Annotated in this window: 49 protein-coding genes (2 of these 49 running past the window's edge); 35 read left to right on the forward strand and 14 right to left on the reverse strand. The window is 68.0% G+C overall.

Annotated elements, in window-relative coordinates; genetic code table 11:
- The 7 genes from IEQ11_RS04465 to rph all read right to left on the reverse strand — a co-directional run.
- On the reverse strand, window positions 1–191 hold the 5' portion of the coding sequence (locus tag IEQ11_RS04465; protein WP_036108773.1) for a PilZ domain-containing protein. The gene continues 160 nt to the left of window position 1, outside the view; only the first 191 of its 351 coding nucleotides appear in the window; it begins with the start codon at window positions 189–191; the stop codon falls past the left edge of the window.
- Window positions 188–2605: a DUF1631 family protein gene (locus IEQ11_RS04470; protein WP_191821966.1), complete on the reverse strand. Its 2418-nt coding sequence runs from the start codon at window positions 2603–2605 to the stop codon at window positions 188–190. The genes IEQ11_RS04465 and IEQ11_RS04470 overlap by 4 nt, the downstream gene beginning before the upstream one ends.
- Before the next feature lie 222 nt (window positions 2606–2827).
- Window positions 2828–3991, reverse strand: a complete 1164-nt coding sequence (gene hemW, locus IEQ11_RS04475; RefSeq protein ID WP_191821965.1) for a radical SAM family heme chaperone HemW — start codon at window positions 3989–3991, stop codon at window positions 2828–2830.
- Between the two features lie 52 nt (window positions 3992–4043).
- Window positions 4044–4634, reverse strand: coding sequence for a hypothetical protein (locus IEQ11_RS04480; RefSeq protein ID WP_191821964.1), 591 nt, complete (start codon window positions 4632–4634; stop codon window positions 4044–4046).
- The gene (gene rdgB, locus IEQ11_RS04485; RefSeq protein ID WP_036108764.1) at window positions 4631–5224 is read right to left on the reverse strand and encodes an RdgB/HAM1 family non-canonical purine NTP pyrophosphatase; all 594 of its coding nucleotides are present in this window, start codon (window positions 5222–5224) and stop codon (window positions 4631–4633) included. The genes IEQ11_RS04480 and rdgB overlap by 4 nt, the downstream gene beginning before the upstream one ends.
- Window positions 5221–5613, reverse strand: a complete 393-nt coding sequence (locus IEQ11_RS04490) for a VOC family protein (RefSeq protein WP_036108762.1) — start codon at window positions 5611–5613, stop codon at window positions 5221–5223. The genes rdgB and IEQ11_RS04490 overlap by 4 nt, the downstream gene beginning before the upstream one ends.
- A 960-nt stretch (window positions 5614–6573) precedes the next feature.
- Window positions 6574–7338: a ribonuclease PH gene (gene rph, locus IEQ11_RS04495; RefSeq protein WP_046655534.1), complete on the reverse strand. Its 765-nt coding sequence runs from the start codon at window positions 7336–7338 to the stop codon at window positions 6574–6576.
- Window positions 7339–7405: 67 nt separating this feature from the next.
- Between rph and IEQ11_RS04500 the strand changes: the two genes are divergently transcribed.
- The 5 genes from IEQ11_RS04500 to IEQ11_RS04520 all read left to right on the forward strand — a co-directional run bounded on the left by IEQ11_RS04500 (window position 7406) and on the right by IEQ11_RS04520 (window position 12972).
- Entirely contained in the window at window positions 7406–8266 is an 861-nt protein-coding gene (locus tag IEQ11_RS04500) for a YicC/YloC family endoribonuclease (RefSeq protein WP_036108760.1), read from the forward strand.
- Window positions 8267–8373: 107 nt separating this feature from the next.
- Window positions 8374–8988: a guanylate kinase gene (gene gmk / locus IEQ11_RS04505; protein WP_036108758.1), complete on the forward strand. Its 615-nt coding sequence runs from the start codon at window positions 8374–8376 to the stop codon at window positions 8986–8988.
- A 415-nt stretch (window positions 8989–9403) separates the two neighbouring features.
- Window positions 9404–9703, forward strand: coding sequence for a DNA-directed RNA polymerase subunit omega (gene rpoZ / locus IEQ11_RS04510; protein WP_036108756.1), 300 nt, complete (start codon window positions 9404–9406; stop codon window positions 9701–9703).
- A 532-nt stretch (window positions 9704–10235) separates the two neighbouring features.
- Window positions 10236–12416: a RelA/SpoT family protein gene (locus tag IEQ11_RS04515; RefSeq protein ID WP_036108754.1), complete on the forward strand. Its 2181-nt coding sequence runs from the start codon at window positions 10236–10238 to the stop codon at window positions 12414–12416.
- Between the two features lie 172 nt (window positions 12417–12588).
- Window positions 12589–12972, forward strand: a complete 384-nt coding sequence (locus tag IEQ11_RS04520) for a RidA family protein (RefSeq protein ID WP_036108751.1) — start codon at window positions 12589–12591, stop codon at window positions 12970–12972.
- A gap of 219 nt (window positions 12973–13191) precedes the next feature.
- On the opposite strand, the gene IEQ11_RS04525 is transcribed toward IEQ11_RS04520, so the two are convergent.
- Window positions 13192–14253 carry an AraC family transcriptional regulator gene (locus tag IEQ11_RS04525; protein ID WP_046655536.1) on the reverse strand — a complete coding sequence of 354 codons (1062 nt, stop codon included), beginning with the start codon at window positions 14251–14253 and terminating at the stop codon, window positions 13192–13194.
- Window positions 14254–14434: 181 nt separating this feature from the next.
- Between IEQ11_RS04525 and IEQ11_RS04530 the strand changes: the two genes are divergently transcribed.
- The 9 genes from IEQ11_RS04530 (at window position 14435) to IEQ11_RS04570 (ending at window position 26910) form a co-directional block, all read left to right on the forward strand.
- Window positions 14435–15667 carry a parallel beta-helix domain-containing protein gene (locus IEQ11_RS04530; protein WP_191821963.1) on the forward strand — a complete coding sequence of 411 codons (1233 nt, stop codon included), beginning with the start codon at window positions 14435–14437 and terminating at the stop codon, window positions 15665–15667.
- 48 nt (window positions 15668–15715) lie between these two features.
- On the forward strand, window positions 15716–16891 hold the full coding sequence (locus tag IEQ11_RS04535) for an SO2930 family diheme c-type cytochrome (protein WP_191821962.1): 1176 nt from the start codon (window positions 15716–15718) through the stop codon (window positions 16889–16891).
- 186 nt (window positions 16892–17077) lie between these two features.
- Window positions 17078–19519, forward strand: a complete 2442-nt coding sequence (locus IEQ11_RS04540) for a TonB-dependent receptor (protein WP_191821961.1) — start codon at window positions 17078–17080, stop codon at window positions 19517–19519.
- 86 nt (window positions 19520–19605) lie between these two features.
- The gene (recG, locus tag IEQ11_RS04545; protein WP_096413255.1) at window positions 19606–21726 is read left to right on the forward strand and encodes an ATP-dependent DNA helicase RecG; all 2121 of its coding nucleotides are present in this window, start codon (window positions 19606–19608) and stop codon (window positions 21724–21726) included.
- 146 nt (window positions 21727–21872) lie between these two features.
- Entirely contained in the window at window positions 21873–22511 is a 639-nt protein-coding gene (locus tag IEQ11_RS04550; protein ID WP_191821960.1) for a calcium-binding protein, read from the forward strand.
- Window positions 22512–22734: 223 nt separating this feature from the next.
- On the forward strand, window positions 22735–23382 hold the full coding sequence (locus tag IEQ11_RS04555; RefSeq protein WP_191821959.1) for a DUF4166 domain-containing protein: 648 nt from the start codon (window positions 22735–22737) through the stop codon (window positions 23380–23382).
- Window positions 23379–24320 carry a nucleoside hydrolase gene (locus IEQ11_RS04560; RefSeq protein ID WP_096413266.1) on the forward strand — a complete coding sequence of 314 codons (942 nt, stop codon included), beginning with the start codon at window positions 23379–23381 and terminating at the stop codon, window positions 24318–24320. The genes IEQ11_RS04555 and IEQ11_RS04560 overlap by 4 nt, the downstream gene beginning before the upstream one ends.
- Before the next feature lie 503 nt (window positions 24321–24823).
- Window positions 24824–25066, forward strand: coding sequence for a type B 50S ribosomal protein L31 (locus tag IEQ11_RS04565; RefSeq protein WP_036108738.1), 243 nt, complete (start codon window positions 24824–24826; stop codon window positions 25064–25066).
- A gap of 536 nt (window positions 25067–25602) precedes the next feature.
- Window positions 25603–26910 (forward strand): citrate synthase, encoded by a 1308-nt coding sequence (locus IEQ11_RS04570; protein WP_051547487.1) that lies wholly within the window; start codon window positions 25603–25605, stop codon window positions 26908–26910.
- 290 nt (window positions 26911–27200) lie between these two features.
- On the opposite strand, the gene IEQ11_RS04575 is transcribed toward IEQ11_RS04570, so the two are convergent.
- The 5 genes from IEQ11_RS04575 to IEQ11_RS04595 all read right to left on the reverse strand — a co-directional run bounded on the left by IEQ11_RS04575 (window position 27201) and on the right by IEQ11_RS04595 (window position 32773).
- Complete coding sequence (locus tag IEQ11_RS04575; protein WP_191821958.1) at window positions 27201–27590, reverse strand: hypothetical protein; 390 nt, start codon at window positions 27588–27590, stop codon at window positions 27201–27203.
- Between the two features lie 165 nt (window positions 27591–27755).
- Window positions 27756–28766, reverse strand: coding sequence for a hypothetical protein (locus tag IEQ11_RS04580; RefSeq protein WP_191821957.1), 1011 nt, complete (start codon window positions 28764–28766; stop codon window positions 27756–27758).
- A gap of 76 nt (window positions 28767–28842) precedes the next feature.
- Window positions 28843–29001 carry a hypothetical protein gene (locus IEQ11_RS04585; RefSeq protein ID WP_191821956.1) on the reverse strand — a complete coding sequence of 53 codons (159 nt, stop codon included), beginning with the start codon at window positions 28999–29001 and terminating at the stop codon, window positions 28843–28845.
- Window positions 29002–29296: 295 nt separating this feature from the next.
- Window positions 29297–29950 (reverse strand): hypothetical protein, encoded by a 654-nt coding sequence (locus IEQ11_RS04590; RefSeq protein ID WP_036108820.1) that lies wholly within the window; start codon window positions 29948–29950, stop codon window positions 29297–29299.
- A 249-nt stretch (window positions 29951–30199) separates the two neighbouring features.
- Entirely contained in the window at window positions 30200–32773 is a 2574-nt protein-coding gene (locus IEQ11_RS04595; protein WP_191821955.1) for a penicillin-binding protein 1A, read from the reverse strand.
- A gap of 496 nt (window positions 32774–33269) precedes the next feature.
- On the opposite strand from IEQ11_RS04595, the gene IEQ11_RS04600 reads away from it, so the two are divergent.
- The 13 genes from IEQ11_RS04600 to IEQ11_RS04660 all read left to right on the forward strand — a co-directional run bounded on the left by IEQ11_RS04600 (window position 33270) and on the right by IEQ11_RS04660 (window position 49083).
- Window positions 33270–34328, forward strand: coding sequence for a pilus assembly protein PilM (locus tag IEQ11_RS04600; protein WP_036108732.1), 1059 nt, complete (start codon window positions 33270–33272; stop codon window positions 34326–34328).
- Window positions 34328–35143 (forward strand): PilN domain-containing protein, encoded by an 816-nt coding sequence (locus IEQ11_RS04605; protein WP_191821954.1) that lies wholly within the window; start codon window positions 34328–34330, stop codon window positions 35141–35143. Before IEQ11_RS04600 ends, IEQ11_RS04605 begins: the two co-directional genes overlap by 1 nt.
- On the forward strand, window positions 35140–35850 hold the full coding sequence (locus tag IEQ11_RS04610) for a type IV pilus inner membrane component PilO (RefSeq protein WP_036108728.1): 711 nt from the start codon (window positions 35140–35142) through the stop codon (window positions 35848–35850). The genes IEQ11_RS04605 and IEQ11_RS04610 overlap by 4 nt, the downstream gene beginning before the upstream one ends.
- A gap of 1 nt (window position 35851) precedes the next feature.
- Entirely contained in the window at window positions 35852–36403 is a 552-nt protein-coding gene (locus IEQ11_RS04615; protein WP_051547484.1) for a pilus assembly protein PilP, read from the forward strand.
- 60 nt (window positions 36404–36463) lie between these two features.
- Window positions 36464–38530 carry a type IV pilus secretin PilQ gene (locus IEQ11_RS04620; RefSeq protein WP_228464650.1) on the forward strand — a complete coding sequence of 689 codons (2067 nt, stop codon included), beginning with the start codon at window positions 36464–36466 and terminating at the stop codon, window positions 38528–38530.
- A gap of 312 nt (window positions 38531–38842) precedes the next feature.
- Entirely contained in the window at window positions 38843–39868 is a 1026-nt protein-coding gene (locus tag IEQ11_RS04625; RefSeq protein ID WP_191821953.1) for an AAA family ATPase, read from the forward strand.
- A gap of 127 nt (window positions 39869–39995) precedes the next feature.
- Window positions 39996–40892: a DUF58 domain-containing protein gene (locus tag IEQ11_RS04630; protein ID WP_191821952.1), complete on the forward strand. Its 897-nt coding sequence runs from the start codon at window positions 39996–39998 to the stop codon at window positions 40890–40892.
- Complete coding sequence (locus tag IEQ11_RS04635; protein WP_425494674.1) at window positions 40889–41344, forward strand: DUF4381 domain-containing protein; 456 nt, start codon at window positions 40889–40891, stop codon at window positions 41342–41344. Before IEQ11_RS04630 ends, IEQ11_RS04635 begins: the two co-directional genes overlap by 4 nt.
- On the forward strand, window positions 41344–42360 hold the full coding sequence (locus IEQ11_RS04640; protein ID WP_191821950.1) for a vWA domain-containing protein: 1017 nt from the start codon (window positions 41344–41346) through the stop codon (window positions 42358–42360). The genes IEQ11_RS04635 and IEQ11_RS04640 overlap by 1 nt, the downstream gene beginning before the upstream one ends.
- Entirely contained in the window at window positions 42357–44093 is a 1737-nt protein-coding gene (locus IEQ11_RS04645; protein WP_191821949.1) for a VWA domain-containing protein, read from the forward strand. Before IEQ11_RS04640 ends, IEQ11_RS04645 begins: the two co-directional genes overlap by 4 nt.
- 5 nt (window positions 44094–44098) lie before the next feature.
- Window positions 44099–45820, forward strand: coding sequence for a BatD family protein (locus IEQ11_RS04650; protein ID WP_191821948.1), 1722 nt, complete (start codon window positions 44099–44101; stop codon window positions 45818–45820).
- 514 nt (window positions 45821–46334) lie between these two features.
- Entirely contained in the window at window positions 46335–47714 is a 1380-nt protein-coding gene (locus IEQ11_RS04655; protein ID WP_191821947.1) for a dicarboxylate/amino acid:cation symporter, read from the forward strand.
- Window positions 47715–48150: 436 nt separating this feature from the next.
- The gene (locus IEQ11_RS04660; RefSeq protein WP_191821946.1) at window positions 48151–49083 is read left to right on the forward strand and encodes a SphA family protein; all 933 of its coding nucleotides are present in this window, start codon (window positions 48151–48153) and stop codon (window positions 49081–49083) included.
- A gap of 122 nt (window positions 49084–49205) precedes the next feature.
- Here IEQ11_RS04660 and IEQ11_RS04665 read toward each other — a convergent pair whose 3' ends face one another.
- Window positions 49206–50084, reverse strand: coding sequence for an IclR family transcriptional regulator domain-containing protein (locus IEQ11_RS04665; protein WP_228464648.1), 879 nt, complete (start codon window positions 50082–50084; stop codon window positions 49206–49208).
- 202 nt (window positions 50085–50286) lie between these two features.
- On the opposite strand from IEQ11_RS04665, the gene IEQ11_RS04670 reads away from it, so the two are divergent.
- The 8 genes from IEQ11_RS04670 to pobA all read left to right on the forward strand — a co-directional run.
- Window positions 50287–51147 (forward strand): CoA transferase subunit A, encoded by an 861-nt coding sequence (locus IEQ11_RS04670; protein WP_191821945.1) that lies wholly within the window; start codon window positions 50287–50289, stop codon window positions 51145–51147.
- Window positions 51144–51935, forward strand: coding sequence for a CoA-transferase subunit beta (locus IEQ11_RS04675; protein ID WP_191821944.1), 792 nt, complete (start codon window positions 51144–51146; stop codon window positions 51933–51935). Before IEQ11_RS04670 ends, IEQ11_RS04675 begins: the two co-directional genes overlap by 4 nt.
- Entirely contained in the window at window positions 51932–53140 is a 1209-nt protein-coding gene (gene pcaF / locus IEQ11_RS04680) for a 3-oxoadipyl-CoA thiolase (RefSeq protein ID WP_191821943.1), read from the forward strand. The genes IEQ11_RS04675 and pcaF overlap by 4 nt, the downstream gene beginning before the upstream one ends.
- A 61-nt stretch (window positions 53141–53201) precedes the next feature.
- Window positions 53202–53906, forward strand: coding sequence for a protocatechuate 3,4-dioxygenase subunit beta (gene pcaH / locus IEQ11_RS04685; protein ID WP_051547483.1), 705 nt, complete (start codon window positions 53202–53204; stop codon window positions 53904–53906).
- A gap of 25 nt (window positions 53907–53931) precedes the next feature.
- The gene (gene pcaG, locus IEQ11_RS04690) at window positions 53932–54495 is read left to right on the forward strand and encodes a protocatechuate 3,4-dioxygenase subunit alpha (protein WP_191821942.1); all 564 of its coding nucleotides are present in this window, start codon (window positions 53932–53934) and stop codon (window positions 54493–54495) included.
- Window positions 54496–54515: 20 nt separating this feature from the next.
- On the forward strand, window positions 54516–55877 hold the full coding sequence (locus IEQ11_RS04695) for a 3-carboxy-cis,cis-muconate cycloisomerase (protein ID WP_191821941.1): 1362 nt from the start codon (window positions 54516–54518) through the stop codon (window positions 55875–55877).
- Between the two features lie 3 nt (window positions 55878–55880).
- Window positions 55881–57197, forward strand: coding sequence for a bifunctional 3-oxoadipate enol-lactonase/4-carboxymuconolactone decarboxylase PcaDC (gene pcaDC, locus IEQ11_RS26095; protein ID WP_191821940.1), 1317 nt, complete (start codon window positions 55881–55883; stop codon window positions 57195–57197).
- Between the two features lie 88 nt (window positions 57198–57285).
- Window positions 57286–57671, forward strand: partial view of a 4-hydroxybenzoate 3-monooxygenase gene (gene pobA / locus IEQ11_RS04710; protein ID WP_096413320.1) — the 5' end (the start) only. It continues 790 nt past the right edge of the window; the window shows 386 of its 1176 coding nt (coding positions 1–386); the start codon lies at window positions 57286–57288; the stop codon falls past the right edge of the window.

Below are 57671 nucleotides of genomic sequence, written 5' to 3' on the forward strand. Positions count from 1 at the left end.
TGCGGCGCGTCGCGCAGGTTGAAGCGCAGTTGATACAGCGCGTCGTCGACCAGCGGCGCGCTGGCGATCAGCATCATCCCGGTCTCGGACAGATTGCCCAGATGGCCGATCACGGCCTCGGTCATGGTGTCGACCACCTGCACCGTCTCGACGATGCGGCGACGGCGGGTGCGGCGGTATTCCTCGTTCATGCGCCGGCCCCGTCGGTGGCCGGCGCGCGACTGCCGCCGAAGCCGCGCAGCACGTCCAGCGCCGCGTGCCAGGCGCGATCGACCAGCCGGCTGCGTTCCTCGGCCACGATCCGCACCTGCCCGCGCGCCAGCATCCGCGCCAGGCTGTCCAGCGATTGCTCGCCCACGCGCTGGCCGCGCTGGTTGACGAACAAGGCGTTGTCGGTGATCGGGCTGAACCACGACAGGCGCCGGCGCACCGCGTCGCCCTGCTGGTTCTGCACGAATTCGAACCAGGTGCCGAACGGCAGCGCGCGGATCTGTTCCCAGCAGGCCTGTTCGCGCTCGTCGCGCGGCGACAGCGACGCGCGCGGCGCCGGCGCGTGGCCTTCCTCGCCCAGGCGCACGCGCGAACGCAGCTTCACCGCCAGTTCGGTGCGCGAGGCGGCTTCGTCGGTCAGCGCCGGGCCGATGGTGAGCTGGCGCGAGATCGCGCCGGCATCGTCGGCGTGATAACCGACCAGGGTCAGGGCATGTTCGATATCGGCGTCGAGCCCGCACGGCGCGGTCGCGCCCACGCCGGTCAGGTTGGCGGCGACGATCTGTTCGGTGATCGCGAGCTGGCGTCGCCAGGCGTCGGAGTCCTCGCCGTGGCGCAGCAGGGTCAGGGTGAGTACGTCGGCCCAGGCCTGGCTGAGCAGGGTCTGGACGAAGCGCGGCAGGCGCTGGTCGGCGGTGCTGGCGTCGATCGCCTGATTGGCGCGGCGCTTGGCCAGTTCGAGTTTTTCCTTGCCGCGCGCGGCTTCGACGTGGCGGCGTTCGCTGACTTCGGCCTTGCGCGCCATGCTCTGCAGATGCTCCTGCAGGCGCTGGTTGGCGGTGTCGAAGGCGCCCGGCGCGACCTTGTAATGCTCGATCACGTGGTCGACCGCCTGCCGCAGCGGCTCGTGCAGTTGCGGGTCGACTTCCTCGGTCGGGGTCCAGCGCGCGCCGGCCTCGGCGACGGTGTTGAGCAACTGCCGCGCCGGATGTCCGCTGTGTTCGAGCAGCGAACGGTCCTGCAGCGCCGCATGCAGCAACGGCGCCTGCAGGCGGTTGAGCAGGGTCGAGATCATCGCGTCGCCGCGCAGGCGTTGTTCGATCTCGCCGTAGAGCAGGTCGAGCAGGTCGAACACGTCGCCGTCGTCGCGCGACAGCGCGATCGGGCGTTCGGTGTCCGTGCCGGCGCTGCCGTCGTTGCGCTCATGCGCCGCCAGCAGCGACTGGCGCAGGTCGGCGACCTTGCGCAGCGGCTGCGGGCCGCGCGGCAGTTCGTCCTTGAGCTGATTGAGCGCATCGAGCAGATCGGCGGTGTTCAGCGCGGCGGCCGGCGCCGACGGCTGCGCGCGCGGGCGCAGCTTGTCGACCAGTTCGCGGCGTTCGCCGAGCCATTGCTGCAGGGTCGCGAAGTCGACCGCGTCGGCGGACGCGGCGGTGGCGGGCTGGCCCGGCCAGGCGGTGTGCGGACGCGGCGGATCGTTTGCGCGCGCGGGTTTGGCGGCCGGTTCCTGGACGGGTGCGGCGCTCGCGCCGGTGCGTGGGCCGGGGTTGAGTCCGGTGCCGGCGGCGCGCGCCGGGTCGTTGGGGCGATCGCCCGCGGGATCGCTCGCGGACGCACGACGCACCGGTTCGGCCGCGAGCGCGGCCAGGCCGTCGGCGGCCGGGTTCTGCGCGCTCGGACGAGTCCGCAGCGGCACGAACGACAGACTCGGCAGCACGTTCTCGCGCGCCAGCAGGGCGTTCATCGACTCGACCATCGCCGCGTAGCCCAGCATCACCTGCTGGTCGAACACCCGGTACAGATCCAGCCGCGATTCCAGGCTGATCTGCAGCGGCTGACAGGCTTCGGCGAAGCTACGGATCAGCCGTTGCGGGCCGACCGGCAGGCGCTCGCTGTCGAACGCGGGCGCACCGGCGAGCACGCCGAAGCGCTGGCCGAGCAGCAACAGGCCGAGTCCGGCGCGCGACTCGTGGCGGCTGGCCACCGCGCGCAGCACGGTGTTTTCGTCGACTTCGCTGTCTTCGACCAACCGAAGTTCCCGAAAATGAGGCGCTGCGTTGTTGACCGGACGCGATGGAGTGGCCGCCGTGTCCCTCAACCGAGTCAGCGCCGTCTCCAACCCCAACAAATACCGAGGAATCAAATCCGCCCGCCGCAACCGCACCAGCCGCAGGGTCTCCAGATACCCCGACTGCAGACTGGGATTGCGGGCCTGATCGGCCTGGCGGAACAACTGCTGCTCGTACTCGGCGAGCATGCGTTCGAGCAGCGGCGCGATTTCGTCGCTGACCAGCGCATACAACTGCTCGAGCAGCCGGCGCACGCGGCGAGGCAAGGCGGCGGTGGCCAAGGTGGCCCGCGGCGAGGCGTCCAGAGGGTCGAACGTGGCGGACATGGGCTTTGGGTACTGACGACCGCGAGATATAACCACGCCTCCCGGGCCACAAGCCAGCCCGAACCGGTCCGGGCGTAGCGAGCAGCCGACAGGAGGCGACCATTGGCACAAACGCGGTGCCTACTGCGTAGCGGCCAGGGTCGAGTGTGTCGCGGTTGCGGTGGTGGCTTTGTGAGTTGGCGCCGGGGCCTAGCGAGTGCGCCGGCCGTTACCGCGCGCCGATCATTCGGGCAGGAACAGCGCGACCACATCGTTGGTGAAGCGTCGGCCCAGCTCGGTCGGCTGGACCCGGTCGCCGTCGCGTTGCAGCCAGCCGGCGGCATAACCGGCCTGCAGCTGCGGCTCGATCGCCGCGCGCTCCAGCCCGGTGCACGACTCGAACGAGCTCAGCGAAAACCCCTCGACCAGCCGCAGCACATTGAGCATGTATTCGAACGGCCGCCGCGCCGGCGCGATCCGGTCGTCGCCGCCGATCGCCGCGGCGCTGCCGGCCGCGGCCAGGTATTGGGTCGGGTGCTTGAGCTTCCAGCGCCGCAGGATGTCCTGCTCGGCGCCCAGGGTGATCTTGCCGTGGGCGCCGGCGCCGATCCCCAGGTAATCGCCATAGCGCCAGTAATTGAGGTTGTGCTGGCAACGCCGGCCTTCGCGCGCGTAGGCGCTGACCTCGTACTGGCCGTAGCCGTGTTCGGCCAGCAGCGCCTGGCAGCGTTCCTGGATGTCCCAGGCGCCGTCCTCGTCGGGAATGCCCTGCGGCGGGCGCGCGGCGAACACGGTGTTGGGTTCCAAGGTCAGCTGGTAATGCGAGATGTGCGCCGGCTCCAGCGCGAACGCGCGCCGCAGGTCGTGTTCGGCCATGGCCAGGGTCTGGCCGGGCAGGGCGTACATCAGATCGAGATTGAGATTGTCGAAGCCGGCGTCCTGGGCCAGCTTCACCGCCGCCTCGGCTTCACCGCTGTCATGGATGCGGCCCAGGCGCTTGAGGCAGCCGTCGTCGAAGCTCTGGATGCCGAAGCTCAGCCGGTTCACCCCGGCGGCCTGGTACAGCTCGAAGCGGCCGTGCTCGGCGGTGCCCGGGTTGGTTTCCAGGGTGATCTCGGCCCCGGGCGCGAAGCGCAGCCGCGCGCTGGCGGCCTGCAGGAAGCGGTCGATGAATTCCGGCGGAAACAGGCTCGGGGTGCCGCCGCCGAAGAACACGCTGTGCACGGTGCGGCCCCAGACCAGCGGCAGGTCGTGTTCCAGGTCGGCGATCAGGGCGTCGACGTAGGCGTCGAACGGCAGCGCGCCGCGGCCCTCGTGCGAGTTGAAGTCGCAATACGGGCATTTGCGCACGCACCAGGGCAGGTGGACGTACAGCGACAGCGGCGGGGTGGTCAGGGCAGGAGTCAACAGCGTGGGCCGGGCGCCAGGGCCCGGTATCGGTCGAAGGGGAACCGATAGCTTACCGGTCGGGCGTCGCGGCGTAGCGGCGCGTCGCCAGCAGGGCGCGCAGATTGGCGTCCAGCTGCACGTCCGGGCGGGCCTGGACGACCAGATGCATGATCGTCGCCAGCGGCTCGGCGTGGCCGTCGCCGGACATTTCGCCGTCGAACACGGTCACCGTGTCCCAGGCGCGGTGCGGGGCCGGGGCCAGGCGCAGTTCCAGGGTCGAGGTCAGGCGCATGCGCCCGTCCTTGGCCCGGTGCAGCGACATGGCGACCACTTCGCGCGGTTCGAACACCCGGCTGCGGTGGCCGCTGGTGATGTTGGCGCAGCGGATGGCGCCGCCGACCGCCGGGCCGCCGAGCGCGGCGTCCAGGCTGACCCGCTGGACCGCGGCCAGCGCGACCAGCCCGACCAGGCCGGCCAGCAGCCACAGCGCCAGTTCGATCTCGCTGCCGAAGCTGGGCGCGCCGGCGCGCAGGCCGTCCTGGCGGATCCAGATCGCGATCGGCATCGCCAGCAGATACAGCACCGCCACCGACAGCACGGTGTGGCCGCCGGTGCGGAAGGCGCGGCGCTGCGGGGCATCGGCGCGCAGCATCCGGTTCATGGGCTCAGCTCCGCGAGGCGCTCGCGCAGGATCGCCAGCGCGCGGGCGCGATGGCTGACCTTGTTCTTGATCGCGTCGTCGATCTCGCCGGCCGACACGTTGTACTGGGTGTCGAAGAACACCGGCTGATAGCCGAAGCCGCGCTCGCCCTGGCGTTGTCGGGCGATGCGGCCGTGCCACACGCCTTCGGCGATGATCGGACGCGGATCGCCGGCATGGCGCAGCAGCACGATCACCGCATAGAAATGCGCGCCGCGCTGTTCGTCCGGGACGTCCTTGAGCGCGGCCAGCAGTTTGTCGATATTGCCCTGGGCGTCGCCGTGGCGGTGATAGCGCGCCGAGTACAGACCGGGCGCGCCGCCGAGCGCGTCGACGCAGATGCCCGAGTCGTCGGCCAAGGCCGGCAGGCCGGTGACCTGACAGGCATGACGCGCCTTCAGCAACGCGTTCTCGACGAACGTGCTGCCGGTTTCCTCTACGTCCTCGACCCCCAAGTCGGTTTGCGCCACCAGGTCGATGCCGGTGTCGCGCAGCAGGTCGCGCAGCTCCACCAGCTTCCCGGCGTTGCTGCTGGCCAGCACTAATCTCATGCCTTCAGTTCCAGCAAATCCCAGCGATTACCGTACAGGTCTTCAAAAACGGCGACCGTGCCGTAGGTCTCGACGCGTGGAGATTCCAGGAAGCGCACCCCGCGTTCGAGCATCGCCGCGTGGTCGCGGTGGAAGTCGTCGGTGTGCAGGAAAAAGCCGACCCGGCCGCCGGTCTGGTCGCCGACGCGCGCGCGTTGTCCGTCGTTCGCGGCCTGCGCGAGCAGCAGCGCGGTCTGCGCGCCGCGCGCCGGCGCGACCCGCACCCAGCGCTTGCCGCCGCCCTGATCGATGTCCTCGAGCAAGCTGAAACCCAGGGATTTGGTGTAGTAATCGATGGCCTCGTCGTAATCGGCGACGACCAGGGTGATGCTGCCGATGCTGCGGTTCATGCGTGTCCTCGTGCGGGGCCGGACGCGATCGCACGGCGAACTCGTCTGGCGAAATCAGCCGCGGCGACGGCCTGTCGGCGGCTGGCGACAATGATCGCGAATGCGCGGCGAAGTTCAGCGCGTGTGGCGAAATTTGAGACGTGGTGCGCGGATGTGTTCACGCGCTGTGTGTGGGGCGGTATCGCGGACGTGCAGTGTCGGGTCACGTCTAAAGGCTTGTTGCCCAGGGGCGGGCAAAAGATCCCGCGCTTAGCGCGATGGTCGGCGTGGTTCGGGCGATCGTCACTGCGCGTACTTGCTCGTCGTTCCCGCAAAGGCGGGAATGAAGGTAGGAGAGTGCGCGGTCGCTGGATAAATTCGAATGCTTTTGCCCGTCATTCCCGCGAACGCGGGAATCCAGTGACTTTGACGAGGCAACGGCTGCCACGTCGCTTCCCAGGCCTACGTTCAAGTCACTGGATTCCCGCTTTCGCGGGAATGACGGTAAGGGAGGGCGCGGCCGCTGGACGAATTTCGAACGCTTTTGCCTGATGCTTTTGCTCGTCATTCCCGCGAACGCGGGAATCCAGCGCCTTCAGCGCGGGTCATGCGAGCGACGTCGTTTTTGCCAGTCCGCCCAAGTCGCTGGATTCCCGCCTTCGCGGGAATGACGGCAGGAGAGGGCGCGGTCGCCGGACAAATTCCGAATGCTTTTGCTTGATGCTCTTGCTCGTCATTCCCGCGAACGCGGGAATCCAGTGACTTCAGCGCGGGTCATGCGAGCGACGTCGTTTTTGTCAGTCCGCCCAAGTCGCTGGATTCCCGCTTTCGCGGGAATGACGATAGGAGAGGGCGTGGCCGCCGGACCAATTCCGAACGCTTTTGCTTGATGCTTTGCTCGCCACTCCCGCGAACGCGGAAATGACGGCAGGAGAAGACGCGACCACCGAATCATCTGTCCCGCGCCTTGCCGGCGAAAACTCAACCCGCCAACGCCTCGCGCTGCTTGAGCACCAACTCGGCGATGCCGGCTTCGGCCAGCGCCAGCAAGCCATCGAGTTCCGAGCGCCGGAACGCATGGCCCTCGGCCGTGCCCTGCAGCTCGATGAAACCGCCGCCATCGTTCATCACGACATTCATGTCGGTATCGCAGTCGCTGTCCTCGGCATAGTCGAGATCCAGCACCGGCACGCCGCGGTACACGCCGACCGAGACCGCCGCGACCGCGCCGAAGATCGGGTCGCGGGTGATCTCGCGCCGCGCCTGCAGCCAGCGGATCGCGTCGACCAGGGCCACGTAGGCGCCGGTGATCGCCGCGGTGCGGGTGCCGCCGTCGGCCTGCAGCACGTCGCAGTCCAGGGTGATGGTGCGCTCGCCCAGCGCCTTGCGGTCGACGCAGGCGCGCAGAGCGCGGCCGATCAGGCGCTGGATTTCCAGGGTCCGGCCGCCCTGCTTGCCGCGCGCGGCCTCGCGGTCGCTGCGGGTGTGGGTGGCGCGCGGCAGCATGCCGTACTCGGCGGTGACCCAGCCTTCGCCCTTGCCGCGCAGGAAACCGGGCACCTTGTTGTCGACGCTGGCGGTGCACAGCACCCGGGTCTGGCCGAAGCTGACCAGCACCGAGCCTTCGGCGTGAGCGGTGTAGCCGCGCTCGATCCGGACCTCGCGCATCTGCTCCGCGGTGCGGCCGCTGGGGCGGACGAGCGGGCCGGCCGGAGCCTGGGCGGGAGCGGCGTTGGGACCGGTCATGAGGCGGATTTACCGTTTGAGGGCCGGCGAGTTTACCATTCGCTCCCTGTAGGCTCGGGATTTCCGAATGATTCGCAGCATGACCGCCTTCGCCAGCGGCGAACGCGTGACACCCTGGGGCACGCTCGGTTGCGAGCTGCGCTCGGTCAACCACCGCTTCCTCGAACTCGGCGTGCGCCTGGCCGACGAGCTGCGCGTGCTGGAACCGGCGCTGCGCGAGCGCGTGGGTTCGCGGATCAGCCGCGGCAAGATCGACCTGAGCCTGCGCCTGCGCGCGCCCGAAGGCGGCGATGCGCTGCAACTCAATCCGACCCGGCTGCGCGAACTGAGCGATCTGGCGATCGACCTGTCGGCGCGCTTCCCGGCGCTGCGCACCGACTTCACCGATCTGTTGCAGTTCCCCGGCGTGCTGCAGGCGCCGAGCACCGACCCGGCGGCGTTGCAAGCCGAAGCGCTGAGCCTGCTCGACAGCGTGCTGGACGAATTCGTCGCCTCGCGCGAACGCGAAGGCGGCAAGCTGGCCACGGTGATCGGCGAACGCATCGACGGCATCGCCCGGATCGCCGCCGACGTGCGCGCGATGATGCCGGCGATCCGCACCGGCCAGCGCGCCAAGCTCGAAGCGCGCCTGGCCGACCTGGCCCAGCCGGCCGACAACGGCCGGCTCGAACAGGAACTGGTGATGTGGCTGCAGAAACTCGATGTCGACGAAGAACTCGACCGGCTCGATTCGCACGTGTCCGAAGCGCGGCGCGTGCTCAAGCTGCGCGAAGCGGTCGGCCGCCGCCTGGACTTCCTGCTGCAGGAATTCAACCGCGAAGCCAACACCCTGGGATCCAAGTCGGTCGACGCGCGCAGCTCGGCGGCGGCGGTGGAGCTCAAGGTGCTGATCGATCAGGTGCGCGAGCAGATTCAGAATATCGAGTAGCCGGGAATCGGGAGTGGGGAATAGGGAATAGCAAGAGCGACAACGTCGCCAGATCCCGCGCTCCGCACTTCCGATTCTCCATTCCCCATTCCCCATTCCCGAGACTTATGCGCGGAACTCTCTACATCGTCGCCGCCCCCTCCGGGGCCGGAAAATCCAGCATCGTCAACGCGGTGCTCGCGCGCGATCCGAACATCCGCCTGTCGATCTCGTTCACCTCGCGCCAGCCGCGTCCGGGCGAGCGTCACGCCGAGCACTACCACTTCGTCAGCGCGCAGGAATTCGAGGCGATGGTCGAGGCCGGCGATTTCTTCGAATACGCGCGCGTCCACGGCGACTGGAAGGGCTCGGCGCGGCAGTCGGTCGAGCCGTTCCTGTCGGCCGGCAAGGACGTGCTGCTGGAAATCGATTGGCAGGGCGCGCGTCAGGTGCGCGCCAAGGTGCCCGACGCGGTCAGCGTGTTCATCCTGCCGCCGTCGCGCGACGCGCTGGAGTCGCGCATGCGCTCGCGCGGGCAGGACAGCGAGCAGGTGATCGGCCAGCGCCTGGCCGCCGCGCGCGAGGAGATGTCGCACTACGGCGAGTTCGACTACGTCATCGTCAACGAGATCTTCGACACCGCCGTGGACGAGATGTGCGCGATCTTCCTGGCCAGCCGGCTGCGCCGCGAACCGCAGGTCGCGCGGCATTCGCGCCTGATCACGGCGCTGCTGGCGGATTGATTGACGGCCGGGATTGGGGATTGGGGATTCGGGATTGGGAAGGCGGGAATCGGGAATCGGGAATCGGGAATCGGGAAAAGCCTATCCGGCCGTCGGTCGGGTCCCCGTACCGGCGTACCCGCGCAATCTTTTGTGAGAGGGGCTTCCAGCCCCGACACCCGATCGCCGCGCATCCCGAAGTCGCCCTGTAGGAGCGGCGCGAGCCGCGACCGCGCCAATCGGTCGATCACGCCTATCCGGGGCCGATTCGCTCCCCAATCGCCGCTCAAACCGCCCTCTCGGCGTCCGTCTCGGCCTTATCTGATTGATTCACAAGGCCAAGCCCACCCAAACCTTGCTCCAGCCAGGGACAGCGACTAAACTTCCCGGTCCCCATCCGCATTACAAAGACGGCCGCACCGGCCGCAGGAGCCCCATGGCCCGCATCACCGTCGAAGATTGCCTGGAAGTGGTCGATAACCGCTTCGAACTCGTCATGCTGGCCGCCAAGCGCGCCCGCCAGCTGGCCAACGGCGTCGAGCCGCAGCTGGACAACAGCGAAGCCAACGACAAGCCGACCGTGCTGGCGCTGCGCGAAATCGCCGCGCGTCAGGTCAACCCGGAATACATCGACGCGGTCGAAAAGGCCGAGCGCGAGCGCAAGGAACGCGAAGCCCTGGAATGGGCCGCGGCCGAAGTGGTCGCCGACGACGACCTGTCCAAGGGCGACGACTGATCCAACCGGCAACCGGCTGCGCGCCCGCGCGCGGACGATCCGGATCGACAAACGGCTCCGCCTCGGCGGGGCCGTTTTCGTTTGTGGCCGGGGCTGGGCTGGCGCGGAAACCTGAAGACCCCCGCTGGACGGGGCTTTGCGGGCGAGACAAGCGCGCTTTCGGGCGAATTTGCCTGCATGCGAGCCGCCATTGCGCGTGGAGCCTCAGCCCCGAGGCCGAACTCGGTGGAATTTCCCGACAACTCGCTCGAACCGCGCGTCGGCGCCGACACCGCTGCCACAAATACTTCGGGCAACCGCTTCCAGGCAGCCCGCTTCAGGCAACAGCCCTGAAGACCGGATCGGGGCGCAGCGACCGAAATAAGCGCCCGCACGTCGCACCCGATTCGCCCGACAGCCAGGCCCAGCCTGAACCGAAGCTCCCGCCAACTGCGCAAGCCGTGACCGTGTGCTTGCGCGGAATCGAGCCGTCGCCACATTCAAAGTACGTAATGCGTTGCGCCATGCGCTCCCGCCCGCGTAAATTTCCGTTATGACCCCTGCCGAGCCCGCGCTGAAAACTTATCCTGCCGCTGCCGAGGACACGGAGCTGCCGGACTACGTGCGCGAGCTCGAGCTCGCCGCGCACTACCTGCCCGAAGCGCAGCGCCATCAGCTGCGCCGCGCCTGGGCGGTCGGTGCCGCCGCGCATGCCGGGCAGACCCGCAAGTCCGGCGAGCCCTACATCACCCATCCGGTCGCGGTGGCCAAGGTGCTGGCCGAGCAGGGCCTGGACGTCGAGACCCTGGTCGCGGCGATCCTGCACGACACCATCGAAGACACCCCGCTGACCCGCGAATGCCTGGCGACCGAGTTCGGTCCGACCGTGGCCGAACTGGTCGACGGCGTCACCAAGCTCGACAAGCTGCAGTTCCGCGATCGCCAGGAGGCGGCGGCGGAAAGTTTCCGCAAGATGCTGCTGGCGATGGCGCGCGACCTGCGGGTGATCCTGATCAAGCTCGCCGACCGCTTGCACAACATGCGCACGCTGGGCGCGCAGAGCGCCGAAGCGCGCGAACGCATCGCGCGCGAGACCTTGGAAATCTACGCACCGATCGCCCAGCGCCTGGGCATGAACCTGATCAAGGCCGAGCTGCAGGATCTGGGCTTCCGCGCGCTGCATCCGTGGCGTCACGCCGTGGTCGAAAAACGTATCCGCACCCAGCCGGTGGTACGGCGCGAGTCGCTGGTGCAGATCGAAGCGCACCTCGCCCAGCGGCTGGCGAAGGAGAAGCTTCAACACCGCCTGATCAGCCGGGTCAAATCGCCGTGGAGCATCTACACCAAGATGCATCACGAGCATAAGAGCTTCACCCAGGTCATGGACGTGTTCGGTTTCCGCATTGTGGTCAAGAGCGTGCCGGACTGTTATCACGCGCTCGGCGTCGCCCACTCGGCCTACAAACCGCTGGATTCGCGCTTCCGCGATTTCATCGCGATTCCGAAGGCCAACGGTTACCAATCGCTGCACACGGTGTTGTTCGGTCCCTACGGTTCGCCGGTGGAAGTGCAGATCCGCACCGAGGACATGGACCTGATCGCCGAGCGCGGCATCGCCGCGCACTGGTCGTACAAGCACGGCGGCGAAGGCCCCAACAGCGCGCAGTCGCGCGCGCACAGCTGGATCGCCAGCCTGGTCGAATCGCAGCGTTCAACCGGTTCGTCGCTGGAGTTCCTGGAAAACGTCAAGGTCGACCTGTTCCCGGACGAGGTCTACCTGTTCACGCCCAAGGGCGACATCCTGTCGTTGCCGCGCAATTCCACCGCGCTCGACTTCGCCTACGCGGTGCATACCGACGTCGGCAACCGCGCGGTCGCCGCGCGCGTCGACGGCAAGCTGGTGCCGCTGCGGACCAAGCTCGCCAGCGGCCAACGGGTCGAGATCATCACCGCCAAGTCGTCCACGCCCAAGCCGCAGTGGCTGGAGTTCGTGGTCTCGGGCAAGGCGCGCACTTCGATCCGGCAACAGCTCAAGCAGCTCGAACACGAAGACGCGGTGCAGCTGGGCCATCGCATGCTCGATCGCGCGCTGGAAGTGCTGGAGACCTCGCTCGACCGCACTCCGGCGCAGCGGCTCGACGCGTATCTGGCGGAAAACCGCTATCCGCGTCTGGAAGCGTTGCTGGCCGACATCGCGCTCGGCAACCGCATGCCCAACCAGGTCGCGCTGGCGCTCGCGCGCGAAGCGCCGGGCAAGGCCCGCGGCCGCTCGATCGATCGTCCGCGCCTGCCCGAGGACAAGATCCTGATCACCGGCGCCGAGCGCGGCGTGATCAGTTTCGCCAACTGTTGCCTGCCGTTGCCGGGCGACGAAATCATGGGCTACCACACCGCCGGCAAGGGCATCGTGGTGCATCGCCTGGATTGCCCGAACGTCGCCGAGTACCGCAAATCGCCCGACCGCTGGGTCGCGATCGGCTGGGACCGTCAGGTCTCCGGCGACTTCGCCGCCGCGCTGCGGATCGAAGTCGACAACCGCCCCGGCTCGCTGGCCCAGGTCGCGGCCGCGATCGCCGAAGCCGAGTCCAACATCGACCGGGTCGAATACCTCGAACGCGATTCCAACATCGCGATCATGCGTTTCGCGATCGAAGTGCACGACCGCAAGCATCTGGCCGACGTGATGCGGCGGGTACGCCGGTTGGCGGTGGTGTTGGGTGTGCAGCGGATGTGAGAGGCCGGGAATTGGGAGTCGGGAATCGGGAATCGTAAGAGCGCGGTCGCGGCGTCTGTGGCTACGCGACTTTGATCAACGTACGGCGAAGCCCAGTTCGTGATCCAGGCCCCGCGACCCCGCTTTTGCCCTTACGATTCCCGATTCTCCATTCCCCATTCCCGGCCCTCAAATGTCCCGCGAAATCATCCAGACCGACCAAGCCCCGGCCGCGATCGGCCCGTACTCGCAAGCCGTGCGCGTCGGCGACACCGTGTATCTGTCCGGCCAGATTCCGCTGGATCCGTCCAGCGGCCTGGTGATCGAAGGCGATATCGAAGCGCAGGCGCATCGCGCGTTCCGCAATCTGCAGGCGGTGTGCGAAGCCGCCGGCGGTTCGCTGGCCGACATCGCGCGGCTGGGCCTGTACCTCACCGACCTGAGCGCGTTCGGCAAGGTCAACGCGGTGATGGGCGAATATTTCAACGCCCCGTTCCCGGCGCGCTCGACCGTCGAAGTGTCGGCGTTGCCGCGCGGGGTCGCGTTCGAGGTCGATGCGATCATGGTGTTGCGCTGAGTCGACCGACAGCGACGCGGCTTCGATGCATCGTGCAGGAACGGCGCAAGCCGCGAGCGTGATGTTGCCGGTGGCCGCGTGAGTTGGCGCGGGCGCGGCTGTTTAAAGCGCGGTGGTCGTCATGCTGCTGTGGTGCGGGCGGTGTCGCCGTAGCCGGGGTTTCGCGGTCGCGGCTTGCGCCGCTCCTACCGTTTGTGACGCGGCTGCGTGGGCTCGCGGCTATCTGCGCTCGCCGGCCATTTCGGCGAGCAGGTGCTCGCGCAGCGCGCGCGGCGTCTGTCCGGTCAGGCGCTTGAACGCGCGGCGGAAATCGCGCGGGTCCTTGTAGCCGATCGCCGCGCCGACGCTGGCGATGGTCAGGTTGCGTTCGCGCAGCAGGGCGTAGGCGCGGTCGATGCGCAGGCGGTCGTGGATGTCGTGGAAGCTGGTGCCTTCGTTGGTCAGCTGGCGGCGCAGGGTGCGTTCGCTGACGTGCAGTTGCGCGGCGATGCCGGCCAGCTTCGGGTCCTGCGGCAGTTGCGCGCGCAGCAGGCGCTCGACCGCGGCGGTGACCTCGCCGGGCACCGCGGCGTCGGGCATCTGCGCCTCGCACAGGGCCAGCACCTGGCGCGAGGCGATCGGGTTGTGGGTCGGCAGCGGCACCGCCAGCCAGTTGGCGTCCAGCACCAGCCGGTCCTGCGGTTGTTCGAACGCGACCGGGCAGTCGAACACCTCGTCGTAATGCTCGCGATACGCCGGCGCCGGATAGCTGAATTCGATCCGCAGCGGCCGCAAGGTGGTGCCGACCAGGCCGCGCGCGAGCGCCAGGCAACTGCTGAAGAATTCCTCGGCGACGAAACGGTGGATGCTCGGATAGGCCAGGGTCATCTGCCCGGCCAGGGCCAGGGTGCCGCTCTCCGAGGCGCTTTCGACGAAACGCATCAGGCTGCCGACCACCGGGGTGAAGCGCAGGCCGATCTGCAGCGCTTCGCCGAAGGTCGCCGCGGTCGTCATCGCCAATCCGAGCAGGCCGAAATTGCCGACGTGCTGGTCGCGGCCGAGGTCCAGGCCGATGGTCGGCGGCAGCACCTTCAAGGCGCGCTCGACCACCACCGCGGTCGGCCGGTCGGGCAGGCGCACGCCGGGGTCGCTGACCTGCGCGCGGCTCAGGCCGGTGCCGGCGAACCAGTCGTCGCTGGGCGCGCCGATCCGGTCCGCGGTCTCGAGCAGACCCCACAGCAGGTTCGGCGACATCAATGCGACGTCGGGCCGGGCCTTGTCCTGATCGGATGACTGACGCATCGCCTCTCACTGTTGATCGCGGATAGGCCGTGAACTTGACCGCGAATGCCCCCTTAGTGTGCCGCATTCGCCCTCACGCGCGCTCACATCGGCGGCGGAGACTCGACGCTTAGCCGTCACGGGGTCCGTTCTCGCCATCGGCGCGAACCCACCCCGCTCGCCAACGATCACGGGGATCACCATGAACCAGCCCATTCGCGCGTCCGTCCTCGCCCTGGCCGTGGCCGCGCTGACCGCCGCCTGCGGCCCCGAACAAGCCCAGCACACGCCGACCGCGCAGGTCGCCGCCGGCGATGCGGGTTTCGCCGACACCTTCCGCACCCGCCTGCTCGACGCCAAGGACGGCGACGTGATCGAGGTCCCGGCCGGCCGCTACACCTTCGACCGCAGCCTGACCCTGCGCGTGGACGGGGTGACCATCCGCGGCGCCGGTCCGGACAAGTCGGTGCTCAGCTTCAAGGGCCAGAAGGCCGGCGCCGAGGGCCTGCTGGTCAACGCCAGCCGTTTCACCCTGGAAAACATCGCGATCGAGGACAGCAAGGGCGACGGGCTGAAGGTCAACGAAGGCGAGCACATCACCATCCGCAACGTGCGGGTGGAATGGACCGGCGGGCCGAGCACCAAGAACGGCGCCTACGGCCTGTATCCGGTCAAGACCCGCAACGTGCTGATCGAGAATTCGGTCGCGATCGGCGCCTCCGACGCCGGCATCTACGTCGGCCAGTCGCGCGACGTGATCGTGCGCAACAGCCGCGCCGAGTTCAACGTCGCCGGCATCGAGATCGAAAACACCGTCAACGCCGACGTGTACGACAACGTCGCCACCAACAATACCGGCGGCATCCTGGTGTTCAACATGCCGGCGTTGTCGCAGCAGGGCGGCGCGATCCGGGTGTTCAAGAACAAGGTGTTCAAGAACAACACCGCCAACTTCGGCGCCAAGGGCACGCCGGTGTCGAGCGTGCCGGCCGGCAGCGGCATGGTGGTGAATTCCAACGACGACGTGGAAATCTTCGACAACGACATCAGCGACAACGCCACCACCAACATCATCGTCTCCAGCGTCTATTCCACCGGTTACAAGGACGACAAGGCGGCCAAGGATTTCGATCCGTATCCCGAGCGCATCTCGATCTACGGCAATCGCCTGTCCGGCGGCGGCGATTCGCCCGATGGTCTGGACTTGAAGGCGCTCAAGACCGCGATCTACGGCCTGAGCGGGCACTTCCCCGACGTGCTGTGGGACGGCTACGCCAATAAGGATCGCAAGGAAGGCCCGCAGATCTGCATCCGCGATGTGTCCGGCGTGGTCAACGCCGACGGCCCCGGCGGCTACAAGAACCCGAGCCAGGACACCAAGCCCTACGCGTGCGAACTGCCGAAGTTGCCGGCGATCGACCTCAAGCGCGGTTGATCGATGCGCCGTATTTCGATGGGTCATGCTTCGACAGGTCGTGCCCCGATGCGTTACGTGTTCGCCGTGGCGATGTCGTTGCTGGTTGCCGGATGCGGGAAGCCGAGCGCGGATATCGCGCCGCAAGCCGCGCCACAAGCGGTCAACATCGCGGCCGATTCGCCCTGGCCGGCGGTACATTTCTTCGCCGACGGCCAGCCGGCCGACTTGGCCGAATGGAACCTGCTGCGCGTCGCCGACGGGCGTCTGCGTCTGAACCGCGACGTGCTGCCCTACGATCTCAACACCGCGCTGTTTTCCGACTACGCGCACAAGCTGCGCACGGTATGGATGCCGAAGGGCCAGGCCGCGCAGTTCGATGCGCAGCGCGAATTCGATTTCCCGGTCGGCACCATCTTCAGCAAGACCTTCTACTACCCGCGCGGCGAAGGCGACACGGTGTTGCGCAGCGCCGACGACGGCCCGGACCTGGCCGGCGGCGGGCTGCAACTGAGCAAGGTGCGCTTGATCGAAACCCGTCTGCTGGTGCGACGTCAGGACGGTTGGATCGCGCTGCCGTACGTGTGGAACGCCGAGCAGACCCAGGCCAGGCTGATGCGCGGCGGCGAACTGGTGTCGCTGCAACTGCTCGCGAGCGACGGCAGCCGCGAACAGGCGCAGTACACCGTGCCCGATCAGAACCAGTGCGCCGGTTGCCACGGCACCGACATGAAGAGCAAGGCGCTGCATCCGCTGGGGCCGCGCGCGCGCCATCTCAATCGCGATTTCGCCTACGACGACGGCGCGGCCAATCAGCTCGCGCACTGGACGAAGGTGGGCTATCTGCACGGCGCGCCCGAGCCGGCGAGCGCGCCGCGCGACGCCAACTGGCGCGATCCGGACGCGCCGCTGGAGGCGCGCGCGCGGGCCTATCTCGATATCAACTGCGGTCACTGCCACAGCCCGACCGGGCCGGGCAACACCTCGGGCCTGTGGCTCGACGCGTCGACCCAGGAACCGCTGCGACTGGGCCGTTGCAAACTGCCGATCGCGGCCGGCAAGGGCACCGGCGACCGGCGTCACGATATCGTGCCCGGCAAGCCCGACGAATCGATCCTGACCTATCGCATGGTCAGCGACGACCCGTCGGTGATGATGCCGGAACTGGGCCGCAGCGTGGTCCACGCGGAAGGAGTACAACTGATCCGCGATTGGATCGCCGCGCAACAGGGGACGTGCGGTTGATCGCTGAATCGTCGGATCGCGGGAGCGCCGCGAGGTTCCGCGTGGATGGGCATTCGCCCCGGCGACAAGGGACGTCGGACATTCGCAAGAACCATCCGATCGGCAAAACCGTCTGAGGGAATACAGACCATTGGAACGCAACCGCTGCACGCGTTCGAACTAACGACAACGAGAGGGGAGCTTGAGATGTCGCTGCGTAAACACCGTTTGGTCACCGCGACCGCCACCGCCATCGCCGCATTGTGCGGCGGCGGACTCGTACTGGCCGCGCCGGCCGCCTTCGCCCAGTCCGCCGAGCCGAATCAGGCGTCGGCGCCGAAAGAGCTGGACAAGATCACCGTCACCGCGCAGAGCCGCGAGCAGGAGCTGCAGGACGTGCCGATCGCGCTGCAGGTGGTGACCGATCAATTGATCGACGACACCGCCGCGCAGGATCTGGGCGACCTCGACAGTTTCGTGCCGGGGCTGGTGGTCGACAGCCAGCAGCCGACCCAGCCCGGGTTCGAACTGCGCGGCATCAGCACCGACGATTTCGGCATCGGCACCGATCCCGCGGTCGGCGTCTACGTCGACGGCGTGTACGCCGGTCGCGGCGGCGGCGTGCTGCTGCCGTTCACCGACGTGGAGCGCATCGAAGTGCTCAAGGGCCCGCAGGGCACCTTGTTCGGCCGCAACACCGCGGCCGGCGCGATCTCGATCATCACCCGCAAGCCCGACGCCAGCGCGACCGAGGTCAAGACCAAGCTGCGCATCGGCAACTACGGCAAGCAGTACCTCGAAGGCATGCTCAACCTGCCGACCGGCGAGGATTCGGCGTTCCGTTTCAATGCGCTGGTCAATCACGCCGACGGCTGGATCCAGGACGCCGCGACCGGTCGCGATCTGAACCCGGAAAACAACTGGGCCACGCGCGCCGCGTTCAAGACCCGCTTCGGCGAGCGCACCAGCGCCTTGATCAGTTGGGATCACGAAAGCCTCGATCAGCTCGGCCAGGCCACCACCGGCATCATCGCGCTGCCGCCGGCGCCGGGTCTGGCGCCGCTGCCGGTGGATGAGTCGGCCTATCTCGACCCGCGCAAGGTCCCGACCATGAGCGACGCCGAGGGCAACGAGGAATCGCGTCGCTTCGACGGCGTGACCCTGATCGTCGATCACGGTTTCGACTGGGGCGGTTTCACCTCGACCACGTCATGGCGCGATTACGACTCGGTCAACCGGGTCGAGGAAGACGGCACCAATCGCAACTACCTGTACGTCGATTCGACCAACACCGAAAGCAACCGCAGCTACTACCAGGAATTCAAGTTCAGCGGCAGCACCGACAAGCTGGACTGGATCGCCGGCGCGAGCTATTTCAAAGAAGACGCGCGGCAGACCAGCGAGGTCAACGCGCTGACCGACTCGGTCGACACCATCGTCCATAACCTGGGCCTGGCGCCGACGCCCAACGGTTATCTGTTCGGCTACGTCGATCAGCAACTCGATGCGCTGGGCATTCCGATCCATCTGCTCGGCCATCGCTGGAACGAGACCTTCCACAATACCCTCGACACCAAGGCCTATGCGGTGTTCGGCGACGTGATCTGGCACGCCACCGACAAGCTCAACCTGACCGTCGGCCTGCGCTACACCCGCGACGAGAAGGACTTCAGCTGGCATAACGACCCGCGCTACGCGCCGGGCCTGGATGCGGCGCTGGATCAACTCGAAGGCCTGGGCTTCTTCGATCTGGCCGGCATCCCGCGCGACTTCTTCGTGTTCGACATCGCCTTCATCGACCCGCCGGCGATGCTCAACAAGGGACTGACCAACCGCGACAAGCGTTCGTGGAGCGATTTCAGCCCGCGCTTCGTCGCCGATTACCACATCAACGACGACACCATGGTGTTCGCGTCCCTGGCCAAGGGCTACAAGGCCGGCGGCTTCAACTCGCTGCAGATCGGCAGCAGCTTCGAGAACGAGGACGTGTGGAACTTCGAGGCCGGCATCAAGAAGTCGTTCCCGGATCAACGCCTGCAGCTCAACGCCTCGGCGTTCTACTACGTCTACGACAACCGCCAGGCGGTGCGGCTCGACAGCAGCACCAGCATCCCGCGTTTCGTCGTCGACACCTCCGACCTGGAAGCCTACGGCCTGGACTTCGACATGCGCTGGCAGGCGACCGATAACTTCGGCCTGGATTTCAACGCCAGCTTCATCGATTCGACCTACAAGAACTACGTCACCTCCGACGGCATCGACGCCAGCGGCGACCCGACCGGACTGCCGTACTGGTCGGCCGCGGGCGGCGCGTATTACGTGGTCAACCTGGCCGATAGCGGCGACCTGCGGTTCTCGCTGCGTCACTCGTATCGCGGCAAGGTGCGTTGCGGCGCGGAGTCGCAGGCGCAGAACCGCTGCGGGGTGAGCCCGGCGCTGGACCTGGGCGAGGCGCAGAACCGCACCGACCTGCGCATCGGCTGGACCTCGCCGCAGGGCCGCTGGGGCCTGGCCGCGTACGGCAACAACCTGTTCGACAACCAGTACATCAACTCGTTGGGCACCTACGGCAAGAACGTGCTCGGCACGGTCGGCGCGCGGGTCAGCGAGCCGCGTACGTTCGGGGTGGAGTTCAGCGCGAAATATTGACGGCCGGGAATCGGGAATCGAATCGCGATTCCCGCCTTTCCGATTCTCGATTCCCCATTCCCGATTCCCGCCCTTATCCTTACGCCATGCCAAGCCGTAAGGACGGGCCCTCCGTCGATCTCCACACGCAGCCGATGCCCCGCATGCCCGGGGTCGGGCCGCGCGTGGCCGAGAAACTCGCCGCGCGCGGGCTGACCACGCTGCAGGATTTCTGGCTGCAACTGCCGCGGCAGTACGAAGACCGCACCCAGATCACGCCGATCCGGTTGCTGCAGCCCGGGGTCGCGGCCCAGGTCGAAGGCCGGGTCGAAGGGGTCGAGCGCGGGTTTCGCTACAAGCCGATGCTGCGGGTAGCGATCGGCGACGATTCGCGCGCGACCGTGGTGCTGCGGTTCTTCCATTTTCGCGCGGCCCAGGTCGCGCAGTTCCAGGTCGGCGCGCGCGTGCGCCTGTACGGCACGCCCAAGCCGGGCCAGCACGGGTTGGAGATCGTCCATCCCAGCTACCGCGTGTTCGACGACGACAGCGACGAGGTCGCGCTGGGCGAACAACTCGATCCGGTGTATCCGGCGATCGAGGGCATCGGCCCGGCCACGCTGCGGCGATTGATCGGTTACGCGCTCGATCGGCTGCCCGACGACGGTTCGCTGGAACTGATCCCGCAAGAGCTGCGCGAACGCCTGCAATTGCCGACCTTGCGCGAAGCCTTGCTGACCGTGCACCGGCCCGCGGTCGATGCCGATGTCGCCGCGCTGATCGCCGGCCGTCATCCGGCGCAGCGGCGGCTCGCGCTGGAAGAATTGCTCGCCCATCACCTGAGCCTGCGACGCCAGCGCATCAGCCAGCAGGCGCACAAGGCGCGCCCGCTCAAGCAGATGCCGTTGGCCGAACGCCTGCGCAAATCCTTGCCGTTCAAGCTGACCGGCGCGCAGAAGCGGGTGTTCGACGAGATCCGCGTCGACCTGGCCAAACCCTCGCCGATGCTGCGCCTGGTCCAGGGCGATGTCGGCAGCGGCAAGACCGTGGTGGCCGCGCTCGCGGCGATGATCGCGGTGCAGCACGGGCGTCAGGCCGCGCTGATGGCGCCGACCGAACTGCTGGCCGAGCAGCACCTCAACAACCTGCGTCGATGGCTGGAGCCGCTGGGCGTGCGCGTGGCCTGGCTGGCCGGCAAGGTCACCGGCCGCGCGCGCAAGGCGGTGCTCGAACAGGTCGCCAACGGCGAGGCGCAGATGGTGGTCGGCACGCATGCGCTGATGCAGGAAGGCGTGGCCTTCGCCGACCTGGCGTTGGCGATCGTCGATGAGCAGCACCGCTTCGGCGTGCATCAACGGCTCGCGTTGAGGGACAAGGGCGCCGGCGGCGCGGTCGGCAAGGACGCGATCGTGCCGCATCAACTGGTGATGACCGCCACGCCGATTCCGCGCACCCTGGCGATGACCGCCTACGCCGATCTCGATGTCTCGGCGATCGACGAACTGCCGCCCGGCCGCACGCCGGTGCAGACCGTCGCGCTCAGCGAGGAACGTCGGCCCGAACTGGTGCAACGCATCCGCGGCGCCTGCGCCGAAGGGCGGCAGGCGTATTGGGTCTGCACCTTGATCGACGATTCCGACGAGGTGATCGCGCAGGCCGCGCAGACCACGTTCGAGGAGTTGTCGGTGCAACTGGCTCCGTTGCGGGTCGGGCTGGTGCATGGGCGCATGAAAGCGAAAGAGAAGCAGGAAGTGATGCGTGCTTTCAAAGATGGCGAACTCGATCTCATGGTGGCCACCACGGTGATCGAAGTCGGCGTCGACGTGCCCAACGCCTCGTTGATGATCATCGAGAACGCCGAGCGCCTGGGCCTGGCGCAACTGCATCAGCTGCGCGGCCGCGTCGGCCGCGGCAGCGCGGCATCGAGTTGCGTGTTGCTGTATCGCTCGCCGTTGTCGGGGCTGGCGCGGCAGCGTCTGGAAACCATGCGTCAGACCGTCGACGGTTTCGTCATCGCCGAAAAGGACCTGGAATTGCGCGGCCCCGGCGAACTGCTAGGCACCCGCCAGACCGGCCTGGCCGGTTTCCGCGTCGCCGATCTCGCCCGCGACGCGGATCTGCTGCCGCTGGTGCAGGATCTCGGCGAGGACCTGCTCAAGACCTCGCCGGAACTGGCCGAGCGGATCGTTTCGCGCTGGGTGGGCGGGGCGGTGCGCTACGCATCGGCTTGAGCTTGGAAGCTCGTAGCGACGTGGCCGATGGGCTTCGCGCCGTCGCAGCGTCCGCGATCCGCAACCGGTCCAATAGTGTTGCCGCGGGCGCTCAAGGATGGCGACGCCCGCCGCGGGAACCACCGTGCCATCGACAGGAGTCTTGCATGCCCATCGCGTTCGATCAGCCGCCCACCGCCGGCGGCGCCAACGTTCACTCGCCCGCGCAGACGCGCTCCGTTAGCGATTTCACCTGGAGTCCGGCGACGCGCGCGGCCAATGCGCGGCTGCGACGCAACGTGCCCGGCCTGTTTTCGACCGTCACCGGCACGGCCGGCGACGATGTGCTGTACGGCGGCCATCAGGCCGATCTCATCGAGGGGCTCGAGGGCGCCGACAGCCTGTACGGCCTGGGCGGCGACGATGCCTTGTACGGCGGCAGCGGCGACAACGCATTGCTCGGCGGCGGCGGCGAGGATCGGCTGTACGGCGGCGAAGGCAACGATTTCTACTACTTCAACATCGGCGACGGTCAGGATCGGGTCTACAGCGCCGACGGCCTCGGTCAATTCCTCGAGATCGTGCATTTCGGAGCGGGGATCGATCCGGCGCAGGTGACGCTGGCGCGCGTGGGCGCCGATCTGGTCGTGAACCACGGCAACGGCGATGTGGTGACGGTGGTCGGTTTCTTTCCCGGCGGCGAAGACCCGTGGCCGCGTGGCGTCGATGAGATCTGGTTCCAGGACGGCACGACCTGGGACGTGGCGGAAATTCTCGCGCGCCTGCCGCCGGGGCAGGGCCTGTGATCGAGACGGTCCGGTCCGCGCGCGCCCGGATGCGGCGCGCGTGGCTCGGACGGTGGTCGCGGCCGACGCCGTGTCGCGGCGTCGGTATCGCCGGCTCCGATTCGCGCCGCCGCTTTTGCGCGGCCGCGCACGCGGCGGCGGCGGGAAACGGCCCGATGGCGCCGATTACCACAGCGCCCCGATATTTGGCATAGTGGCCCGCCAGCTGGAGCGCCTCACCCGGATGCCGGGAGCCCTTCAAAACGCAGCCACGCAATGGTTCGGACCGGATTTCGACCGGCTGCACCCCTTGCTGCAGGCGCTGCACCGTGACGGCGGCGCCCTGGGCGGACAGATCGCGCTGTCCACCGGCACCGGCCTGGCCGGCGCGATAGGCCGTCGTCTGGCGCGCAAGCTCGGCATCCCGATCGATCGCCCGCGGCGCGGGTTCCGGGTCGATATCGTCCACGATCAACAGCAGATGCAGTGGCGCCGCCGCTTCGACGACGGCAGCGAGCTGATCTCGATTTTCCGGCCGGTCGGCCGTTATCCCGACGGCCATTGGTTGGAATCCACCGGCCCGGCGCGCATGCGGCTCGGCGTGGATCTCGACGGCGGCGGTTGGCGTTGGCGTCTGCTCGGCGTCGATGTGCGCGGCCTGCGCTTGCCGCTGTTCCTGTTTCCGCGTACCGATGCCTACAAGCGCATCGAGCCCGACGGCGAGGGCGAACGCTACCGTTTCGCCGTCGCCTTCTCGCTGTTTCCCTTCGGCGAACTGCTGCGCTACGAAGGCGCGCTGCACGCCATCCCGGCCGTTACGGCCTCCACGGCCGATCCGGCCGGCGCGGCGATCGCCGCTGCGCACAGTTCCGCAGAACGAGTGATTCCATGACTGATCGTATTCCCTTGCTTATCGACACCGACCCCGGCGTGGACGACGCGCTGGCCCTGCTGATGGCGTTCAACGATACGCGCCACGAGGTTGTCGGTCTGACCATCGCCGCCGGCAACGTCGGCTTGAAGCACACCGTCGCCAACGCGCTCAAGCTGTGCGAAGTCGCCGGCGTCGACGTGCCGGTGTTCGCCGGCACCGCCGCGCCGCTGCTGCATCCTTCGCCCGATGCGGGTTATGTGCACGGCCAGGACGGTTTCGGCGATGTCGGTTACGAGCCGGCAAAACGCCAGGTCGAAGCCGAGCATGCGGCGCTGGCGATCCTGCGCCTGTCGCACGAGCACGCCGGCAAACTGCTGCTGGTCGCGCTCGGCCCGCTGACCAACGTCGCGCTCGCGCTCAAGCTCGACCCGACCCTGCCGCAGCGCATCGCGCGCCTGGTGGTGATGGGCGGCGCGGTGACCTGCCAGGGCAACATCACCCCGGCGGCCGAGTTCAACATCTACTTCGACCCGGAGGCCGCGCACATCGTGTTCGAAGCGTTCGAGCACATCGACCTGGCCGATTGGGAAGCGGTGGTCGCGCACGGCCTGCATCACGACCGCGTGGTCGAGTGGCTCAAGGCCGGTTCGACCCGCGGCCAGTTCTACGAACGCATTTCCGAGAAGACCCGGCTGTGGTCGATCGACCGGCGCGGCGATCACTGGCATGCCGCCGATGCGTTGGCGATGGCGTTCGCGTTGGAACCCGACGGCGCGCTCGACGTGCAGGCGCGGCCGCTGTCGATCGAACTGGAAGGCACCCACAGCCGCGGCGCGACCATCGTCGACTGGCGCCGTCAGGAAGGGCGGGAGGATCGGGTGGCTATTTTGATGAAGTACGATCACGAGCGATTCGAACGTCTGATCCGGGACGCCCTGGCCGCGTCCCCCGCGTAGTCAGTCGGACTACGACGCAAGGTGCCGAAGCGACCCCATCAAGTCGCCGAGGCACTCTCGATACGCGACGCCCCGCGTAGGCAGTTGGACAGCGACGAAAGGTGCCGAAGCGCCCCTCGCAAGTCGCCGAGGCACTCTCGATACGCGGCGCCCCGCGTAGGCAGTTGGATACCCGCGCAAGGCGCCGAAGCGCCCCCTTCAAGTCGCCGAGGCGCCGTCATCCGTCGGCATATCCGCAGCTGGTAGGAACGCGTCAGGCCGCGAAGCGACCCGCGTCGGGCCGTATCCCGCCCTCAGGCCGGCTCGGAATCCCCCGGAACCGCCCCGCAGCCCAGCGCCGCCAGCCCGGGCCCGATATCACCATCCATCAGCCCCAAACCCCGGCAAACCCAGCCGGGCCAGCCCTCAAGCAGTTTTTACTTTTCGTGCCCGCGAGACTTGCGCCACCCGCCAGGTGGCCGCTATACTGCCCGACTTTCCCGCACATACTAAGGTTGAGTGCCATGAAGGCAGGCATCCATCCCGAATACCGCAGTGTCGTCTTTCAGGACGTCACCACCGATTTCCAGATCGTGACCCGTTCGACCCTGTCGAGCAAGGAAACGATCAAGATCGATGGCACCGAGTATCCGTTGATCAAGGTCGACATCTCGTCGGCTTCGCACCCGTTCTACACGGGCAAGCACAAGATCATGGACACCAGCGGTCGCGTCGACAAGTTCCGTAAGCGTTACGCGCAGAAGTAATTCTCGCCGGAGCGATCCGGGCGCGACATCGTTGTATGCATAACGGCTGCCCGCAATGGCGGCCGTTTGCGTTTGCGCGCCAGGTCGCTGAGTGGTGTCGTTGGCCGCCGCGGGCGCGCAGGGCGGTGCGAGTGGCGACCGGATGGCTGCGGGGCGTGGGGATACGAACGGATGTTCGTGCAGCGCCGCGGGTCGTGGCCGGTGGCGTCTTGGGGTTTCGCGGTCGCGGCTTGCGCCGCTCCTACAGGGGCGGCTGGGGAATATTTGCAGGACGGCCGGGCGGGTGGTGGCGGAGATGTCCGTCGGCGAACGCCCGGGCTTTGCCGCATCGGGCCGCGTGTCTGGGCGGGTGCGGCGGTTCGCCCGGTTCGACGCAAGGGTGAAACGCAGCAACGTCCCAGCGGGGGCGCCCCGACCAAAGTCCGAGCTTGGGCTCAGGAAGCGTTGTGCGATAATTCAGCATCGCAACGCAATGCGACCCCCCGTTCCCCTCCTGTCGCGGCCCTCCCTGCGGCAGGCAGACTGAGGAGTGTTTCGTGTCTGAAGATTCCAGCAAAACCCGCCTCGATCAGGTCACCGTGACCGCCGGCGACAAGAACTTCGCCCTGCCGGTGCAGCATCCGGTGCTCGGCGCTCCGTGCGTCGACATCGCCAAGCTGCCGAAAGAAACCGGGATGTTCACCTACGACCCGGGCTTCACCGCGACCGCGAGCTGCAAGTCGGCGATCACCTACATCGACGGCGACGCAGGCGTGCTGTTGTACCGCGGCTACCCGATCGAACAGCTCGCGGAGAAGTCGAACTTCCTCGAAGTCGCCTATCTGCTGATGAACGGCGAACTGCCGACGCAGACCGAGTTCTCCAAGTTCGAACACGAAGTCACGCATCACACGATGATGCATGAGGCGTTCCGCACCTTCCTGTACGGCTTCCGCCACGACGCTCATCCGATGGCGATGCTGGTCGGCATGCTCGGTTCGATGGCGAGCTTCTATCACAACGAACTCGACCTGGAAGATCCCGAACAGCGCCGCCTGGCCGCGATCCGCCTGATCGCCAAGGTGCCGACGATCGCCGCCGCCTGCCATCGTTATTCGATCGGCTGGCCGATCCGTTATCCGAAGAACAGCCTCGACTACACCACGCGCTTCCTGCACATGCTGTTCGAAGTGCCGAGCGAACCGCTGGAATTGAGCCCGGTCGCGGCCAAGGCGATGGACCTGTTGTTCATCCTGCACGCCGATCACGAGCAGAACGCGTCGACCTCGACCGTGCGTCTGGTCGGTTCCACCGGCGCCAACCCGTATGTGAGCGTCGCCTCGGGCGTCGCCGCGTTGTGGGGACCGGCGCATGGCGGCGCCAACGAAGCCGTGCTCAAGATGCTTAACGAGATCGGCCGTCCGGAGAACGTCAAGTCGGCGGTCGAGAAGGCCAAGGACAAGGAATCGGGCTTCCGCCTGATGGGCTTCGGCCACCGCGTCTACAAGAACTACGACCCGCGCGCCGCGCTGGTGCGCAAGATGACCCACGACGTGCTCGGCGAACTGGGCATCAACGACCCGCTGCTGGACGTGGCGATGAAGCTGGAAGAGGCGGCGCTGAAGGACGATTACTTCGTCCAGCGCAAGCTCTACCCGAACGTCGACTTCTACTCGGGCATCATCTACAAGGCGCTTGGCATCCCGGTGGAAATGTTCACGGTGATGTTCGCCATCGCGCGCACCGCCGGCTGGGTATCGCATTGGCTGGAACAGCAGAACGACCCCGAGAACAAGATCGGCCGTCCGCGCCAGATCTACACCGGTCACGGCGTGCGCGATTACGTAGGCGCCGACAAGCGCTGAGTTACCGCGTCATCCGGTGAATACGAAACGCCCCGCGCTCGCGGGGCGTTTTCGTTTGCGCCGAGATACGAAGATGTCCCCTCCGGCGCGATCTCTCGGTTTTGCACTTCTTCCGGCCGCCGCAAACCGGAGAGGTATTCAAGGCAGTCGAAGAATTCGTCGTGGCTCCGTCTCCCTCTCCCGCTTGCGGGAGAGGGCCGGGGTGAGGGGCGCGAATAGTCTGGACGCGTCGGTCGATAACCGATGTCGGTAATTCGCCGCTGCGCCGACGATCGCCGCGGACCCGCGGCTTACTCGACCGTGCAGTCCTTCAAGCTCAAGTAGTCGGTGCCGCTGGTGAAGCCGACCGTGCAGGTCGCGGTGAACTTGGCGCCGATCTTGAGTGCGCCAAGCTTCTTGCTCTGTGCCTCGTCCTCGCCCATCAGGCGGGCGTATTCGGCTTCTTCGCCGGCTTCGGTGGCCTGCAGGATGGGCGTGTCGTCCATCGAGGTGGTCTGGTCGAGCACCACCGCGCTGAAACGCACGCGGGTGTCGTATTCGGCCATCGACAGCGCGCTGTTGCCGGCGTTCTCGTAGCTTTGATAAAGCTTGGTCAGGCTGGTCGCGGCGGGCTTGTCGGCGGCGACGGCGGCCGACGAAAGCGTCAGCAGGCACAGCAGCGCGGTTCCATGGAGTCGCATGAGGCGTCCTTGTGTGGGTGCGAAAAAGGATCGCCATTGTGCCGCCGGTGCGCGGCGGCGTCTCGCACGTAATCGGCCATGTTTCGCGCAAGTCTGGCCGGATCGGGCTGAGCCCGCCTTCACGGGAATGTCCGCGTGAGAGAACGCGATCGTGAGAGCGCGCGGCTACTTGAGGTCGGGAAAGCGCTCCAGCGCGCACTGCATCAGTCGCTCGGACAGTTGCGGATCGCGCTCCTTGAAATAGTCGGACATGTCGCGTTGCGCGCCCGGATCGCCGGCTTGCGCGGCGCGCCAGCGCAGCGCCGTGACCAGATCCTGATCAGCGGACGAGGCATGACCGTCTTCGTAGCTGGCGATGGTGCCGTGCAGTTCGGCGAGCTTGTTGTAGCCGGCCGGCGCGTCGCGTTGCAGCAGCCAGGCGACCAGGGGCTGGGCGGACTCCCAGTCTTCGCCGTACATCGCCACGTTGAACAAGGTCGTGACCGCGCGCCAGTTGCCCAGTTGCGCCGCTTCGATCAGGACCGGCTCGCCCTGCGCGTCGTACGCACCGATGCGCCGGGCCTGCGCGTATTTTTCCTGCGCTTCGGCCGTGATTTTCGGCAGGCCGGCATTGCTGGTGTCGCAGGCGAAGTTGTCGGCGATCAGGCGCGCGGCGGGCGTGCGCATCCACGCCTGCTGGTCGCGCATCGTTTTGGAGATGATCGAGACGATACTTTGTTGGGTCATCTCCGGGCGCATCCATGCGGTGCGCGCCGCCAACCGGCGCTTGCGCTCGAGTTCCTTGCGCTCGTCTTCGGCTCTTTCGTCTTTCTGCGCCTGGGTGTCCTCGCGCGGCCCGATTTCGGCGCAGCTCTCGAACTGCGCCGCGGGTCGTCGCCAACATTCCGCGCTGACCTTGACCGGGAACCGGCCCCATAGCATTTCCAGGACGTAGTGCTCCTGGCCGGCTCGCGGGGTCACCGTCGCTCGCGCGTCGTCATCGGTCACGCTTTGTACCAAGACGGTTCCATCGGCCAGATCCCAGTGATACGGCTCGCCTTTCCAGTGGGCATCGAGCTGCACCTGGCGCGCGTCGGCGGCGGGAGGCGGTTGCGCGAACGCGCTCGATGCGAGGCCAAAGGAACACAACGCGAGCATCATGACGGATAAGCGCGGACGGCCGGGGCGATGGGTCATGGTGCGTTGCTTCCTGCGATGGATCGATGCGGATGTATACATGCTTATGCCTGCGACGACGTAGTGGCGGCCGCGACTATGGGGCGCGCGTACTCGTCTGCAGATCGCGGATGAAATGCGCGTAGGCGTTACGATCGTCGACGGCGCTGGAGGCGATGCGGTCGCGTTGCGCCTGCGCCTGGCGCGCGGCCTGATCGGCGCCGAGGCTGCCGTCGAGCACGCCGTCGCTTGCCATGCTAATCGACTGTTTTTCGCCGTCATCCCCGCGAAGGCGGGGATCCAGAGACTTCAGAGTCATGCCGCGATGAAGCCCTGGATTCCCGCCTTCGCGGGAATGACGGCATGGAGGTGTCGTGAGGATTTTGAGGTGCGCGTGGCGACTGCATCGCCGTCGCGAGTAGGCGTTCTCTCGAGCGGGGGAAAGCCAAGGATGTCTCGACCGACATCGGCCTGCATCGCTCTCGCTCTACATCCACACCGATCGACCGACTGCCGGCATTACCCCACGCCACTCCGCGCCGACACACCCACTACCCCCGCTCGAACTCCGAAATCTCCTCGTCGGCCAACAACTGTCGCACTTGATTGGCGGCCGCGCGTTTCATCGGCTTCTCGTCGACCTGCGACAGCGGCGCCTGGCGCAACACGTCCAAAGGCAGCACGGTCAGGTCGAAGGTCAGTTCCTCGGCGCTGAACACCCACACCGGGAAGTCTTCGCTGCGTTCGCGGTCCAGGCGCAGACGGCGCTCGCGCGCCTCGGCCGGGATCAGGTGGTGATCGAGAAACATCGACACCGCGTCGGGATCGTCGCTGTACAGGTGCAGAGCGACCGGGCTGCGTGCGTCGGCGGTGCCGTCGAGCACCGGGCCGACTAGACGGGGTTCGAACGGGGCGAAGAACTCCAGCGCGCGCAATGCGGCCTCGCGGCGTTGGCGCAGGCCGTCGAGGTTGTCGCGCTGGAACAGGCGCTGGTATTCGCGCAGCGCGTCCTCGATCTCGCGGTTACGCGGCAGCGAGGCATCGTCGAAGATGCCCAATCGTTCGGCGGCCTTGAGCTTGGCCTGGTGGTAGTCGCGGATGCCGCTTTCGGCGATCAGCCGGGCGGCTTCGTGGGCGAGGCGATGACGGCGCTCGCGAATGCGGGTCTGCGCATGCTGATGTGCGTGCTGTCGGGCCTGGTGCATCTCGACCTCCGCGGCGGGCACTCACGGCGAGGGCGCTCGCCGCGGCCGGTTGGGGGCCGGCAAGGCCAAAGCTAGCACGTTCGTCTATCACGGCAATGTCCACGGCCATGCGCCGGTTTCAGCCGCCAGACAGGGCAAGCACGGCGGCGGGCGAGCAACGCGGCGGGCAAAGAAAAAGGCCGCACGCGGCGCGTACGGCCTTCGCCTTGTCCGGCGCGCGATCCGCGCGCCGTCGTGGTCCGCCCGCGATCAGAAGATGTCGAACGATTCTTCCGATGGCGCGGCGTCTTCGGTGCCGTAATCGGTGTAGGTCTGCATGCGTTCGAGGTCTTCGGCCTTGACCCATTCGATCACGCCGCCGGTGCCGTCGGGAATCAGCGCGCCGTTGCCGGCCACCGACACCTTGACCATGCCCTGCGGCGGTTCGTTCGGCTGGATCGGCTTGTCCTTGAGCGCCACGCGCATGTAGTCGATCCAGATCGGCAGCGCGGCCTTGCCGCCGTACTCGCGGTAGCCCAGCGACTTGTAGTTGTCGCGGCCCACCCAGACGGTGGTGACGTACGGGCCGCCGAAGCCGGAGAACCAGGCGTCGCGGTGATCGTTGGTCGAACCGGTCTTGCCGCCGACGTCCTCGCGGCCGAGCACCTTGGCCGCGGTGCCGGTGCCGCGTTTGACCACGTCGCGCAGCATCGACACGATCTGGTAGGCGATGCGGTCGTCGATCGCGCGCGGGGCCAGGTTCAGCGCCGCCATTTCGGCCGGGGTGAGCGGCTTCTTTTCCGGTTCGGCCGGCTTCTTGTCCTTGCTGGCCTTGTCCTTCGGATCGGGCTTCTTGGCCGCGCTGTCGGCGCCGGGCGCGGGGCCCAGGTCGAAGCCGTCGACCACGTTGCTGACCGGCAACGCCGCCGACGAGGTGCCGCCGCGGCCGCCGCATTGCGGGCAGGCGGTGGCCGGCTTTTCCTTGAACACCACCGCGCCGGCGCGATCCTTGACCTCGTCGATGAACCACGGGGTGATGCGGAAGCCGCCGTTGGCGAACACCGAATAGCCGCGCGCGACCGACAGCGGGGTCAGCGAGGCGGTGCCCAACGACATCGACAGGTTCGGCGGCAACTGCTCGGGATCGAAACCGAAATGGCTGATGTACTTGCGCGCGAAATCGACGCTGATGGCATCGAGCAGGCGCACCGAGACCAGATTGCGCGACTGCACCATCGCCTCGCGCACGCGCATCGGGCCGGCGAAATTGCCGCCGTCGTTCTGCGGGCGCCACAGGTGGCCGCGGCGGTCCTTGAACACCACCGGGGCGTCGAGCACGATCGAGGCCGGGTTGTAGCCGCGTTCGAACGCGGCCGCGTACACGAACGGCTTGAAGCTCGAACCGGGCTGGCGCCGCGCCTGGGTGGCGCGGTTGAACTTGGCGCCGGCGAAGCTGTAGCCGCCCGACAGGGCGCGCAGCGCGCCGTCGGCGGGTTCCAGCGAGACCAGCGCGGCCTGCGCCTGCGGCAGCTGATCCAGACGGTAGGTCACGATCGGCGGCTCAGCCGGGGTGGCGGGCGCCGCCGGCGCGGCTTCGCCGGGCTTGGGCTCGGCCACCGGCTTGGCCGGGGTTTCCAGGCGCGCGACCCGGACCAGATCGCCGCGGGTCAGCAGGCTGCCGGGGCTGCGGCCGCCGAAGCCCTGCTTGTCGGTGAGGGTCAGTTCGGTGCCGTCGCCGAGCGCGACCGTGGCCTGCGAGCCGCTGGTCGACAGGACCACGGCCGGCAGCAGGTTGGCCTGAGCCGGAATGCCGCGCAGGCGCACGCGTATGGCCGCCGCGTCGTCGCCGGCGGCGAGGTCGAAGTGCTGCTCCACGCCGTGCCAGCCGTGGCGGCGGTCGTACACCGACAGGCCGTCGCGGATCGCCTTGTCGGCTGCGATCTGCAGGGTCGGGTCGATGGTGGTGGTGACGTGGTAGCCCTTGGTCAGCGCCTCGGCGCCGTAGCGGGCGACCATTTCCTGGCGGACCATTTCGGCCACGTACGGCGCATACACCTCGACCGGGCGTTCGTGCGGGGTCGCGTGCATCGGCACCGCCTTGGCCTGGGCGGCTTCCTCGGCGCTGATGAAGCGCTGCTCTGCCATGCGGTCGAGGATGTAGTCGCGACGGATCTTGGCGCGCTCGGGATTGCTGAGCGGGTTGCCGCTGGACGGGAACTTCGGAATGCCGGCCAGCGAGGCCATTTCGTCGAGCGACAGCTCGCTCATCTTCTTGCCGTAGTAGAACTCGGCCGCCGCGCCCACGCCGTAGGCGCGGTTGCCGAAGAAGCTCTTGTTCAAGTACAGCTCGAAGATCTCGTCCTTGCTCAGCTCCTGCTCCATGCGCATGGCCAGCAGCATTTCGCCGAGCTTGCGCTTGTAGCTGTATTCCGAACTCAGGAAGAACTGGCGCGCGACCTGCTGGGTGATGGTCGAACCGCCCGGCACGCGCTTGTCGTCGGTGGTCGCCAGCAGCCAGATCGCGCGGCCGATGCCTTTGTAGTCGATGCCGTGGTGCTGGTAGAAGCGCGAGTCCTCGATCGCGATGAACGCCTGTTTCTGGCGCTCGGGCACGTCTTCGATCGCGATCGGGTAGCGCCGGGTCTCGCCGAACATCGCCATCAGGCGGCCGTCGCGGGCGTAGACGTACATCGGTTCCTGCAGCTCGATGGTGCGCAGGGTTTCGACGTCGGGCAGTTTGGGGACGATCAGGTAGTACAAGGTGCCGAGCGCGATGGCGCCCAGCAGGGCCACGCCGATGAACGCGTAAAGCGCCCAGCGCAGCCAACGGCGTATACGGGACATCGAAGCGGGTTCCGGGGTCGGTGGTCGTAGCGGGGAAGTATAGAGGAGCGCGGATCGCGACCCGGGGCCCGGTTTGCCGATCGGGTCCGGGCGGTCCGTGCCGGGGTCGCGGCGGCTCCGCGACCGGTCCGGGCGGGCCGGTTTCGCGCAATTGGCGGCCGGACCGGGTGTTTCGCCAACCGATCCGCGCCGTCGCGAACGCGCAAATGCCGGCGCCGGCACGGATCGCGCCCCGGCCTTGGCGGCAGGATCGGCAAAGCGGCCCGCGCCGCTGGGCGATTCCCGATTCGGCCGGCGCAAAGGCGCCCGCGCGCGGTTTCGCGTCGGGACGCCCGACGAGTGGACTGACGGTGGCGGTCACGTGACGTTGAGGGTCAAAAAAGCACGACTTGGTTGGCATTCACGAAAGAAGTGGTTGCCAGCCTGTGAAAAGTCCGTTATCTAATCCGGGGCCACACGAAGTGCGCGTAAGCGCTTGTGGCATGGGGAGATAACTGTGGGACTCATCACAAAAAGCCAGCCGGCCTTGGTCGGCGTGGACATCAGCTCGACCGCGGTAAAGCTGTTGCAGCTCTCAAGAGTCGGCAACCGCTACCGGGTTGAGCACTATGCTGTCGAACCGCTGCCGCCCAATGCGGTGGTGGAAAAGAACATCGTCGAGGTCGAAGCGGTGGGCGAGGCGATCAAACGCGCCGTTGCCCGCTCGGGGACCCGCGTGAAGCATGCCGCCGCCGCGGTCGCCGGATCCTCGGTGATCACCCGGGTCATCGGCATGCCGAACGATCTGGACGAAGACGAGATGGAGTCGCAGATCGAGCTGGAGGCGGCCAATTACGTGCCGTATCCGATCGACGAGGTGAACCACGACTTCGAGATCCTCGGGCCGATGCCCGGCGCTTCGGACATGGTCCAGGTGCTGCTCGCGGCCTCGCGATCGGAGAACGTCGAGGTGCGCGCTTCGGCGCTCGAGCTCGGCGGCCTGACCCCCCGGGTCATGGACGTGGAGGCGTTCGCGATCGAGAACGCGTTCGCGCTGCTCGCCGACACCCTCAGCGGGCCGCGCGACGGTCTGGTCGCCCTGGTCGATTCCGGCGCGACGATGACCACGCTCAACGTCCTGCGCAACGGCCGCAGCCTGTATCACCGCGAACAGGTGTTCGGCGGCAAGCAGCTGACCGACGAGGTCATGCGCCGCTACGGTCTGAGCTACGAGGAAGCCGGTCTGGCCAAGCGCCAGGGCGGGTTGCCGGAGAGCTACCAGGCCGAAGTGCTGGAGCCGTTCAAGGAAGCGATGGTCCAGCAGGTCAGTCGCCTGCTGCAGTTCTTCTATGCCGGCAGCGAGTTCAACCGCGTCGATCAGATCGTGCTGGCCGGTGGCGGCGCCTCGATTCCGCGCATCGCCGAGATGGTCGAGGAGCAACTCGGCGTCCCGACCACCGTGGCCAATCCGCTCGCGCACATGACCTTGGGCCCGCGCGTCCAGGCGCATGCCCTGGCGCAGGACGCGCCCGCGCTGATGATCGCCTGCGGCCTGGCCCTGAGGAGCTTCGACTGATGGCACGCATCAACCTGCTCCCGTGGCGCGCAGAGCGCCGCAAGGCACGACAGAAGGAATTCGGCGCGATCATGCTGCTGTCGGTCCTGGCCGCGCTGGCGCTGTCGGTCCTGATCGTCTTCTACTACAGCAGCGAAATCAGCGGTCAGCGCAAGCGCAATGCGTTCCTGGACACGCAGATCGCCGAGGTCGAGAAGAAGATCACCGAGATCGAAGAGCTCGACAAGAAGAAGTCCAAGCTGCTCGCGCGCAAGGAAGTGATCGAGAAGCTGCAGTCCAACCGTTCGCAGATGGTGCATCTGTTCGATTCGCTGGTGCGCACGATTCCCGACGGCGCGGTGCTGACCGCGATCAAGCAGGACGCGGAAACGCTGACCCTGGAAGGTCGCGCGCAGTCCAACGCCCGGGTCAGTACCTACATGCGCAACCTCGAAGTGTCCGGCTGGATGACCAAGCCCGATCTGAGCATCATCGAGGCCAAGGGCAACGAGAAGGGCCTGCCGTACGAGTTCAAGCTGCAGGTCAAGCTGGCCAACCCGAACGCGCCCAAGGACGAGGACGGCGACGGCTTCCCGGATGCGCCGGCTCCCGGCGACGCCGCCGCGGTGCCTGCCGATGGTGCGGCCGCGCCCGCGGGGACGACGGCTCCGGCCGCGGCTCCGGCGGGTACCGCGCCCGCGGCGCCGGCTGACGCCAAGCCCGGTACCGCGCCGGCCACGACGCCCGCCAAGCCCGCGCCTGCTCCCGCTCAGCCTGCCGCCGCGCCGGTCAAGCCCGTGCCCGCCGCCCCCACCAAGACAGGAGCCGCGTCGTGAGCAAGAAGGCTTCTATGAAGAACCTCGATATCAACAATATCGGCGGTTGGCCGCGTAACGCGCAGATCGTGTTCTGCGCGCTGGTCGGCGTGATCATCGTCGGTCTGGCCTGGTGGCTGTTCGTCAGCGACAAGCGCGAAGAACTGCAGGGCCTCGAGCGGCAGGAATCGGAACTGCGCACGACCTTCGAGACCAAGCAAGGTCGCGCGGCGAACCTGGAACCGCTCAAGCAGCAGCTCGCGCAGATGGAGCAGCAATTGCAGCAGATGCTGCGGCAGTTGCCGAGCAAGACCGAAATGCCCGACCTGATCGTCGACATCTCGCAGACCGCCCTGGCGACCGGCATCTCCAACGAGCTGTTCCAGCCCGGCGCGGAAGTGCCCAAGGAGTTCTACGCCGAGAAGCCGATCGCGCTGCGCATGGTGGGCACCTACCACCAGTTCGGCGCCTTCGTCAGCGGCGTGGCCTCGCTGCCGCGCGTGGTCATCATGACCATGCACGACATCTCGCTGAAGCCCAAGGGCAAGAACAACAAGGACGCGGTCGGCGGCATCACCCCGAACAGTCCGTTGGAGCTGGCCGGTACGGTCAAGACTTACCGCTATCTGGATGAAGACGAGATGGCTGCGCAAACGCAAACCGCAGAAGACGCCGCGGGCGGCAGCAAGGACAAGAAAAAGGCCGACGACAAGAAGGGGGCTGACTGAGATGGCCAATCGCCTCGCTTTCAATCGCTCCTGGACCAGCGGCCTGTTCGCGGTCGCCCTGCTGTTGTTCTCCACTGGTTGCTTCCGCACCATCACCAGCACCCCTGGCGATGCGCCCAACCTGGAAAAGTGGGTGGCCGAGGTCAAGGCCAAGCCGGCGCCGCCGCTGGACCCGCTGCCGGTCATGCAGCAGTTCGAGACTTTCGAATACACCGCGCAGGACATGCGCGATCCGTTCAGCACCGCTTTCACCGATCAGGACAACGGCTCCGGCCCGCGCCCCGAGAAGGAGCGACGCAAGCAGCCGCTGGAACAGTTCCCGCTCGATGGTCTCGACATGGTCGGGACGCTCGGACGCGGCAGCGGTATCGTGGCGCTGGTCATGGCGCCCGACAAAGTGACTTATCGTGTTCGACCGGGTGCGTACATGGGGCAGAACGATGGTCGCGTGACCAGCGTTTCTGAGGAGCGCATCGACTTGGTGGAACTGGTGCCGGATGGCGCAGGCGGTTGGCTGGAACGTCCGGCTTCCGTGGCGCTGGAAGATCAATGATTAGGGGATAGCATGATGATCGTATTCAACGCCAAATCCATGCCGTCGGCCCGACGCCCCATGGCCTCCGGCGCCCGCATGGCCGGGCTCGTGGTCGGCGTGCTCGCCGGCATCAGCGCTGTCCATGCGGCCCCTCCGGCCGCCGTCGCGACGCCCGTGGTTCAGCCGCAGGCTCAGTTGCCCGCCGCCGCGACGGTGGCGCCGACGCCGAGCAACGACCCGTCCAAGCAATTGCCGGGCACGATTTCGGTCGCCAACATCGACTTCAAGCGCGGCGACGGCGGCTCCGGCAAGCTGATCGTGCGCTTCAGCGGCGACGGCGCGATGCCCGACATGCGCAACCAGGGCTCGGAAGTGCTGGTCAATGTCGGCAATGCGCAATTGCCGGCGGCGTTGCAGCGCCAGCTCAACGTGGTCGACTTCGCCACGCCGGTGCAGCGCATCGACGCGCGCGTGGCCGGCACCGGCACCCAGCTGGTGCTCAACACCAGCGGCGCATTCGACACGATGGCCTACCAGACCGGTCGCGACTACATCGTCGAAGTCGTGCCGCGCACCGCGCAGGCCGGCAATCGCGCGGTGGGCGCGGCCGCGGGCGCCAAGTCGTCCGGCAATGCCGCGCCGACCTCGGGCACGATTTCGCAGGCGCCGGCCGGCGTGGTCCGCAGCTACTCGGGCCGCCCGGTGACCTTCAACTTCCAGGACGTGCCGGTGCGCACCGTGCTGCAGTTGGTCGCCGAAGAGTCCAACCTCAACATCGTCGCGGCCGACACGGTCCAGGGCAACGTCACCCTGCGTCTGGTCAACGTGCCGTGGGATCAGGCGCTGGACATCGTCCTGCAGGCCAAGGGCCTGGACAAGCGCCGCAGCGGCAACGTGGTGTGGGTCGCCCCGCAGGCTGAAGTGGCCAAGTACGAGCAGGATCGCGAAGACGCGCGCATCGCGCTCGACAACCGCGTCGACCTGACCACCGAATACATCCAGATCAACTACCACAATGCCGCGCAGATCTATAAGGCGCTGACCGAGGCCAAGGGCATTGGTGGCGGTGGCGGTGGCAGTGGCGGTGGTGGTGGCGAAAGCGCGCAGAACGAGAACGGCTTCCTGTCGCCGCGCGGCCGTCTGGTCGCCGACGAGCGCACCAACACCTTGATGATCAGCGATATCCCGAAGAAAGTGACCCAGATGAAGGAGCTGATCCGGGTCATCGACCGTCCGGTCGATCAGGTCCTGATCGAGGCGCGCATCGTGATCGCGACCGAAAGCTTCGCCCGCGACCTCGGCGCGCGCTTTGGCGTCTCCGGGCAGAAGGGCGATGTGATCACCAGCGGTACGCTGGAGAGCATTAACAACTACCGCAATACCGCTGCCAAGAACGAATTGATCACCGCTCAGGCGAATAAGCTGACGAGCGACGCGAGTCTGTTCGACGGAGTTGACAACGCCAAAGCCACGGCCTTGCGCGATCAGGCACGTTCGCTGCTGCAGACCATCACCAATCCGGCCTTCCTGTTCCCGGCCAGCCTCAACAGCAATGTTGGCGTCCTCAACCCGGCCGGCGCTTTGGCGTTCACGATCCTCGGCAAGTGGGTGAACCTGGACATGGAGTTCTCCGCGATGCAGACCGAAGGTCGCGGCGAAGTGGTGTCCAACCCGCGCGTGGTCACCAGCAACCAGCGTGAGGCGGTGATCAGTCAGGGCCAGGAAGTCGGCTACGTGACGATCTCGCCGCAGCAGGGCGGCAACAGCATTCCGATCCCGAACGTCCAGTTCAAGGACGTGCTGATGGAGATGAAGGTCAATCCGACCATCACCAACGACGGCCGCGTGTTCCTGAACATGAGCGTCAAGAAGGACGAGGTCGAAGGCTTCGTCGATACCTCGATCGGTCAGGTGCCGCAGATCAACAAGCGCAACATCAATACCGCGGTGTTGGTCGAGGACGGTCAGACCGTCGTGATCGGCGGCGTCTATGAGTTCCGCGATCGCACCGATCTGTCCAAGGTGCCGTTCCTGGCCGACATCCCGTTCCTCGGCAATCTGTTCAAGAAGAAGAGCCGCAGCAAGGAAAAAGCCGAGCTGCTGATCTTCGTGACGCCGAAGGTGATGCAGGTGACGCAGCGCTGAGTCGCGGCACCGGTAACAGCGAAGAGGGCCTACGGGCCCTCTTTGCGTTTGCGCGATCGCGACTTCGCGATCGGCCTTTGCGACGACGCTGAACAGCCGCGGACGCCACGGCGCCGCCGCGTCCGGCCCGGCCCGACGGGCGACCCCATGCCCTACCTTCGGCACTTCCCCGCGATCGCCGCGCGCGTCTGAATGAGCCCCTTGATCGCCGAAGTAGAACGACGTTTTGAACCTTGACGGCGAACTTCGGTCAAAATCGGCCCAAACCCCACCTTGCCCCCGCCCTTGCCCGGCGCGTCACCTGGATACCGGATGGACAACGCATCAACCCTTGCCCGCGATCCCGCCATCGCCTCCGGCGCCGAAACCGCGCGCCTGCACGACGCCTTCCGCGCGCTGCGCGATGCGCTGGCGCTGGAAATCGTCGGCCAGGCCGAGCTGATCGAGCGGCTGCTGATCGCGCTGCTGGCCGACGGCCATCTGCTGGTCGAAGGCGCGCCCGGCCTGGCCAAGACCAGCGCGGTGCGTGCGCTGGCCTCGCGCCTGGAAGCCGAGTTCGCGCGCGTGCAGTTCACCCCCGACCTGCTGCCGGCCGATCTGACCGGCACCGAGGTGTGGCGGCAGCAGGAAGGCCGCTTCGAATTCCAGCCCGGGCCGATCTTCCATCCGATCCTGCTCGCCGACGAAATCAATCGCGCGCCGGCCAAGGTGCAGTCGGCGCTGCTCGAGGCGATGGGCGAACGCCAGGTCACCGTCGGCCGCGCGACCTACGCCTTGCCGCAGTTGTTCCTGGTCATGGCGACCCAGAACCCGATCGAGCAGGAAGGCACGTTCCCGCTGCCCGAAGCGCAGCTCGACCGCTTCCTGATGCACGTACGCATCGGCTATCCGGAAGCGGCCGCCGAAACCGAAATCCTGCGGCTGGCGCGCGAGCGCGCGCGGCAGACGCTCAAGACCGCGCCGGCGCCGGTGGCCAGGATGCCGCTGGCCGATGTGTTCGCGGCGCGCGAGTCGGTGCTGGATCTGCATGTCGCGCCGTCGGTGGAACGTTATCTGGTCGAGATCGTGCTGGCGTCGCGCGATGCCGCCCGCTACGACCCCGCGCTCGCGCGGCGCATCGCCTGGGGCGCCAGCCCGCGCGGCTCGATCGCGCTGGAGCGCTGCGCGCGCGCGCATGCGTGGCTGGCCGGCCGCGACTTCGTGACCCCCGACGACGTGCGCGCGATCGCGCCGGAAGTCCTGCGTCATCGCATCCTGCCCAGCTACGAAGCGACCGCGGAAGGTTGGGACGGCGATCGCCTGCTCGGCGAATTGCTCAAGAAGGTGCCGTTGCCTTGAGGCCGGGATTCGGGAGTTGGGATTCGGGATTCGTGACAGCGGCGTTCGCGATATTGGATGGATTGATGAGCGAGCGTGATGTCGAGTCTGGAATTCATGGCGGTTTGGGCGACAACGGAATCGTTTGATGAGTGATGGCGTCGTTCCCAGCTTGGCCGAGTTAGTCGCGCTGCGCGCTGCCGTCAGCGGCCGTCGCAGCGCGCGTCTGGGCCGCCACGGCGTCAGCGGACAGGCGCTGTCGCCGCTGCGCGGGCGCGGCATGGAGTACGCCGAATCGCGTGAGTACTCGCTCGGCGACGACGCGCGCCATATCGACTGGCGCCTGACCGCACGCACCGGTCGCGCACATACCAAATTGTTCCAGGCCGAACGCGAACGCTTGACACTGATCGTCGCCGACACCGCGCCGTCGCTGTATTTCGGTACCCGCGTGCGCTTCAAGTCGGTGCAGGCCGCGCGTGCCGGCGCGGTCGCGGCCTGGGCCGCGGCGCGCGACGGCGATCGCATCGCCGCGCTGCGCGGCAGCCTGCGCGAAGCGCCGGTGACGCCGGCCTCCGGCCCGCGCGGCGCCTTGCGCGTGCTCGACGCGATGGTGCGTTGGTACACCCAGCCGCCGGCCGAGGATGCCGGGCTCGGGGTCGCGCTCGATCACGCCGCGCGTCTGCTGCGGCCGGGCTCGCGCCTGATCGTGCTGACCGATCCGGCCAGCATCGCCGCCTTGCCGCAGCGCCGTTGGGCGGTGCTGGCTCAGCATCACGAAGTGATCGTGCTGCTGCTGACCGATCCGATCGAAACCCAACCGCCGTTGTCGGCGTTGCCGTTCAGTCGCGACGGCCAGCGCATCGAACTCGATCTGGGCGTGGACGCGCAGCGCAAGCGCTGGCACGACAGTTTCGTCGCGCCGGTCGAGGTCGCACTGGACAAACTGCCGCTGCGCGGCGTGCGCGTGCAGGCGCTGTCGACCGACGCGGCCAGCGAATCGTGGCTGCCCTTGCTCGGTCGCGCGCGGCCGCTGGTGGCCTGATGTCGGCGCCGCTGGCTCTGCGCGATGTGCACAACACCCTGGCGCCGTCCTGGTGGCCGCTGGCGCCGGGCTGGTGGATGGTGATCGGCGCGCTCGCGTCGGTCGCGCTGGCGCTGTATGCGCTACGGCGCTGGCGCGAACGCCGCCGCCGTCGCATGAACGAAGTATTCGATCGCGCGCTCGCCGACGCCGCCACGCCCGCGGCCGAAGTGGCGGCGATGTCCGAATTGCTGCGCCGCGCCGCGCGCCGCCGCGATCGCGATGCCGATCGCCTGCAGGGCGACCAATGGCTGGAATTTCTCGATCGCGGCAGCAAACGCCGTGATTTCGCCGACGGCGTCGGCCGGCTGCTGCTCGACGGCGGTTATCGCCGCGAGGTCGATCCCGAACAAGCCAGTGCTTTGCGCGAACTCGCGCGCCAGCGTTTCCTGCGCTGGATGGGCGTGTCCTGATGCCGTGGTGGAACAGCCTGATAAGCGATGCGCGCGAGTTATTCGCGTGGCCGTGGTATCTGGCCGCGTTGCCGCTGCCGCTGCTGGTGCGCTGGTTGTTGCCGGCGGCGCGCGACGGTTCGGCCGCGCTCAAGGTGCCGTTCGGCGAACGCCTGGACGCGGTCGCCGCGGCCGGTGGCCGCAGCCTGCGCGGCGGCGGGGCCGGCGCGCTCGCGTGGCTGGCCTGGGCGCTGCTGTGCATCGCCGCGGCGCGGCCGCAGGAACTCGGCGATGCGGTGCAACCGCCGCAGGTCGGTCGCGACATGATGCTCGCGCTGGACCTGTCCGGCAGCATGAGCGAACCCGACATGACCCTGGGGTCCTCGCCGGTTGATCGCCTGACCGCGGCCAAGGCGGTGCTCGCCGATTTCCTCGATCGCCGCGCCGGCGATCGCATCGGCCTGCTGGTGTTCGGCCGCCGCGCCTACGTGCTCACGCCGCTGACCCTGGATCGCGACACCGTGCGCGATCAACTCAAGGACAGCGTGGTCGGACTGGCCGGACAGGAAACCGCGATCGGCGATGCGATCGGCCTGGCGGTCAAGCGCCTGCGCGAACAACCGGCCGGGCAGCGCGTGCTGATCCTGCTCACCGACGGCGTCAACACGCCCGGCACCGCCGATCCGCAGCGCGCCGCGCAGATCGCCCGCGACGACGGCGTGCGCATCCACACCATCGCCTTCGGCGGCGACGGTTCGATGTCGCTGTTCGGTTTCAAGATCGCCATCCCCGGCGGCGACGCCGAGATCGACGAAGACGCCTTGCGCAAGATCGCCAGCCTCACCGGCGGACAATTCTTCCGCGCCCGCGACACCGCCGAACTGGTCGGCATCTACGCCCAGATCGACCGGCTGGAACCGGTGAAACGTCCGGGCAAGGCGGTGCGCCCGCATATCGAACGCTATGCCTGGCCGCTGGCCGGCGCGTTCGCGCTGGGCTTGCTGGCGTTCGTGTTGCCGCGACGGAGGCGGGCATGAATCCGCTGACCTGGTTCGGCGATGCGAACTTGGTATTCCTGCGTCCGCACTGGCTGTGGGCGCTGCTGGCGTTGCCGCTGCTGGGCTGGCTGTGGCGCAGCCGGCGCAAGCGCAGCAGCGTCTGGCGCGGCGCGGTCGATGCGCATCTGCTGCCGCATCTGCTCGAGTCGCGCGGCGGCCGGCGTTCGCGTTTCGCGGTCATCGCCGCGGTGCTTGCGTACGTGATCGCGGTCTGCGCGCTCAGCGGCCCGAGCTGGCGTCAGAGCGAACAACCGCTGTGGCAGGGAAAAACCCCGCTGGTGATCGCGCTGGATCTGTCCAGCCGCATGCTCGCCAGCGATCTGCCGCCGACACGACTGGCCCATGCGCGAGCCAAGCTGGCCTCGTTGCTGCGCCAGCGTAGCGGCGGCCAGATTGGCCTGGTGGTGTACGCCGACGACGCCTACACCGTCGCGCCGATGACCGACGACCCGCGCAACCTCGCGGTGTTTCTCGACGCGCTCGCGCCCGACGTGATGCCCGGCGACGGCCAGCGCGCGGACCGGGCGATCGAATGGTCGACCAAGCTGCTGCGTCAGGCCGGTTTCGAACGCGGGCAGATATTGATACTGAGCGACCGCGCCGACGGCAACGAACGCCGCGCCGCGGCCAAGGCCGCCGCCGACGGCTACACGGTTTCCGCGCTCGGCCTGGGCACCGCCGCGGGCGCGGCGTTTCAGCGGCCCGACGGACGCATCGTGATGGCGCGCATGGATGTGGATTCGCTGCGCGGCCTGGCCGCCGACGGCGGCGGCCGCTACGCCGCGATCAGCAACGACGACAGCGATCTGCGCGCCTTGCGCATTCTCGCGCCGGGCGCGGCCGACGCCGGCACCGCGCAGGGCGAGAAGACTCTCACCCGCGAAGACAACGGTTATTGGCTGCTGCCTGCGCTGATGCTGCTGGCCCTGCTCGCGTTTCGCCGTCGCAGCGGCGTGGCCGCGGCGCTGTTGCTGTGTCTGTGGTTGCCGATGGCGCCCGGGCATGCGCAGGGCCTGTGGAAACGCCCCGATCAGGTCGAACACGAACGCATGGAGCAGGGCACCCAGGCGTATCGCAAGGGCGAATTCGAGCGCGCCGCGCAGTTGTACCAGCGCAGCCAGGGCGCCGATGCGCAGTACAACCTCGGCAACGCGATGGCGCGCCAGGGCCGCTATGAAGAGGCGATCAAGGCCTACGACAGCGCCTTGAAGTTGCAGCCGGGCATGGCCGACGCGATCGCCAACAAGCGCGCGGTCGAGGCGGCGATGAAGCGCAAGCCGCCGCCGAAGAACGGCGACAAGGGCGATTCGAAATCGCAGCCCAAGGACGGCAAGGACAACAAGGACGACAAGGGCAAGGGCGACTCGCCGCCGCAGGGCGATCCGTCGCAACAGCCCAAGCCGTCCAAGCCCGACGATGCGAAAAAACCCAACCCCGAGCAGCCGCCCAAGGACCCGGACGCGCAGCGCAAGGCCGATGCCGCGCAGCGCGAGAAGATCCAGCGCGAACTCGAGCGCCAGGCGAAGCAGCCTGGCCAGAAGACCGCGCAGGCGCAGCAACAAGCCAAGCCGCTCACCCCCGAACAGCGCGAGCGCCGCGTCGCCAACGACGCCTGGCTCAAGCGCGTGCCCGACGATCCGGGCAGCCTGCTGCGGGAAAAATTCAAGATCGAATACGAGCGGCGCCAGAATCAGGCGTTGCGGGGAGATTGAGGCCGATGTCGCGATTGCTGGTCAAACTCGGGTTGTGCCTGGCGCTGATGACGTTCAGCGCCGGCGCCTTCGCGCAGGTGCGCGCGTGGCTCGATCGCGATCGCATCAACGCCGACGAAAGCCTGGTGCTGAGCATCCAGCTCGAAGGCGTGGCCGGCAGCGGTCCGAACTACGGGCCCTTGCTCGGCGACTTCAAGTTGATCGCCAGCAATGCCGGCACCAGCCTGGAACCCGGGCGCGGCGGCATGGTGATGCGCACCTTGTTCCTGGCCTCGCTGCGGCCGCTGCGCAGCGGGCTGCTGACGATTCCGTCGCTGCAGGTCAACGGCATGAGCACGCGGCCGCTGAGCGTGATGGTCGTGGGCAACGCGCCCGAGCCGCCACCGCAGCAACCGCAACCGGTCGCGACCGGCGCGGACGTGTTCATGGAAACGCTGGTCGACGACGACAGCCCGTACGTGCAGCAGGCGGTGGGTTTGACGGTGCGGCTGTATTCGGCGCTGACCCTGGTCGGCGGCAAGCTCGATCAACCCACGCCGCAGGGTGCGTCCCTGACCCGGGTCGGCGACGACAATCAATACGACCGCGACATCAGCGGCCGCCGCTACACCATCGTCGAGCGCCGCTTCCTGCTGGTGCCCGAACGCAGCGGACCGATGGCGCTGCCGCAAGCGCGGTTCGACGGACGCAGCGCGCCGGGCCTGTTCGATCAGCTCACCGGCAGCGGCGGCGACGATCAGCACGCGCGTTCGCGGCCGCGCACCCTCAACGTGCTGGCCGCGCCGGCGAATGCGCCGCAGCCGTGGTTGCCATTGCGCAGCGTGACCATGCGCTATCGCAGCACGCCGCAAGGCCTGCGCGTGGGCAGCGCGGCGGCGGTGGTGGTCGAAGCCACCATCGACGGCGCCAACGCCGCGCAATTGCCCGAACTGCTGCTGCCGCCGATCGATGGCGTGCAGGTGTTCCCCGAGCCGGTCCAGGCCGACGAGGGCTTCAACGAAGGCCGGCCGCGGGTGCGGTTGATCCGCAAGTTCTCGCTGGTGCCGTCGCGTCCGGGTCCGGTGCGGGTGGACGGTCTGCGCATGGACTGGTGGGACGTGGTCGGCGGCGCGGCGCGCAGCACGACCTTGCCGCCGTTGAACCTGACCGTCACCGGCATCGGCGGCGCGGCGGCTGCGGCGTCCAATCCCGGCGGCGCGCAGGCGACCGACGCGGCGAACACGGGCGCGGCGATCGGCACCGATGCGACGGCCGCATCCGCGTCGCCGCTCGGCAATGCGGCGTGGGCGGGCGCGGCGCTGTTGTTCGCGGTGCTTTGGTTGATCACCCTGTTCTGGGCGCTGCACCTGCGCGGCCAGCCGTCGCGCGCGCCGGCCGTGGCCGCGGCGACCGGTACCGCGCCGGCCGCGGCTGGCGCGCGCTCGCTGGCCTTGAACCTGCCGGCGCTCAAGCAATTGATCGATGTCGGCGATTTCGAACAGATCGCCACGGTGCTGCGTTCGCTCGCGCGTCCGCCCGCGGCCGACGACGACGAACTGGTCGAGCGATTGGTCGATCCGGAGCAACGCGAGGCGGTGCAGGCGCTGCGACGCGCGCGCTGGGGCGGTGGCGACGGCGTCGCCGCGCGCAATCAGCTGCGCGCGGCGTTCGCGCGTCCGCCGCAGTGGCGCGAGGTCGCGGTCGAAGCGCCTTCGCCGTTGCCGCCGCTGTATCCGCCTCGGGGTTGAGGGCTGGGCAAGAGCAAAGGGCGATAGCTGAAGAGCAAAAGCGAATCCCCCTTGGCCCCCCTTTTGCAAAGGGGGGGACCCCTTCGGGATGGGGCGGGACGTTGTGGTGGTTAACCGGCTTGGGTTGCCCTCGCACCAGCTCCGCGCATTTGCTACCGGTATCGCCCCGTCATCGCCCCTTGAGTGTGCGTTCGTTTTCTACGCCTACCTAGCTTCGGCTTCGGCGTTGGCTCGGTTTTGGCTTGATTTTGGCCTCGCGGCCCCGTCGCATAACGGCCACCACCAGCACGACCTCCACTCCGTCTCCAAGCAACCCGTGCTTTTCCTCCCTTTGTAAAAAGGGGGGCAGGGGGGGATTCGCTTTTCGCTTTTGTTTCCAGCCAGCGCCCAGCCGCGCCACCCCCCGACCCACCCACGCCAGCCAAGCCCCACAACCCCCTGGTGTATCCTGCCGATTGTTTTGGCCAGGCCCCTTTAGGAGCGCGACTATGAGCAAAACCATGAGCGCAGCCCGATGAGCGACACCGCATCCGCGCGCAAGCCGCTGCCGCTGCACTGGAAGATGGCGATCGGCTTCCTGACCGGTCTGGTGCTGGGCCTGATCGTCTATGCCGCCGGCATCGGCGGCGCCACCTGGGCGCAGCTGGCCGGCGACGCCTGCCCGACCGCCGCGGCCGGCAGCGACGTGGCCTGGCAATGCCGGCCGTTGCTGAAGCTGTTCAGCGAGACCGTCACCGGCCCGGCCGGCGAGATCTTCCTGCGCCTGATCTTCATGCTGGTGATCCCGCTGCTGTTCTCGGCCCTGGTCATGGGCGTGAGCGAGATGGGCGACATCCGCTCGTTCGGCCGCGTCGGCTGGCGCACGCTCGGGCTGACCGTGGTGATGTCGGGCCTGGCGGTGGTGCTCGGCCTGGTCATGGTCAACATCTTCCAGCCCGGCGCCGGGGTCGATCCGGCCCAGGCGCAGCTGATGATGAGCGAGAACGCCGAGCGCGCGCAGAGCATCGTGGCCGGCAGCAGCGACGCCCCCAAGGGCATCCAGATGCTGGTCTCGATCGTGCCCAGCAACGTCATCCAGGCCGCGGCCGACGATGCGATCCTGGCGGTGATGTTCTTCGCCCTGATGGTCGGCGTGGGCATGGTGCTGACCAAGTCCAAGGGCGTCGACACGCTGCGCGACGGCATCCAGGGCCTGTTCGATATCTCGATGACCCTGATCGGCCTGGTGATCAAGCTGGCGCCGTACGCGGTGTTCTGCTTCATGTTCAACCTCGCCTCGCAGTTCGGCTGGGACTTGCTGTTCAAGTTGGCCAAGTACGTCGCCGTGGTCGTGGCCGCGCTGGCCATCCACTTGTTCGTGATCTATTCGCTGGCGTTGAAATTCATCGGCGGACGTTCGCCGCTGGAATTCTTCAAGGGCGTGCAGGAAGCGATGGTGCTGGCGTTCTCGACCGCGTCGAGCAACGCCACCCTGCCGACCGCGCTGCGCGTGGCCGAGGACGAACTCAAGCTACCGCGGCGCGTGTCGCGTTTCGTGTTGACCGTCGGCGCGACCGCCAACCAGAACGGAACCGCCTTGTTCGAAGGCGTCACGGTGATCTTCCTGGCCCAGTTCTTCGGCGTCGACCTGACCCTGGGCCAGCAGGTGATGGTGATGCTGGTGTGCATCCTGGGCGGCATCGGCACCGCCGGCGTCCCGTCGGGTTCGCTGCCGGTGGTGGCGATGATCTGCGCGATGGTCAACGTGCCGCCGCAGGGCATCGGCCTGATCCTCGGCGTCAACCACTTCCTCGACATGTGCCGGACCACGCTCAACGTCACCGGCGACATCGCGATCGCGGCGATGGTTTCGCGCGGGGTCGAGGACCCGCCGGCGGAGCGATTGTCCGACTGATCGCGCCGCGCGCTCGCGATGCGGCCAACGCCCGCCGAAGGTGGGCGTTCGCACGGGCGCGAGGGGTCGCAAGCGGCGTCGGCGGCACGTTCGCTGTGCGTGCTTGCGACCTCAATCGATCGCGTATTCACGCGTAAGGCACAACCGACGTGCCGGGCATTTCAGTCATGAAATGCCGTGTGCGGTAATCGCACAAAAGTTCCAGAACCGGGCTTGATGTGCAGGTGCGCTGGGTCTTAGCGTCGCTGCTCGATGCATGCACGCGGTCCGCGCATTCCGCAGTCGGCGGACCGCAGGCGATGCCTCGGCGTCGCGACGTCCACGTCGCGATGCGTCATGGCCATACGGACCGCGCGTGGCGGGCCGCATGCGCGATCGGCCGCATTGCGCGGCCGCGGCGCATGGCGCCGCGTATCCAACCCGGAGACGAACAAACATGCGCAATCGATATCGGGTGAGCGCCCTGGCGCTCGCCATGGGATGGTCTGCATCCGCCGCGGCGATCGACCTGGCCGCGCCGCCGGTGAATCTGGGCTCGACCAGTTTCGAGGACGGCGGTGGCGGCAAGGGTTTCATGTTCCAGTGGAGCATGAGCAACTTCCGTGCCTCCGACAGCTACGACGCCGGCGGCCATCGTCGGCCCGGCGCCTTCAGCCGCGACCTGTGGGTCGCGCGGCCGCATCTGGCTTACGCCTGGGATCGGGAATTCCTCGGCGGCGCGCCGGGCGTGGAAGTGATCCAGCCGATCGCCAGTCTCGACATCAAGACCGGCGCGCTGGACGAGAGCCAGACCCGGCTGGGCAACACCTTCGTCGGCCCGTTCGTGCAGTGGAGCGGCAAGCATCTGTTCGGCCGGCCGTTCAGTTCGCGCCTGACCCTGGGCTTCAACGTGCCGATCGGCGCTTACGACCGCGCCGCCGCGGTCAATCTGGGCAACAACTACTGGAGCTTCAACCCTTACTACGCCTTCACCTGGCGCGGCACTGACAAGCTCGAAGTCAGCGGCCGCTTGATGTACCTGTGGAACGGCCGCAACACCGACCCGGAAACCAGCCTGGACGCGCGCTTCGGCGCACCGGTGCGCAACACCCAGGTCGGCCAGGCATGGCACATGAACCTGAGCGCGTCCTACCTGGTCGCCCCGCAGTGGCGGATCGGCGCGGGCATGTACGTGTTCAATCAAAGCACTGCCGATCGCATCAACGGCATCAGCCAGGCGGCATCGCGCGAGCATTTGTTCGGCGTCGGGCCGGGCGTGCAGTGGCGCGGCAAGAGCGATCGCCTGATCGCCAATTACTATTTCGAAAGCCATGCCCGCAACCGCGCCGCCGGCGAGCAGTTGGTGCTGCGCTGGATGCATGTGTTCTGACGCAGCCGCTTGCGCGGCGCGGGCCGCCACCGCCTTCCCCCGGGCGGTACGCGCATGCCATGGCGATCGCTGTCCGGGCCGGTTCGCCGGCCTGTTTTTTTCCCGCGCGCCGGCGCGCGCGACTACTGCAGCAGCGATTCCAGCTGCATCGCCGCGACCCGCAGTTGCGGCAGCAATTCGGTTTCCAGCTTGCGCAGCGTCGCCTGCGCGGAGGAGGTGCCGATGTTGATCGCGGCGACGACTTCGCCCTTGGCCGAACGCACCGGTACCGCGACCGAACGCAGGCCCAGTTCCAGTTCCTGGTCGACGATGCAGTAGCCGCTGCGCCGCGCTTTCTCCAGCAGCGTGCGCAGGCGCGCGCGTTCGACCACGGTGCGGTCGGTGCGCGGCCGCATCGCCACGCGCGCCAGATAGGTTTCCAGCTCGGCCTCGGGCAGGTGCGCCAGCAACATCCGCCCCAGCGACGAGCAATAGGCCGGAATCCGGCTGCCCGGATGCAGGCCGACCGAAATGATCCGCACGGTCTGCGCGCGCGCGACGTACAGCGCCTCGTCTTCGTCGAGCACGCCGAGCGAACACGACTCCTGCACCCGGTCGCGCAATGCGTCGAGCACCGGTTGCGCCATCTGCGCCAGCGTCGCCGACGACAGGTAGGCGTTGCCGATGCCGAGCACGCGTGGTTGCAGGCAATAGCCGCCGTCGGTCTCCGACACGTAGCCCAGCCGCAGCATCGTGTACAGCGCGCGCCGCACCGCCGCGCGCGGAATGCCGATCTGCAGGCTGATCTGCGACACGCTCAGCACGCGGGTGTGGCCGGTGAATGCGCGCAGCACCGCGAGCCCGCGCGCGAACGAGGTCATGAAGTCGGGATCGCCCTCGCATTGCTCGATGGTTTCGATGATGCGACGCACCGCGCTGGAGCCCATCGGCGGCGCGGACGGCTTTGGACCGCGAACCGTCACGCCGGCGCTTGATGCGGATTTTCTGCGTTCTTTTTGCATGCTCAGATCACTGTTGTTGCGAGGGAAAAACCGGTGGTTTCGCAGCTGTCCGGTAATCGCACAGTAATTCGATATTCGATCTTGAATGCTGCGCTGCGATCAACCTAGCGTCTATCGCGTCGAAGCGCCACCGACGAAACATTCATGTCGGCGCCGCAAGTCGTCATCGCAATTCGTCGTCGCAACAGGAACCTCACCGCGCATGGCCGATATCCTCGAACTCAGCGAAGCGATCGCAACGCACGTGCAAGACGGCGATTTCGTCGCGCTGGAGGGATTCACCCATCTGATTCCGTTCGCCGCCGGCCACGAACTGATCCGTCAGCGCCGCCGCGACCTGACCTTGGTGCGGATGACGCCGGATCTGATCTACGACCAGCTCATCGGCGCCGGCTGCGCGAGCAAATTGATCTATTCGTGGGGCGGCAATCCCGGGGTGGGATCGCTGCATCGCCTGCGCGACGCGGTGGAGCAGCAGTGGCCGCGGCCGCTGCAGACGCAGGAGCACAGCCACGCCGACCTCGCCAACGCCTATGTCGCCGGCGCGGCCGGATTGCCGTTCGCGGTGCTGCGCGCTTACGCCGGCTCCGACCTGCCCAAGGTCAATCCGCGCATCCGCTTCATCGAGTGTCCGTTCACCGGCGAATCGCTGGCGGCGGTGCCGGCGTTGCGCCCGGATGTCGCGGTGATCCACGCGCAGAAGGCCGACCGTCGCGGCAACGTGCTGCTATGGGGAATTCTCGGCGTGCAGAAGGAAGCCGCGCTCGCCGCCAGGCGGGTGATCGTGACGGTGGAGGAGATCGTCGACGATCTGCAGGCATGGCCGAACGCCTGCATTCTTCCGGCCTGGACCGTCAGCGCGGTATGCCATGTGCCCGGCGGCGCCGCGCCTTCGTACGCGCTCGGCTACTACCCGCGCGACAACCGCTTCTACAACGCCTGGGACGCGATCGCGCGCGATCGCGACCGGTTCGCGCAATGGATCCAGCGTCACGTGCTGGAGACCGAGGACTTCGCCGGCTTTCGCCGGGCGCTGGATCGATCGTCGCGGGAGGCCGCATGAACGCGCCGGCTTTCAGCACCGACGAGATGATGACGGTGACCGCGGCGCGGCGCCTGGCCGACGGCGCGGTGTGTTTCGTCGGCATCGGCCTGCCTTCGACCGCGGCCAATCTGGCCCGGCTCACCCACGCGCCGCGGGCCGTATTGATTTACGAATCCGGTCCGATCGGCACCCGCCCGGACGTGCTGCCGTTGTCGATCGGCGACGGCGAACTGGCGCAGACCGCCGACACGGTGGTCGCCACGCCGGAAATTTTTCGCTACTGGCTGCAAGGCGGACGGGTCGACGTCGGATTTCTCGGCACCGCGCAGATCGATCGTTACGCCAATCTCAACACCACGGTGATCGGCGATTACCACGCGCCGAAGGTGCGTCTGCCCGGCGCCGGCGGCGCGCCGGAAATCGCCGCCAACGCGCGCGAGGTGCTGGTGATCGTCAAGCAATCGCGACGCAGTTTCGTCGACAGGCTGGATTTCGTGACCTCGGTCGGGCACGGCGAGGGCGGCGATCATCGCGAACGCCTGCGCTTGCCGGGGCGGGGGCCGGTCGCGGTGATCACCGATCTGTGCGTGCTGGAACCCGATCCGCGCACGCGCGAGTTGACCGTGGTGAGCCTGCATCCGGGCGTGAGCCGCGAACAGGTCGCGCAGGCGACCGGCTGGCCGCTGCGTTTCGCCGACGCGCTGGTCGAAACCGCGAGCCCGCGAGCGCAGGAACTGGCGACGCTGCGCGACTTGCATGCGCGTACCGCGCAGGCGCACGGCGGACCATCGGGAGCGGACGCATGAGCGCGGTGTTTCTCTGCGACGGCGTGCGTACGCCGATCGGCCGCTACGGCGGCGCCCTGGCCGCAGTGCGCGCCGACGACTTGGGCGCGATCCCCTTGCGCGCGCTGATGGCGCGGCATCCCGGACTGGACTGGCAGGCCTTGGACGAAATCTGGCTGGGCTGCGCCAATCAGGCCGGCGAAGACAATCGCAACGTCGCGCGCATGAGCGCGCTGCTGGCCGGTCTGCCTTGGCATGCGCCGGCCTGCACGCTCAATCGCCTGTGCGGTTCGGGCCTGGACGCGATCGGCACCGCCGCGCGCGCGATCGCGGCGGGGCAGATCGATCTGGCCATCGCCGGCGGGGTGGAGTCGATGTCGCGCGCGCCGTACGTGATGGGCAAGGCGGCCGGCGCCTACGGCCGCGAGCAACGCATCGAGGACACCACGATGGGCTGGCGTTTCGTCAATCCGGCCTTGCGCGCGCAGTACGGCGTGGAAACCATGCCCGAGACCGCCGAGAACGTCGCCGAAGTGTTCGGCATTTCCCGCGCCGATCAGGATGCGTTCGCGCTGCGCAGCCAGCAACGCGCCGCGCGCGCGCGGGCGGCGGGTTATTTCGAGCAGGAGATCGTCGCGGTGGAGGTGGCCGGGCGCAAGGGCGAGATCGTGCGCGTGCAGCACGACGAGCAGCCGCGTCCGCAGACCACGCTGCAGGCGCTGTCGTCATTGAAGACGCCGTTCCGCGATCCGGGCACGGTCACCGCCGGCAACGCATCGGGCATCAACGACGGCGCCGCGGCCATGCTGCTCGCCTCGGAGGCCGCGCTGGCGCGCCATGGCCTGCGTCCGCGCGCGCGCGTGCTCGGGCAGGCGACCGCCGGAGTCGAGCCGCGGCTGATGGGCGTCGGTCCGGTGCCGGCGGTGCGCAAGCTGCTGGCGCGGCTGGATCTGGGCATCGGCGATTTCGACACCATCGAACTCAACGAAGCCTTCGCCAGCCAGGCGCTGGCCAGCCTGCGCCAACTCGGTCTGGCCGACGACGCCGCGCACGTCAACAGCAACGGCGGCGCGATCGCGCTCGGCCATCCGTTGGGCATGAGCGGCGCGCGACTGGCGCTGACCGCGGCGCGCCAGCTCGAACTCAGCGGCGGGCGGCGCGCGTTGGTCAGCATGTGCATCGGCGTCGGTCAGGGCATCGCGCTGGCCCTGGAGCGCGTGTCGTGACGCGCCGTCGCCGCTTCGCGGCCGGTGTGTGCGTACCCCTCGTTTTCGCCAAGGTGATCCGATGAAACCCATCGCCGGTTTTCGCCGTCCGCTGTGCAATACCCAGCCGGACTTCATCCATGCGCCGTACCAGTCCAGCGTGCTGCGCGGCCCGCGGCAGGCGCCGATCGCGATCGTCCCGGGCCTGAGCGAGGTGACCGGCCCGGACTTCTCCCGGCTGGCGCTGGGCGAACACGAGCACGATCTGACCCGCGGCCATGCCGGCGAGCCGCTCGGCGAGCGCATCGTCGTGTCCGGCCGCGTGCTCGACGAAAACGGCCGGCCGGTGCGGCGCGGCCTGATCGAAATGTGGCAGGCCAACGCATCGGGCCGCTACCTGCACGCGCGCGACCAACACGACGCGCCGCTGGATCCCAACTTCAGCGGCGCCGGCCGCGCCCTGACCGACGATCAAGGCCGCTATCGCTTCATCACCGTCAAGCCCGGCGCGTATCCGTGGCGCAACCACTACAACGCGTGGCGGCCGGCGCATCTGCACTTCTCGTTGTTCGGCGCGAGCTTCGGCACCCGTCTGGTCACGCAGATGTATTTCCCCGGCGATCCGTTGCTCGAATTCGATCCGATCTACCACTGCGTGGCCGATGCGCAGGCGCGTCAACGCATGGTCGCCCAGCTCGATTGGGAGAACGCGATCAACGAATACGCGCTGGCTTATCGCTTCGACATCGTTGTGCGCGGCCGTCATCAGACCCCATGGGAGCGTTGAGCATGCGCATCGGGAGAGCGTTCGCATGAGTTTCCGTCAGACCCCGTCGCAGACCGTGGGGCCGTTCTTCCTGATCGGCCTGGCCGCCGGCGTGCGCGCCGACCTCAGCGCCGGCGCCGACGGCGAACGCATCGAGATCCGCGGACAGGTACTTGACGGTGCGGGCGAGCCGGTGATCGACGCGGTGATCGAAACCTGGCAGGCCTGCGCGCACGGCCACTACCCGCACCCCGAGGATCCCGGCGCGCACCAGGCCTGCGCCGGCTTCGACGGATTCGGCCGGGTCGTCACCGACGAACACGGTCGCTTCGCCCTGGTCACGGTCAAGCCCGGCCGCGTGGCCGACCTCGCCGGTGGCCTGCAGGCGCCGCATCTGGGCGTCAATGTGCTGATGCGCGGCTTGTTGAAACAGGCCGGCACGCGGCTGTACTTCGGCGACGAGGCCGCGGCCAATGCCGAGGATGCGGTCCTCGCGTCGGTGCCGGCGGCGCGCCGCGCGAGCGTGATCAGCCGGGTCGACGCCGACGGCGTCCACCATTGGGACATCCACATGCAGGGCGAGCGCGAAACCGCGTTCTTCGCATTCTGAGCCGGCCGCCGAGACCGCCCATGCCGACGCCCGAAACCTCATCCTTGCAACCGTTGTTCGACGAAGCGCGGATGCGCCGCGTGTTCGACGATCGCGCGCGCGCGCAGGGCATGCTCGATTTCGAGGCGGCGCTGGCGTCGGCGCAGGCGCGCGCGGGCTTGTTCCCGCCGTCGCTGGCGGCGACGATCGGCGCGGCCTGCGACGCGGGCCGTTACGATCTCGACGCGCTGGCCGCGGGCGCGGCCGGCGACGGCAATCTCGCCATCGGCCTGGTCAAGGCGCTGACTCGCGAGGTGGCCGCGCAGGACGATCCGAGCGCTGGCGAAGCCTCGATGCAGGTGCATCGCGGCGCCACCAGCCAGGATGCGATCGACACCGGCTGCGTGCTGCAGATACGCGCGAGCCTGAGCTTGATCGAAACCGAACTCGACGCGGCGATCGTCGCGCTGGCGGCGCTGGCGCGCGCGCACCGGCGCAGCGTGATGCCCGGCCGCACCTGGCTGCAGCAGGCGGTGCCGATCAGCTTCGGCCTGAAGGCCGCCGGCTGGCTCGATGGCCTGCTGTACGCGCGCGAGCGTTTGCGCGAACTGCGCGCGCACGTGCTGGCGCTGCAATTCGGCGGCGCGGCCGGCTCGCTGTCGGCGCTGGGCGGCGACGGCCTGCGCGTGGCGGGCTATCTGGCCGAAGAATTGAATCTGGCCTTGCCGGCGATGCCGTGGCACGCCCAGCGCGGGCGCATGGTCGAGACCGGCGCCTGGCTGGCGTTGCTGATCGGCTCCCTGGGCAAGATCGCGCGCGACCTGAGCCTGCTGATGCAGAACGAAGTCGGCGAGGCGTTCGAGCCGGCCGCGCCCGGCCGCGGCGGCTCGTCGGCGATGCCGCACAAACGCAATCCGGTGGCCTGCGCGGTGGCGATCGCCGCGGCCACGCGCGCGCCCGGGCTGGTGTCGACGCTGTATGCGGCGATGCCGCAGGAGCACGAGCGCGGCCTCGGCGGCTGGCTGGCCGAATGGGACACGCTGCCGGAACTGTTCGGGCTCGCCGCCGGCAGCCTGGCGCAGCTGCGGCCGGTGCTGGAAGGGTTGCAGGTTGACGTCGCGACGATGCGCGCGCACTGCGTCGACGGCCTGGGTTTGATCTATGCCGAAGCGGTCGCGACCGCGTTGTCGGCGCGGCTGGGACGCGGCGAGGCGCACGCGCGGGTGCAGGCGGCCTGCGCGCGCGCGCTCGAACTGCGGCGGCCGCTGCGCGAGGTGCTCGCGCACGACGCGCAACTGCGGCGCTGGCTCGGTGAGGAGCGCCTGGCGGCGTTGTTCGATCCGCAGGCCTGCCTGGGCGCCAACGATGTCTTGATCGATCGCGTGCTGGCGCGACTGGACTGAACGATGAATCCGACCACGCTGTCCGATCCGATCGACTCATCGCCGCGCGCCGACGGTTCGGCGATCGTCTTCGCCCACGGCATCGGCCAGCGTTACCGGTTCGACGGCCCGGAGCATGCGCCGGTGCTGGTGCTGTGCAACTCGCTCGGCACCGGCCTGGAGATGTGGGACGAGGTGATTCCGGCGCTGGCCGCGAGCCTGCGCGTGCTGCGCTACGACATCCGCGGCCACGGCAGCAGCGCGGACGGCGACGGCGACGTTGCGCCGGCCGGCATCGAAAGCTTCGGCCGCGACCTGCTGGGGTTGATGGACGCGCTGTCGATCGAGCGCGCTCACGTCTGCGGCCTGTCGATGGGCGGATTGATCGCGCAATGGCTGGCGATCCACGCGCCGTCGCGGGTGCGGCGCCTGGTGCTGGCCAACACCGCCGCGCGCATCGGCGATGGCGAACACTGGCGCGAACGCGGCCGCCGGGTGCGTGCCGAGGGTCTGCAGTGGCTGCTCGACAGCACGCCCGCGCGCTGGTTCCGCGCCGATTACCCGCGGCGCGAACCGGCGCGCGCCGCGCAATTACTGGAACGACTCGCGCGGCAGTCGCCGGTCGGCTATGCCGCCGCCTGCGACGCGATCGGCGCTACCGACCTGAGCGACCGCCTCGGCGACCTGCACGCGCCGACGCTGTGCATCGCCGGCCGCCACGACCCGGTGACCACGCCGGCCGACGCCGACGCGCTCGCCGCCGGCATCGCCGGTTCGCGGCGTCTGGATCTGCCGACCTCGCACCTGTCGGCGGTGGAGGCGCCGCAGGCCTTCGCCGCGGCGGTGCTGGATTTCCTCGGCGCGCCCGCGCCAGGCGCGCATCGCCACGAGGACGAGCGCTACGCCCAGGGCATGCAGCTGCGCCGCGCGGTGCTCGGACACGCGCACGTGGATCGCAGCCTGGACGGATTGAACGAACACAATCGCGAATTCCAGGACCTCATCACCCGCTACGCCTGGGGCGAGATCTGGACCCGGCCGGGTTTGCCGCGGCATACCCGCTCGCTGATCACCGTGGCGATGCTGGTCGCGCTCAATCGCGAAGGCGAGCTGCGCCTGCACCTCGACGCCGCGCGCAACAACGCGGTGAGCCGCGAGCAACTGCGCGAGGTGCTGTTGCAGACGGCCATCTATTGCGGCGTGCCGGCGGCGAACGCGGCCTTGCATCTGGCCGAACGCGTGTTCGCCGAACAGGACGCGGCGGATTCGTCGCATCCGCGCGCGGCGTCGGTCCAGCCCGACGGCGCGGCCACGCCGTACACGCTCAAGCCTCCCGACTAGCGCCGGCGGCTTCGAGCCGTCCTTCACTCCCGCACCGCCGCACCACAAGGCGACGCCTCCGGCGTCGTCGTCAGGAGGAGTTTGTCCCATGCATACACAAGTCGCGATTCTGGGCGGCGGACCGGCCGGTCTGCTGCTGGCCCATCTGCTGCATCGTCAGGGCATCGATTCGGTCGTGCTCGAACGGCATCCGCGCGACTACGTCGAACAGCGCATCCGCGCCGGCGTGCTCGAGCAGGGCACGGTCGATCTGCTGATCCAGGCCGGCGTCGGCGAACGCATGCAGCGCGAAGGCCTGCGTCACGAAGGCATCGAACTGCTGGTCGACGGCCGCCGTCACCGCATCGATCTGCGCGAGTACACCGACGGCAGCGGGGTGATGGTCTACGGCCAGCACGAAGTGGTCAAAGACCTCATCGCCGCGCGTCTGGACAGCGGCGCGCCGCTGCTGTTCCAGGCCCGCGCCACTCGCCT

It is taken from the genome of Lysobacter capsici (assembly GCF_014779555.2).
Taxonomy (GTDB): Bacteria; Pseudomonadota; Gammaproteobacteria; order Xanthomonadales; family Xanthomonadaceae; genus Lysobacter; species Lysobacter capsici.

What these genes read in the sequence shown, in the direction of transcription:
- IEQ11_RS04470 (WP_191821966.1), bottom strand. Translation starts at nt 2,605, where the DNA reads ATGTCCGCCACGTTCGACCCTCTGGACGCCTCGCCGCGGGCCACCTTG.
- IEQ11_RS04480 (WP_191821964.1), bottom strand. Translation starts at nt 4,634, where the DNA reads ATGAACCGGATGCTGCGCGCCGATGCCCCGCAGCGCCGCGCCTTCCGC.
- rdgB (WP_036108764.1), bottom strand. Translation starts at nt 5,224, where the DNA reads ATGAGATTAGTGCTGGCCAGCAGCAACGCCGGGAAGCTGGTGGAGCTG.
- IEQ11_RS04490 (WP_036108762.1), bottom strand. Translation starts at nt 5,613, where the DNA reads ATGAACCGCAGCATCGGCAGCATCACCCTGGTCGTCGCCGATTACGAC.
- rph (WP_046655534.1), bottom strand. Translation starts at nt 7,338, where the DNA reads ATGACCGGTCCCAACGCCGCTCCCGCCCAGGCTCCGGCCGGCCCGCTC.
- IEQ11_RS04500 (WP_036108760.1), top strand. Translation starts at nt 7,406, where the DNA reads ATGATTCGCAGCATGACCGCCTTCGCCAGCGGCGAACGCGTGACACCC.
- gmk (WP_036108758.1), top strand. Translation starts at nt 8,374, where the DNA reads ATGCGCGGAACTCTCTACATCGTCGCCGCCCCCTCCGGGGCCGGAAAA.
- rpoZ (WP_036108756.1), top strand. Translation starts at nt 9,404, where the DNA reads ATGGCCCGCATCACCGTCGAAGATTGCCTGGAAGTGGTCGATAACCGC.
- IEQ11_RS04515 (WP_036108754.1), top strand. Translation starts at nt 10,236, where the DNA reads ATGACCCCTGCCGAGCCCGCGCTGAAAACTTATCCTGCCGCTGCCGAG.
- IEQ11_RS04520 (WP_036108751.1), top strand. Translation starts at nt 12,589, where the DNA reads ATGTCCCGCGAAATCATCCAGACCGACCAAGCCCCGGCCGCGATCGGC.
- IEQ11_RS04525 (WP_046655536.1), bottom strand. Translation starts at nt 14,253, where the DNA reads ATGCGTCAGTCATCCGATCAGGACAAGGCCCGGCCCGACGTCGCATTG.
- IEQ11_RS04530 (WP_191821963.1), top strand. Translation starts at nt 14,435, where the DNA reads ATGAACCAGCCCATTCGCGCGTCCGTCCTCGCCCTGGCCGTGGCCGCG.
- IEQ11_RS04535 (WP_191821962.1), top strand. Translation starts at nt 15,716, where the DNA reads ATGCGTTACGTGTTCGCCGTGGCGATGTCGTTGCTGGTTGCCGGATGC.
- IEQ11_RS04540 (WP_191821961.1), top strand. Translation starts at nt 17,078, where the DNA reads ATGTCGCTGCGTAAACACCGTTTGGTCACCGCGACCGCCACCGCCATC.
- recG (WP_096413255.1), top strand. Translation starts at nt 19,606, where the DNA reads ATGCCAAGCCGTAAGGACGGGCCCTCCGTCGATCTCCACACGCAGCCG.
- IEQ11_RS04550 (WP_191821960.1), top strand. Translation starts at nt 21,873, where the DNA reads ATGCCCATCGCGTTCGATCAGCCGCCCACCGCCGGCGGCGCCAACGTT.
- IEQ11_RS04555 (WP_191821959.1), top strand. Translation starts at nt 22,735, where the DNA reads ATGCCGGGAGCCCTTCAAAACGCAGCCACGCAATGGTTCGGACCGGAT.
- IEQ11_RS04560 (WP_096413266.1), top strand. Translation starts at nt 23,379, where the DNA reads ATGACTGATCGTATTCCCTTGCTTATCGACACCGACCCCGGCGTGGAC.
- IEQ11_RS04565 (WP_036108738.1), top strand. Translation starts at nt 24,824, where the DNA reads ATGAAGGCAGGCATCCATCCCGAATACCGCAGTGTCGTCTTTCAGGAC.
- IEQ11_RS04575 (WP_191821958.1), bottom strand. Translation starts at nt 27,590, where the DNA reads ATGCGACTCCATGGAACCGCGCTGCTGTGCCTGCTGACGCTTTCGTCG.
- IEQ11_RS04580 (WP_191821957.1), bottom strand. Translation starts at nt 28,766, where the DNA reads ATGACCCATCGCCCCGGCCGTCCGCGCTTATCCGTCATGATGCTCGCG.
- IEQ11_RS04585 (WP_191821956.1), bottom strand. Translation starts at nt 29,001, where the DNA reads ATGGCAAGCGACGGCGTGCTCGACGGCAGCCTCGGCGCCGATCAGGCC.
- IEQ11_RS04590 (WP_036108820.1), bottom strand. Translation starts at nt 29,950, where the DNA reads ATGCACCAGGCCCGACAGCACGCACATCAGCATGCGCAGACCCGCATT.
- IEQ11_RS04595 (WP_191821955.1), bottom strand. Translation starts at nt 32,773, where the DNA reads ATGTCCCGTATACGCCGTTGGCTGCGCTGGGCGCTTTACGCGTTCATC.
- IEQ11_RS04605 (WP_191821954.1), top strand. Translation starts at nt 34,328, where the DNA reads ATGGCACGCATCAACCTGCTCCCGTGGCGCGCAGAGCGCCGCAAGGCA.
- IEQ11_RS04615 (WP_051547484.1), top strand. Translation starts at nt 35,852, where the DNA reads ATGGCCAATCGCCTCGCTTTCAATCGCTCCTGGACCAGCGGCCTGTTC.
- IEQ11_RS04620 (WP_228464650.1), top strand. Translation starts at nt 36,464, where the DNA reads ATGGCCTCCGGCGCCCGCATGGCCGGGCTCGTGGTCGGCGTGCTCGCC.
- IEQ11_RS04625 (WP_191821953.1), top strand. Translation starts at nt 38,843, where the DNA reads ATGGACAACGCATCAACCCTTGCCCGCGATCCCGCCATCGCCTCCGGC.
- IEQ11_RS04630 (WP_191821952.1), top strand. Translation starts at nt 39,996, where the DNA reads ATGAGTGATGGCGTCGTTCCCAGCTTGGCCGAGTTAGTCGCGCTGCGC.
- IEQ11_RS04640 (WP_191821950.1), top strand. Translation starts at nt 41,344, where the DNA reads ATGCCGTGGTGGAACAGCCTGATAAGCGATGCGCGCGAGTTATTCGCG.
- IEQ11_RS04645 (WP_191821949.1), top strand. Translation starts at nt 42,357, where the DNA reads ATGAATCCGCTGACCTGGTTCGGCGATGCGAACTTGGTATTCCTGCGT.
- IEQ11_RS04650 (WP_191821948.1), top strand. Translation starts at nt 44,099, where the DNA reads ATGTCGCGATTGCTGGTCAAACTCGGGTTGTGCCTGGCGCTGATGACG.
- IEQ11_RS04655 (WP_191821947.1), top strand. Translation starts at nt 46,335, where the DNA reads ATGAGCGACACCGCATCCGCGCGCAAGCCGCTGCCGCTGCACTGGAAG.
- IEQ11_RS04660 (WP_191821946.1), top strand. Translation starts at nt 48,151, where the DNA reads ATGCGCAATCGATATCGGGTGAGCGCCCTGGCGCTCGCCATGGGATGG.
- IEQ11_RS04665 (WP_228464648.1), bottom strand. Translation starts at nt 50,084, where the DNA reads ATGCAAAAAGAACGCAGAAAATCCGCATCAAGCGCCGGCGTGACGGTT.
- IEQ11_RS04670 (WP_191821945.1), top strand. Translation starts at nt 50,287, where the DNA reads ATGGCCGATATCCTCGAACTCAGCGAAGCGATCGCAACGCACGTGCAA.
- IEQ11_RS04675 (WP_191821944.1), top strand. Translation starts at nt 51,144, where the DNA reads ATGAACGCGCCGGCTTTCAGCACCGACGAGATGATGACGGTGACCGCG.
- pcaF (WP_191821943.1), top strand. Translation starts at nt 51,932, where the DNA reads ATGAGCGCGGTGTTTCTCTGCGACGGCGTGCGTACGCCGATCGGCCGC.
- pcaH (WP_051547483.1), top strand. Translation starts at nt 53,202, where the DNA reads ATGAAACCCATCGCCGGTTTTCGCCGTCCGCTGTGCAATACCCAGCCG.
- pcaG (WP_191821942.1), top strand. Translation starts at nt 53,932, where the DNA reads ATGAGTTTCCGTCAGACCCCGTCGCAGACCGTGGGGCCGTTCTTCCTG.
- IEQ11_RS04695 (WP_191821941.1), top strand. Translation starts at nt 54,516, where the DNA reads ATGCCGACGCCCGAAACCTCATCCTTGCAACCGTTGTTCGACGAAGCG.
- pcaDC (WP_191821940.1), top strand. Translation starts at nt 55,881, where the DNA reads ATGAATCCGACCACGCTGTCCGATCCGATCGACTCATCGCCGCGCGCC.